52 protein-coding genes, 1 tRNA gene and 1 pseudogene (2 of these 54 running past the window's edge) are annotated in these 56,783 nt (G+C 60.7%); 29 read left to right on the top strand and 25 right to left on the bottom strand.

Translation table 11 applies throughout. The features are described from left to right. Positions 1-582, bottom strand: the start of a protein-coding gene (locus tag JNB88_RS02775) for an MFS transporter (protein ID WP_220354197.1). It extends 1,050 nt beyond the left edge of the window; only the first 582 of its 1,632 coding nucleotides appear in the window; it begins with the start codon at positions 580-582; the stop codon falls past the left edge of the window. A 228-nt stretch (positions 583-810) separates the two neighbouring features. On the opposite strand from JNB88_RS02775, the gene rimP reads away from it, so the two are divergent. The 11 genes from rimP (at position 811) to JNB88_RS02720 (ending at position 13,867) form a co-directional block, all read left to right on the top strand. After that, a complete protein-coding gene (rimP, locus tag JNB88_RS02770; protein WP_037131128.1) occupies positions 811-1,416 on the top strand; it encodes a ribosome maturation factor RimP in 606 nt (201 codons plus the stop codon). 61 nt (positions 1,417-1,477) lie between these two features. Beyond that, positions 1,478-3,082 carry a transcription termination factor NusA gene (gene nusA / locus JNB88_RS02765; protein WP_037131126.1) on the top strand — a complete coding sequence of 535 codons (1,605 nt, stop codon included), beginning with the start codon at positions 1,478-1,480 and terminating at the stop codon, positions 3,080-3,082. Then, the gene (locus JNB88_RS02760; protein WP_220354196.1) at positions 3,082-3,771 is read left to right on the top strand and encodes an RNA-binding protein; all 690 of its coding nucleotides are present in this window, start codon (positions 3,082-3,084) and stop codon (positions 3,769-3,771) included. Before nusA ends, JNB88_RS02760 begins: the two co-directional genes overlap by 1 nt. Positions 3,772-3,873: 102 nt before the next feature. Next, positions 3,874-6,621, top strand: a complete 2,748-nt coding sequence (gene infB, locus JNB88_RS02755; protein ID WP_220354195.1) for a translation initiation factor IF-2 — start codon at positions 3,874-3,876, stop codon at positions 6,619-6,621. A gap of 75 nt (positions 6,622-6,696) precedes the next feature. After that, positions 6,697-7,107: a 30S ribosome-binding factor RbfA gene (gene rbfA / locus JNB88_RS02750; RefSeq protein ID WP_037131120.1), complete on the top strand. Its 411-nt coding sequence runs from the start codon at positions 6,697-6,699 to the stop codon at positions 7,105-7,107. Between the two features lie 12 nt (positions 7,108-7,119). Continuing rightward, a complete protein-coding gene (gene truB, locus JNB88_RS02745; RefSeq protein ID WP_220354194.1) occupies positions 7,120-8,052 on the top strand; it encodes a tRNA pseudouridine(55) synthase TruB in 933 nt (310 codons plus the stop codon). Positions 8,053-8,182: 130 nt separating this feature from the next. Beyond that, positions 8,183-9,034, top strand: coding sequence for an alpha/beta fold hydrolase (locus tag JNB88_RS02740; protein WP_220354193.1), 852 nt, complete (start codon positions 8,183-8,185; stop codon positions 9,032-9,034). A gap of 157 nt (positions 9,035-9,191) precedes the next feature. After that, positions 9,192-9,461 (top strand): 30S ribosomal protein S15, encoded by a 270-nt coding sequence (gene rpsO, locus JNB88_RS02735; RefSeq protein ID WP_016552226.1) that lies wholly within the window; start codon positions 9,192-9,194, stop codon positions 9,459-9,461. A gap of 320 nt (positions 9,462-9,781) precedes the next feature. Beyond that, complete coding sequence (pnp, locus tag JNB88_RS02730; protein WP_220354192.1) at positions 9,782-11,932, top strand: polyribonucleotide nucleotidyltransferase; 2,151 nt, start codon at positions 9,782-9,784, stop codon at positions 11,930-11,932. Between the two features lie 75 nt (positions 11,933-12,007). Beyond that, positions 12,008-13,024, top strand: coding sequence for a class I SAM-dependent methyltransferase (locus JNB88_RS02725; protein WP_220354191.1), 1,017 nt, complete (start codon positions 12,008-12,010; stop codon positions 13,022-13,024). A 42-nt stretch (positions 13,025-13,066) separates the two neighbouring features. Next, positions 13,067-13,867, top strand: a complete 801-nt coding sequence (locus tag JNB88_RS02720) for a GNAT family N-acetyltransferase (protein WP_220354190.1) — start codon at positions 13,067-13,069, stop codon at positions 13,865-13,867. A gap of 36 nt (positions 13,868-13,903) precedes the next feature. Here the strand turns inward: JNB88_RS02720 and fabI are convergent, their stop codons facing one another. The 3 genes from fabI to fabA are packed head-to-tail and all read right to left on the bottom strand — an operon-like array spanning position 13,904 to position 16,512. Next, positions 13,904-14,710, bottom strand: a complete 807-nt coding sequence (fabI, locus tag JNB88_RS02715) for an enoyl-ACP reductase FabI (RefSeq protein WP_220354189.1) — start codon at positions 14,708-14,710, stop codon at positions 13,904-13,906. 4 nt (positions 14,711-14,714) lie between these two features. Then, the gene (fabB, locus tag JNB88_RS02710) at positions 14,715-15,938 is read right to left on the bottom strand and encodes a beta-ketoacyl-ACP synthase I (RefSeq protein WP_037131103.1); all 1,224 of its coding nucleotides are present in this window, start codon (positions 15,936-15,938) and stop codon (positions 14,715-14,717) included. Between the two features lie 58 nt (positions 15,939-15,996). Further along, the gene (gene fabA / locus JNB88_RS02705; RefSeq protein ID WP_016552232.1) at positions 15,997-16,512 is read right to left on the bottom strand and encodes a 3-hydroxyacyl-[acyl-carrier-protein] dehydratase FabA; all 516 of its coding nucleotides are present in this window, start codon (positions 16,510-16,512) and stop codon (positions 15,997-15,999) included. Between the two features lie 305 nt (positions 16,513-16,817). On the opposite strand from fabA, the gene irrA reads away from it, so the two are divergent. After that, positions 16,818-17,237, top strand: coding sequence for an iron response transcriptional regulator IrrA (gene irrA / locus JNB88_RS02700; RefSeq protein ID WP_037131101.1), 420 nt, complete (start codon positions 16,818-16,820; stop codon positions 17,235-17,237). 2 nt (positions 17,238-17,239) lie between these two features. Here the strand turns inward: irrA and JNB88_RS02695 are convergent, their stop codons facing one another. Continuing rightward, the gene (locus JNB88_RS02695) at positions 17,240-17,875 is read right to left on the bottom strand and encodes a trimeric intracellular cation channel family protein (RefSeq protein ID WP_220354188.1); all 636 of its coding nucleotides are present in this window, start codon (positions 17,873-17,875) and stop codon (positions 17,240-17,242) included. A gap of 125 nt (positions 17,876-18,000) precedes the next feature. Between JNB88_RS02695 and JNB88_RS02690 the strand changes: the two genes are divergently transcribed. Continuing rightward, positions 18,001-18,483 (top strand): hypothetical protein, encoded by a 483-nt coding sequence (locus JNB88_RS02690; protein ID WP_220354187.1) that lies wholly within the window; start codon positions 18,001-18,003, stop codon positions 18,481-18,483. Positions 18,484-18,488: 5 nt separating this feature from the next. On the opposite strand, the pseudogene JNB88_RS02685 reads toward JNB88_RS02690, so the two are convergent. From JNB88_RS02685 to JNB88_RS02675, 3 genes and pseudogenes are all read right to left on the bottom strand, one after another. Further along, positions 18,489-19,276 (bottom strand): annotated as a pseudogene (locus JNB88_RS02685) (YdcF family protein). A 53-nt stretch (positions 19,277-19,329) separates the two neighbouring features. Beyond that, positions 19,330-20,052, bottom strand: coding sequence for a YoaK family protein (locus JNB88_RS02680; protein ID WP_220354186.1), 723 nt, complete (start codon positions 20,050-20,052; stop codon positions 19,330-19,332). Between the two features lie 151 nt (positions 20,053-20,203). Continuing rightward, positions 20,204-20,518, bottom strand: a complete 315-nt coding sequence (locus tag JNB88_RS02675) for a hypothetical protein (RefSeq protein ID WP_223217065.1) — start codon at positions 20,516-20,518, stop codon at positions 20,204-20,206. Between JNB88_RS02675 and JNB88_RS02670 the strand changes: the two genes are divergently transcribed. Beyond that, the gene (locus JNB88_RS02670) at positions 20,505-20,735 is read left to right on the top strand and encodes a hypothetical protein (RefSeq protein WP_220354260.1); all 231 of its coding nucleotides are present in this window, start codon (positions 20,505-20,507) and stop codon (positions 20,733-20,735) included. The two genes, JNB88_RS02675 and JNB88_RS02670, sit on opposite strands and share 14 nt — an antisense overlap. Positions 20,736-20,841: 106 nt before the next feature. Here the strand turns inward: JNB88_RS02670 and JNB88_RS02665 are convergent. Continuing rightward, positions 20,842-20,917: transfer RNA gene (locus tag JNB88_RS02665), tRNA-Ala, on the bottom strand. Between the two features lie 150 nt (positions 20,918-21,067). Beyond that, complete coding sequence (locus JNB88_RS02660) at positions 21,068-21,460, bottom strand: TIGR02300 family protein (protein WP_037131086.1); 393 nt, start codon at positions 21,458-21,460, stop codon at positions 21,068-21,070. A gap of 240 nt (positions 21,461-21,700) precedes the next feature. On the opposite strand from JNB88_RS02660, the gene JNB88_RS02655 reads away from it, so the two are divergent. From JNB88_RS02655 to rpsA, 3 genes are all read left to right on the top strand, one after another. After that, positions 21,701-22,342, top strand: coding sequence for an FMN-binding negative transcriptional regulator (locus JNB88_RS02655; protein ID WP_220354185.1), 642 nt, complete (start codon positions 21,701-21,703; stop codon positions 22,340-22,342). 8 nt (positions 22,343-22,350) lie between these two features. Then, positions 22,351-22,998, top strand: a complete 648-nt coding sequence (cmk, locus tag JNB88_RS02650) for a (d)CMP kinase (protein ID WP_220354184.1) — start codon at positions 22,351-22,353, stop codon at positions 22,996-22,998. A 167-nt stretch (positions 22,999-23,165) separates the two neighbouring features. Further along, positions 23,166-24,869 (top strand): 30S ribosomal protein S1, encoded by a 1,704-nt coding sequence (gene rpsA, locus JNB88_RS02645; protein WP_018855368.1) that lies wholly within the window; start codon positions 23,166-23,168, stop codon positions 24,867-24,869. An 89-nt stretch (positions 24,870-24,958) separates the two neighbouring features. On the opposite strand, the gene JNB88_RS02640 is transcribed toward rpsA, so the two are convergent. From JNB88_RS02640 to JNB88_RS02630, 3 genes are all read right to left on the bottom strand, one after another. After that, positions 24,959-26,476, bottom strand: coding sequence for a hypothetical protein (locus JNB88_RS02640; RefSeq protein WP_220354183.1), 1,518 nt, complete (start codon positions 26,474-26,476; stop codon positions 24,959-24,961). A gap of 229 nt (positions 26,477-26,705) precedes the next feature. Further along, positions 26,706-27,329: a ribonuclease D gene (locus tag JNB88_RS02635; RefSeq protein WP_220354182.1), complete on the bottom strand. Its 624-nt coding sequence runs from the start codon at positions 27,327-27,329 to the stop codon at positions 26,706-26,708. Between the two features lie 74 nt (positions 27,330-27,403). Then, positions 27,404-28,210 carry a MerR family transcriptional regulator gene (locus JNB88_RS02630; RefSeq protein WP_220354181.1) on the bottom strand — a complete coding sequence of 269 codons (807 nt, stop codon included), beginning with the start codon at positions 28,208-28,210 and terminating at the stop codon, positions 27,404-27,406. A 206-nt stretch (positions 28,211-28,416) separates the two neighbouring features. Here JNB88_RS02630 and JNB88_RS02625 point away from each other — a divergent pair, with 206 nt between their 5' ends. Together JNB88_RS02625 and JNB88_RS02620 are read left to right on the top strand one after the other, a co-directional pair. After that, the gene (locus JNB88_RS02625) at positions 28,417-29,694 is read left to right on the top strand and encodes a 4-aminobutyrate--2-oxoglutarate transaminase (protein ID WP_220354180.1); all 1,278 of its coding nucleotides are present in this window, start codon (positions 28,417-28,419) and stop codon (positions 29,692-29,694) included. A gap of 31 nt (positions 29,695-29,725) precedes the next feature. After that, a complete protein-coding gene (locus tag JNB88_RS02620; protein WP_220354179.1) occupies positions 29,726-31,207 on the top strand; it encodes an NAD-dependent succinate-semialdehyde dehydrogenase in 1,482 nt (493 codons plus the stop codon). Between the two features lie 81 nt (positions 31,208-31,288). Here the strand turns inward: JNB88_RS02620 and JNB88_RS02615 are convergent, their stop codons facing one another. Continuing rightward, positions 31,289-31,726, bottom strand: coding sequence for a PACE efflux transporter (locus tag JNB88_RS02615; protein ID WP_220354178.1), 438 nt, complete (start codon positions 31,724-31,726; stop codon positions 31,289-31,291). A gap of 117 nt (positions 31,727-31,843) precedes the next feature. Further along, on the bottom strand, positions 31,844-32,053 hold the full coding sequence (locus JNB88_RS02610) for a SlyX family protein (RefSeq protein WP_113365392.1): 210 nt from the start codon (positions 32,051-32,053) through the stop codon (positions 31,844-31,846). A gap of 181 nt (positions 32,054-32,234) precedes the next feature. On the opposite strand from JNB88_RS02610, the gene uxaC reads away from it, so the two are divergent. Together uxaC and JNB88_RS02600 are read left to right on the top strand one after the other, a co-directional pair. Beyond that, positions 32,235-33,650, top strand: a complete 1,416-nt coding sequence (gene uxaC, locus JNB88_RS02605) for a glucuronate isomerase (RefSeq protein ID WP_220354177.1) — start codon at positions 32,235-32,237, stop codon at positions 33,648-33,650. After that, entirely contained in the window at positions 33,647-35,104 is a 1,458-nt protein-coding gene (locus tag JNB88_RS02600) for a mannitol dehydrogenase family protein (RefSeq protein ID WP_220354176.1), read from the top strand. Before uxaC ends, JNB88_RS02600 begins: the two co-directional genes overlap by 4 nt. Positions 35,105-35,354: 250 nt before the next feature. Here JNB88_RS02600 and JNB88_RS02595 read toward each other — a convergent pair whose 3' ends face one another. The 7 genes from JNB88_RS02595 to JNB88_RS02565 form a co-directional block, all read right to left on the bottom strand. After that, positions 35,355-37,805 (bottom strand): GcvT family protein, encoded by a 2,451-nt coding sequence (locus tag JNB88_RS02595; protein WP_220354175.1) that lies wholly within the window; start codon positions 37,803-37,805, stop codon positions 35,355-35,357. Between the two features lies 1 nt (position 37,806). Further along, complete coding sequence (locus JNB88_RS02590) at positions 37,807-38,682, bottom strand: phosphotransferase (RefSeq protein ID WP_220354174.1); 876 nt, start codon at positions 38,680-38,682, stop codon at positions 37,807-37,809. 66 nt (positions 38,683-38,748) lie between these two features. Continuing rightward, the gene (locus tag JNB88_RS02585; RefSeq protein ID WP_220354173.1) at positions 38,749-39,828 is read right to left on the bottom strand and encodes an ABC transporter ATP-binding protein; all 1,080 of its coding nucleotides are present in this window, start codon (positions 39,826-39,828) and stop codon (positions 38,749-38,751) included. A 24-nt stretch (positions 39,829-39,852) separates the two neighbouring features. Further along, positions 39,853-40,926, bottom strand: coding sequence for a Gfo/Idh/MocA family protein (locus JNB88_RS02580; protein ID WP_220354172.1), 1,074 nt, complete (start codon positions 40,924-40,926; stop codon positions 39,853-39,855). Between the two features lie 21 nt (positions 40,927-40,947). Beyond that, complete coding sequence (locus tag JNB88_RS02575; RefSeq protein ID WP_037131054.1) at positions 40,948-41,832, bottom strand: carbohydrate ABC transporter permease; 885 nt, start codon at positions 41,830-41,832, stop codon at positions 40,948-40,950. Next, positions 41,825-42,787, bottom strand: coding sequence for a carbohydrate ABC transporter permease (locus JNB88_RS02570; RefSeq protein WP_220354171.1), 963 nt, complete (start codon positions 42,785-42,787; stop codon positions 41,825-41,827). The genes JNB88_RS02575 and JNB88_RS02570 overlap by 8 nt, the downstream gene beginning before the upstream one ends. A 4-nt stretch (positions 42,788-42,791) precedes the next feature. Further along, the gene (locus JNB88_RS02565; protein WP_037131048.1) at positions 42,792-44,078 is read right to left on the bottom strand and encodes an ABC transporter substrate-binding protein; all 1,287 of its coding nucleotides are present in this window, start codon (positions 44,076-44,078) and stop codon (positions 42,792-42,794) included. 200 nt (positions 44,079-44,278) lie between these two features. On the opposite strand from JNB88_RS02565, the gene JNB88_RS02560 reads away from it, so the two are divergent. Then, complete coding sequence (locus JNB88_RS02560; RefSeq protein ID WP_220354170.1) at positions 44,279-44,956, top strand: TetR/AcrR family transcriptional regulator; 678 nt, start codon at positions 44,279-44,281, stop codon at positions 44,954-44,956. Between the two features lie 155 nt (positions 44,957-45,111). Then, positions 45,112-46,386 carry a Gfo/Idh/MocA family protein gene (locus JNB88_RS02555; RefSeq protein ID WP_220354169.1) on the top strand — a complete coding sequence of 425 codons (1,275 nt, stop codon included), beginning with the start codon at positions 45,112-45,114 and terminating at the stop codon, positions 46,384-46,386. 17 nt (positions 46,387-46,403) lie between these two features. On the opposite strand, the gene JNB88_RS02550 is transcribed toward JNB88_RS02555, so the two are convergent. Genes JNB88_RS02550 through JNB88_RS02540 form a run of 3 tightly spaced genes read right to left on the bottom strand, consistent with a single transcriptional unit; the run spans position 46,404 to position 50,300 of the window. Further along, on the bottom strand, positions 46,404-47,414 hold the full coding sequence (locus JNB88_RS02550; RefSeq protein ID WP_220354168.1) for a hydroxyacid dehydrogenase: 1,011 nt from the start codon (positions 47,412-47,414) through the stop codon (positions 46,404-46,406). Next, the gene (locus JNB88_RS02545; protein ID WP_220354167.1) at positions 47,411-49,267 is read right to left on the bottom strand and encodes a DUF2264 domain-containing protein; all 1,857 of its coding nucleotides are present in this window, start codon (positions 49,265-49,267) and stop codon (positions 47,411-47,413) included. The genes JNB88_RS02550 and JNB88_RS02545 overlap by 4 nt, the downstream gene beginning before the upstream one ends. Then, positions 49,257-50,300, bottom strand: a complete 1,044-nt coding sequence (locus JNB88_RS02540; protein ID WP_220354166.1) for a LacI family DNA-binding transcriptional regulator — start codon at positions 50,298-50,300, stop codon at positions 49,257-49,259. The genes JNB88_RS02545 and JNB88_RS02540 overlap by 11 nt, the downstream gene beginning before the upstream one ends. Before the next feature lie 137 nt (positions 50,301-50,437). Here JNB88_RS02540 and JNB88_RS02535 point away from each other — a divergent pair, with 137 nt between their 5' ends. From JNB88_RS02535 to JNB88_RS02510, 6 genes are all read left to right on the top strand, one after another. Beyond that, positions 50,438-51,727 (top strand): ABC transporter substrate-binding protein, encoded by a 1,290-nt coding sequence (locus tag JNB88_RS02535; RefSeq protein ID WP_220354165.1) that lies wholly within the window; start codon positions 50,438-50,440, stop codon positions 51,725-51,727. A 181-nt stretch (positions 51,728-51,908) separates the two neighbouring features. Further along, a complete protein-coding gene (locus JNB88_RS02530; protein WP_220354164.1) occupies positions 51,909-52,931 on the top strand; it encodes a LacI family DNA-binding transcriptional regulator in 1,023 nt (340 codons plus the stop codon). A 42-nt stretch (positions 52,932-52,973) separates the two neighbouring features. After that, positions 52,974-54,212, top strand: a complete 1,239-nt coding sequence (locus tag JNB88_RS02525; protein ID WP_037131030.1) for an ABC transporter substrate-binding protein — start codon at positions 52,974-52,976, stop codon at positions 54,210-54,212. A gap of 75 nt (positions 54,213-54,287) precedes the next feature. Then, positions 54,288-55,202, top strand: a complete 915-nt coding sequence (locus tag JNB88_RS02520; RefSeq protein WP_220354163.1) for a carbohydrate ABC transporter permease — start codon at positions 54,288-54,290, stop codon at positions 55,200-55,202. After that, positions 55,202-56,065: a carbohydrate ABC transporter permease gene (locus tag JNB88_RS02515; protein WP_037131024.1), complete on the top strand. Its 864-nt coding sequence runs from the start codon at positions 55,202-55,204 to the stop codon at positions 56,063-56,065. The genes JNB88_RS02520 and JNB88_RS02515 overlap by 1 nt, the downstream gene beginning before the upstream one ends. Before the next feature lie 25 nt (positions 56,066-56,090). Further along, a protein-coding gene (locus JNB88_RS02510; RefSeq protein WP_220354162.1) for a glycoside hydrolase family 127 protein crosses the window boundary here: on the top strand, positions 56,091-56,783 show its beginning. The gene runs 1,221 nt beyond the window's last position; only the first 693 of its 1,914 coding nucleotides appear in the window; the start codon lies at positions 56,091-56,093; the stop codon falls past the right edge of the window.

Genomic DNA, 56,783 nt, shown 5'->3' with positions numbered 1-56,783 from the left:
TTTCCAGCGTGTCAGCGCGTAGATGAGGGCGAAATAACTCATTGTGTTGACGGCGAATGCCGCTGCCGCGCCGCCCGCCGCGACGATCACGCCGCCGATCGCCGGGCCGACGCTGCGCGTGATGTTGAAGCCGACGCTGTTCAGCGTGACCGCACCGGGCAAATCCGCGCGCGGTACCATGTCGCCGACCGAAGCTTGCCATGACGGGTTGTTTAGCGCCGTGCCGCAGCCGATCAGGAACGTGAAGAAGAGGAGCAGCCAGGGCGAAAGCCAGCCGAAATAGGCGGAAACGCTAAGCAGGGCCGAAACCGCCAACATGAAGTATTGTGCGGTCAGCATCACACGGCGACGATCGAAGCTGTCGGCAAGGGCGCCCGATACGATCGAGAACAGCATGATCGGCAGTGCCGTCGATGTCTGCACGAGTGCGATCATATCCTCTGATGCCGAGATGGTCGTCATCATCCAGGCGGCGCCAACCGCCTGGATCAGCCCTCCGAAGTTCGAAGCAAGGCTTGCAAACCAGATCGTCCGATAGGTCTCGTGCCGCAGCGGCGCCAGTGTCGACGAAGTATAAGGCACGATTCCTCCCGATGCCGGTCCCTCCTAGCCAATATACGCCGGAAGAGGCCGCTGGCTACCTCAAGGCGCTGTCGGGCCATAGCTTGGTGACGGACCTTGCATTTTTGTAGAAACGGGCCTATATGGCTCTCAAATCTTGATCGTTTTGATGAAGAGTGGGCCGCAAGGACCCGCTCTTTTTTATTACCGCGATCATCCAAATGCAGAAAATTGCGAGGAGCGCATCGCTTGTCGGATCCGACGAACGCCAACAATGAACTCGAGCCGCGGCTGATCACGGAGACTGGTCTCGATCAGCGCCTTGCTGATATCATCGAGCCCGTGCTTGTCGACCTGGGCTACCGTCTGGTCCGCGTACGCATGCTCAACCAGAACGGCGCCACCATGCAGATCATGGCCGAGCGCAACGATGGAACGATGGACGTCGAAGGCTGTGAAGAGGTCTCGATGGCCGTTTCTCCGGTTCTCGATGTGGAAGATCCGATCGATAGAGAGTATCATCTGGAAGTGTCTTCGCCCGGTATCGACCGCCCGATGGTGCGGAAGTCCGATTTCGTGCGCTGGCAGGGGCACCTTCTGAAGTGCGAAACGTCGATCATGGTCGGCAACCGTAAGCGCTTCCGGGGCAAGATCGTTGCAACCGACGCAAACGGTTTCACGCTCGAGCGTGATCAGGTTTCCGAGGGTGAGGAACAGAATATCGTCATTCCGTTCACGGCCCTTGCCGATGCGAAGCTCATTCTGACCGACGATCTGATCCGTGATGCACTGCGCGCCGACAAGCTGGCGAAGGCAGAGGCCGCGAACCAGAACGAAGCGGAAGACGAAGAATAAACCGATCAACAAGCGGCGCCAGGGACGGGAACCCGGTAAGCCAAGACGGAGAGATAAGACAATGGCAGTCAGTGCGAACCGGCTCGAACTTCTGCAGATTGCAGATGCAGTGGCGCGCGAAAAGGTCATCGATCGCGAGATCGTCCTTGCCGCAATGGCCGATGCGATCCAGAAGGCCGCGCGCTCCCGCTACGGCACCGAGTCCAATATCCGCGCCGACATCAACCCGAAGACCGGCGAAATCCGCCTTCAGCGTCTGCTCGAAGTTGTCGACAAGGCCGAAGACTATTCGACCCAGATCCCGCTCGAACTGGCGCGTGACCGCAACCCGGACGCAGCCCTTGGCGATTTCATTGCGGATCCGCTGCCGCCGATGGATTTCGGCCGTATCGCTGCCCAGTCTGCCAAGCAGGTTATTGTCCAGAAGGTTCGCGAAGCCGAGCGTGACCGCCAGTTCGACGAGTTCAAGGACCGCGTCGGCGAAATCGTCAACGGGACCGTCAAGCGCGTCGAATACGGCAACGTCATCGTCGACCTCGGCCGTGGCGAAGGCATCATCCGCCGCGATGAAATGATCCCGCGCGAAAACGTCCGCTATGGCGATCGCGTCCGCGCATATGTCTACGACGTCCGTCGCGAGCAGCGCGGCCCGCAGATCTTCCTGTCGCGCACGCATCCGCAGTTCATGGTCAAGCTCTTCACCATGGAAGTGCCTGAGATCTACGACGGCATCATCCAGGTGAAGTCGGTTGCCCGCGATCCGGGTTCACGCGCCAAGATCGCCGTGATCTCGAACGATAGCTCGATCGATCCGGTCGGCGCCTGCGTCGGTATGCGTGGTTCGCGTGTTCAGGCCGTTGTCGGCGAACTCCAGGGCGAAAAGATCGACATCATTCCATGGTCGCAGGACCCGGCGACCTTCGTCGTCAACGCCCTGCAGCCGGCCGAAGTCGCCAAGGTCGTTCTCGACGAGGATGCCGAGCGCATCGAGGTCGTGGTTCCGGACGAGCAGCTGTCGCTGGCCATCGGCCGCCGCGGCCAGAACGTTCGCCTGGCATCGCAGCTGACCGGCTGGGACATAGACATCATGACGGAAGCCGAAGAGTCCGAGCGCCGTCAGAAGGAATTCAACGAGCGCACCAACCTGTTCATGGACGCGCTCGACGTTGATGAGATGGTCGGTCAGGTTCTGGCCTCGGAAGGCTTTGCCGCTGTCGAAGAGCTTGCTTACGTTGATCTCGACGAAATTTCCTCGATCGATGGTTTCGACGAGGACACCGCGCAGGAAATCCAGACCCGCGCACGCGAGTATCTCGAAAAGCTCGAAGCCGAGATGGACGAGAAGCGCAAGTCTCTCGGGGTTTCCGACGAACTGCGTCAGATTGACGGCATGACCGCTCAGATGATGGTCGCGCTCGGCGAAGACAGCATCAAGACGGTTGAGGACTTTGCCGGCTGCGCTGCCGACGACCTCGTCGGCTGGTCGGAGCGCAAGAACGGCGAGACGAAGAAGTTCGAGGGGCTGTTCTCGAAGTTCGACGTTTCTCGTGTCGAAGCCGAACAGATGATCGTTCAGGCTCGCCTTGCTGCTGGCTGGATCACGGAAGAAGACCTCGCTAAGGACGCGGAAGCCGAAGAGGCTCCCGAGGCCGAGCAGGAAGTGTGATGTCCGCGCATGAGCCGACCGTTTCTCCTGAGGACGACGATCTTGCAGGATATGACGTGAATGGTCGCATGTGCATCGTGACGCGCGAAAGCGGATCGCCGGATGAGTTGATCCGCTTCGTCGCTGCTCCCGATGGGACTGTTATCGCGGACCTGAAGCGGCAGCTTCCGGGCCGGGGTTGCTGGGTCAAGCTCGATCGCTCGCTGGTCGACAAGGCGGTGGCAAAGAAACTTTTCGCCCGCGCTCTGAAGGCGGACGTGAAGGCGGACGCCGATCTCGGCGGAACCGTCGAAAAGCTGCTTGCACAGCAGCTGATGCAGATGATGAACATGGCTCGCAAGGCGGGCCAGTTCGTTACGGGCTCCGCGAGAGTGGATGCCGCAGTCAGGAGTGGAGCCACGATTGCCGTGTTCCACGCAACGAATGCCGCCGAGGATGGCGTGAGAAAAATAGACCAGGCCCGCAAGGCCTGGCATCTCGGAATGGAAACCGAGGAAGAAATACCTTCCTTCCGTCTCTTCTCGGAGGACGAAATGGAAGGGGTGATGGGCCAGAACACTTTTATCCATGCTGCAGTGCTTGCAGGGCAGGCGGGTGAGGGTGTAGTGAAGCGCGCAAAGATGCTCGAACAGTACCGTAGTGGCGGTCAGTCCCGGGCACCGGGCGGCGCTGGCCGGCAAAAACAATGATACGGTCACCGGCATTGTCCGGCTGCTACATCATTGATCGACACTATTTGAACGACAGGGCTTGATGACGTCATCGCTCCCTGTCCGAAGGAACGGGAACGAATGACCGATAGCAATGACGACAAGACACTGAACGGACCGGGCAAGAAGACTCTGAGCCTGAAGCCGTCGGGAATGAGCCAGGGCACCGTGCGCCAGGATATGGGCCGCGGCCGCACCAAGGCGGTCGTTGTCGAGACCCGCAAGCGGCGTCCGATGCGTCCGGAAGACGAGCGCCCGATTACCCCAGTAGGCTCTGCCGCCCCGGTACGCACCGAAGCCGCTCCGAGCGTGCATCAGCCGCGCGCTCCGCAGGCGCCGCAGCCGCGCATCCAGCCGGCCGGCGGCCAGCAGTCGCGTCCGCAGCAGCCGTCTTCTCAGCCCCCGCGCCAGCAGGATCGCCCCCGTCCGGTGGTTCTGAACCATCTGTCGCCCGAGGAAATGGATGCACGCCGCCGCGCGCTCGCTATGGCGCAGGTTCGCGATGCCGAAGATGCGGTTCGCCGCGCCGAAGAAGAAAAGCGTCGCGCCGCTGAAGAAGCCGCGCGCCAGGCAGCAGAAGCTGAAGAAGCCAAGCGCCTCGCTGCCGAAGAAGCGGCAGCTCGTGTGGCGGAAGCCGCTGCCGCTGTTGAAGCTCCGGCTGAAGTTGCAACGCCCGCTGCTGTCGCGCCGCGCGCTGAATCCCCGCGTGTTCAGCCGTCGGCTCCCGCAGCACGACGTCCCGATGGTGCACCGTCGCCTGCCCAGGCGCGTCCTGCGCCGGGTGCCGCTGCACCTGGACCTGCCGGTCGCGGTCGCCGTGAGAATGATGACGATGATCGCGGCGCACCGCGTGGCGGCGCTCCGGCGCGTGGCCGTGTCGTGCGGCCGGAACCGGCAAAGCCCGTTACCGCCCGTCCGAAGGGCGACGATGGTCGCCGCCAGGGCAAGCTGACGATCACCGCTGCGAGCACAGACGACGACGGCAATGCCCGTGGCCGTTCGATGGCAGCCATGCGTCGCCGCCAGGAAAAGTTCCGCCGCAGCCAGATGCAGGAAACCCGCGAAAAGGTTGTTCGCGAAGTTATCCTGCCTGAGACCATCACCATTCAGGAACTGTCGCAGCGCATGTCCGAACGCGCCGTCGACGTCATCAAGTACCTGATGAAGGAAGGTCAGATGATGAAGCCGGGCGACGTCATCGACGCCGACCTCGCCGAACTCATCGCCGGCGAATTCGGCCACACCGTCAAGCGCGTTTCGGAATCTGACGTCGAACTCGGTATCTTCAATGTCGCCGACGAAGAAGGCGATCGCGTTTCGCGTCCGCCTGTCGTGACTATCATGGGTCACGTCGACCACGGCAAGACCTCGCTGCTCGACGCCATCCGCCATGCCAACGTGGTTGCTGGCGAAGCCGGTGGCATCACCCAGCATATCGGCGCCTATCAGGTCGAACAGAACGGTCAGAAGATCACCTTCATCGACACCCCCGGCCACGCCGCCTTTACGGCAATGCGTGCCCGTGGTGCGCAGGCGACCGACATCGCGATCCTCGTCGTTGCAGCTGACGACAGCGTCATGCCGCAGACGATTGAATCGATCAACCACGCCAAGGCCGCCAACGTGCCGATTATCGTGGCGATCAACAAGGTCGACAAGCCGACTGCCGATCCGCAGAAGGTGCGTACGCAGCTCCTGCAGCACGAAGTTTTCGTGGAATCGATGGGCGGTGAAGTTCTCGACGTCGAAGTTTCCGCCAAGACCGGCCTTAACCTCGACAAGCTGCTGGAAGCCATCCTGCTGCAGGCCGAAATCCTGGACCTCAAGGCGAACCCGAACCGTACGGCGGAAGGTACGGTCATCGAAGCCCAGCTCGACCGCGGCCGTGGTTCGGTTGCCACGGTTCTCGTTCAGAACGGTACGCTGAAGCCGGGCCAGATCATCGTCGCTGGCGATGTCTGGGGGCGTGTCCGCGCGCTAGTCACAGACAAGGGCGATCATGTAAAGGAAGCCCCGCCGGCCATGCCGGTCGAGGTACTTGGCCTTTCCGGTACGCCGCAGGCAGGTGACAGGTTTGCGGTCGTCGAAAACGAAAGCCGCGCCCGCGAGATCTCCGAATACCGCCAGCGTCTCGCTCGCGACAAGGCCGCTGCCCGTCATTCGGGCCAGCGCGGCTCACTGGAACAGATGATGACGCAGCTGCAGTCCGCAGGCGTCAAGGAGTTCCCGCTGGTCATCAAGGGCGACGTGCAGGGTTCGATCGAAGCGATCGCTGGTGCGCTCGAAAAGCTCGGTACCGACGAAGTTCGTGCCCGCATCGTTCACTCGGCTGTCGGCGGTGTGACGGAATCGGATATCTCGCTTGCCGAGGCATCGGGTGCCGCGATCATCGGCTTCAACGTCCGTGCGAATGCGCAGGCCCGCACGCTGGCGGAACGCCAGGGCATCGAAATCCGCTACTACAACATCATCTACGATCTGGTGGATGACGTGAAGGCGGCGATGTCGGGCCTGCTGTCGCCAGAGCGTCGCGAAACCTTCCTCGGCAATGCCGAGATCCTCGAGGTGTTCAACATCACGAAGGTCGGCAAGGTCGCAGGTTGCCGCGTCACCGAAGGCAAGGTCGAGCGTGGCGTCGGCGTTCGTCTCGTCCGCGACCATGTCGTCATCCACGAAGGCAAGCTCAAGACGCTCAAGCGCTTCAAGGATGAAGTCTCGGAAGTGCATTCCGGCCAGGAATGCGGTATGGCTTTCGAGAATTACGAAGACATCCGCGCCGGCGACACGATCGAATGCTTCCGCGTCGAGCACATCACGCGTACGCTTTGATCGCCTGATACTGGAAATTTGGACGGGCGCCGGATCAACTGAGGCCGGCGCCCGAACCTTTTGAGGCAAAGAAAAATGGCAACAAGACCAACAACCTCCGCACCTTCGCAGCGCATGCTGCGCGTCGGCGAGCAGGTTCGCGCCGCTATCACGCAGGTTCTGCAGCGCGGCGAAGTGCGCGATGACGTGATCGAGAAGACCGTCATTTCCATCTCCGAAGTCCGCATGTCACCAGACCTGAAGATCGCGACGGCCTATGTGACGCCGCTCGGCGTTTCGGATCATGATGCGGTGATCGCTGCGTTGAACCGCAATGCAAAATACATCCGTGGTCGCCTCGGTTCGCAGCTGCGACAGATGAAGTACATGCCGGAGGTCCGCTTCCGCGACGATACGAGCTTCGACAATTACAAGAAGATTGACGAGCTGCTCCGCTCGCCCGAGGTGAGCCGCGATCTCGACCACGGCGATACCGAAGAAGAATAGTAGAAGAGACTGATGTCCAAACCACGTAAACCGAAGGGCCGTCCGATTTCGGGATGGCTGATTCTTGATAAGCCGGTCGATTTCGGCTCCACAGAAGCCGTTTCCAAGATCAAGTGGCTGTTCAAGGCGCAGAAGTGCGGTCACGCCGGCACGCTTGACCCGCTTGCGTCGGGCATGCTGCCGATCGCCCTTGGCGATGCGACAAAGACCGTTCCCTACGTGATGGATGGCCGCAAGATCTATGAATTCACGGTGACCTGGGGCGAGGAGCGTGCAACGGACGATCTTGAAGGCGATGTAACGCAGAGCTCCGAGAAGCGCCCGAGCGAACAGCAGATCCGCGACCTCCTGCCGAAATACACAGGTGTCGTCAATCAGGTTCCGCCGCAGTTCTCCGCGATCAAGATCGCAGGTGAACGAGCCTACGATCTGGCGCGCGATGGTGAAGCTGTCGAGATTCCGTCTCGCGAGGTAGAGATCTTCCGGCTGACGCTGTTGTCCTGCCAGGATGCCAATACGGCGCATTTCGAAGTCGAGTGCGGCAAGGGTACCTATGTACGGGCGCTGGCGCGTGATTTTGGTCGCGAACTCGGCTGCTACGGCCATATCTCGGGCCTGCGTCGTAGTTTTGTCGCGCCCTTCGCCGAAGAAACCATGATCCCGCTTGCGGATCTCGTCGCGCTTGAGGCGATGGAGGACGCGGACGAACGCCTTGCCGCGCTGGATGCGCTTCTGATCGACACCAGCGAAGCGCTCTCCTCGCTGCCGCACCTCGTCGTCAACGACGACCAGGCACACAGGTTGAAGATGGGCAATCCGATCCTCGTGCGTGGTCGTGATGCGCCAGTTGCAGAAAGCGAAGCCTACGCCACGTCCCGCGGCAAGCTGATCGCGATTGGCGAGATCGGCCAGGGCGAATTCCGTCCAAAGCGCGTTTTCGGCTGAGATCGCGATAAACCACTGGTTTCGGTCCTATGTGGGCCGAACAAAACCACAGATGGCAAATGTCAACATTTGCCGTTGGGATATGTTTCCCTGATCCGGGCCGTGGGGCCTTCAGATCAGGGAGACAGTCATGCGCAGAATTGCAGCCGGCATCCTGATATTCTTCTCGGCGGTTTTGATGGCCGTCAACGCTTACTCCGCAGAGCGCTGGGCAACGCTGCCAGCTTTCCCGCCAATGCCAGCCGCAAGGACGAGCGGCATGGCTACCGTCAACGACATCACGATGTACTACGCCGAATACGGTGAGGGCGAACCGATCCTGTTCATCCACGGCGGACTCGGCAGCGCCGACGTCTGGGGCTATCAGGTGGCCGAGTTTGCCAGGGATCATCGGGTGATCGTCGCCGACAGCCGCGGGCATGGCCGCTCGACGCGCAGCGGGCAACCGTTCGGCTATGACCTGATGACCTCAGATTATGTCGCTTTGCTCGACTATCTGAAGCTCGACAAGGTGACACTTGTCGGCTGGTCGGACGGCGGCATCATCGGCATCGACATGGCGATGAAGAATCCGGAGAAGCTGAAGCATGTGATAGCGCATGCCGCGAACGTGACCACTGACGGCGTGAAGCCGGATGTGATGACCAACAAGACTTTCAACGAATATATCAGTGTCGCCGGCGAGGCATACAAGAAGCTGTCGCCGACCCCAAATGAGTACGAGGCGTTCGTCAAGCAGATCTCTGGGATGTGGGAGAGCCAACCAGCTTGGACGGCCGACGATCTTGGCAAGATCAAGGTACCAGTCACCCTGGCGATCGGCGATCACGACGAGGCGGTCAAGCTCGACCATACCGAGATGATGGCTAAGCAAATTCCGGGCGCGAAGCTGGTGATACTCAAGGACACGAGCCACTTCGCCATGCTGCAAGATCCCGACGGCTATAATGCCATGATCCGCGAGGCGATCGCTGGAAAGTGACAAGTGGGCCATCTGCGGCATGCCTCTTTCCATTGCAGCGCATTTGGTTTATAGGCAGCGCCAGCAATCGGGCTCTGTCCGGATGCATTCGCGGCCAAAGCTGGACGACATCCCGGCTTTTGGCGACCTAATCTCCTCTCATAGAAAGGAACATCCGATGTCGATTACTGCTGAGCGCAAGACGGCTCTTATCAAGGAATACGCAACGTTCGAAGGCGACACCGGTTCTCCGGAAGTTCAGGTTGCCATCCTGACCGAGCGTATCAACAACCTGACCGGCCACTTCAAGGACCACAAGAAGGATAACCATTCCCGCCGTGGTCTGCTGACGATGGTTTCCAGCCGCCGCTCGCTTCTTGACTATCTCAAGAAGAAGGACGAAGGCCGCTACACCAAGCTGATTGGCAGCCTGGGTATCCGCCGCTAATAATTTTTCGGCGGGCGCTCCTCCTTGGGACGCCCGCCGGATTTTTTCGGGGAACCTTTCCCCACCCGCCACCCGTGGCGGATTGCCCGGCAGCCCCGGATGGGCCGGTTCTGCCAAACCAACCGTTGACCTGTCATGGGGCAGGATTGCCGGATGCTTTCGGCCAGAGCTCGAGGGGCTTTGGCCCGGTCTCTTCCGGGACCGTCGATGCAAAGCCTCCTGTTGTCTTGCCCATGATGCGTCACACCGATTGCGGTTGACCGTGCGCCGTGCCGTGGAAGGCGAGGCGCATGTTCCTGCATTGAAGGAAGACAAGACATATGTTCGATACTCATAGTGTGGAAATCGAGTGGGCAGGCCGCCCGCTGAAGCTCGAAACCGGCAAGATCGCTCGTCAGGCTGACGGCGCTGTTCTCGCGACCTACGGCGAAACCGTCGTTCTGGCGACCGTCGTTTCCGCCAAGGCGCCGAAGCCGGGCCAGGACTTCTTCCCGCTCACCGTCAACTACCAGGAAAAGACCTACGCAGCCGGCAAGATCCCCGGCGGCTATTTCAAGCGCGAAGGCCGTCCGTCGGAAAACGAAACCCTCGTTTCCCGCCTGATCGACCGCCCGATCCGCCCGCTCTTCCCGGAAGGCTACAAGAACGACACCCAGGTCGTCGTCACCGTCATCCAGCATGACCTCGAAAACAACCCGGACATCCTGTCGATGGTTGCCACCTCGGCTGCCCTGACGCTATCAGGCGTTCCCTTCATGGGCCCGGTCGGCGGCGCCCGCGTCGGCTACATCAACGGCGAATACGTTCTGAACCCGCATCTCGACGAGATGGAAGAATCGGTTCTCGACCTCGTCGTCGCCGGTACGCACGATGCCGTCCTGATGGTCGAATCCGAAGCCAAGGAACTCAACGAAGAAGTCATGCTCGGCGCCGTCATGTTCGGCCACAAGGGCTTCCAGCCGGTGCTCGACGCGATCATCAAGCTCGCTGAAGTGGCTGCCAAGGAGCCGCGCGACTTCCAGCCGGAAGACTACTCCGAACTCGAAGGCGAAATGCTGAAGCATTTCGAAGCCGAGCTTCGCACCGCCTACAAGAACACGCAGAAGGCTGAACGCTACGCTGCCGTCGACGCCGTCAAGGCGAAGGTCAAGGCACACTTCCTGCCGGAAGAAGGCGAAGCCAAGTACACGGCCGAAGAAGTCGGCGCGATCTTCAAGCACCTGCAGGCGAAGATCGTTCGTTGGAACATCCTCGACACCAAGAGCCGCATCGACGGCCGCGACCTCGAGACTGTTCGTCCGATCGTTTCGGAAGTCGGCCTCCTGCCGCGCACCCACGGTTCGGCCCTCTTCACCCGCGGTGAAACCCAGGCCATCGTCGTTGCCACGCTCGGCACCGGCGAAGACGAGCAGTACGTCGATTCCTTGACGGGCATGTACAAGGAAAACTTCATGCTGCACTACAACTTCCCGCCCTACTCGGTCGGTGAGACGGGTCGCATGGGTTCTCCGGGCCGCCGCGAAATCGGTCACGGCAAGCTTGCATGGCGCGCCATCCACCCGATGCTGCCGTCGCCTGAGCAGTTCCCCTACACGCTGCGCGTCGTCTCCGAAATCACCGAGTCGAACGGCTCGTCCTCGATGGCAACCGTTTGCGGCACCTCGCTGGCACTCATGGACGCAGGCGTTCCGCTTGCCAAGCCGGTTGCCGGTATCGCCATGGGTCTGATCCTCGAAGGCGACCGTTTCGCCGTTCTCTCCGACATCCTCGGTGACGAAGACCACCTCGGCGACATGGACTTCAAGGTTGCCGGTACCGCAGACGGCATCACCTCGCTGCAGATGGACATCAAGATCGCCGGTATCACCGAAGAGATCATGAAGGTTGCGCTCAGCCAGGCTAAGGGCGGTCGCGCCCACATCCTCGGCGAAATGGCCAAGGCCATCACCGAGAGCCGTGGCCAGCTCGGCGAATTCGCACCGCGCATCGAAGTCATGAACATCCCGGTCGACAAGATCCGTGAAGTCATCGGCTCCGGCGGCAAGGTCATCCGCGAAATCGTCGAAAAGACCGGCGCGAAGATCAACATCGAAGACGACGGCACGGTCAAGATCGCGTCCTCGTCCGGCAAGGAAATCGAAGCGGCCCGCAAGTGGATCCACTCGATCGTTGCCGAGCCTGAAGTTGGCCAGATCTACGAAGGAACGGTCGTCAAGACCGCCGACTTCGGCGCGTTCGTCAACTTCTTCGGCGCCCGCGACGGCCTCGTCCACATCTCGCAGCTCGCTTCCGAGCGCGTTGCCAAGACGCAGGATGTCGTCAAGGAAGGCCAGAAGGTCTGGGTCAAGCTCCTCGGTTTCGACGAGCGCGGCAAGGTTCGCCTGTCGATGAAGGTTGTCGATCAAGCAACCGGCCAGGAACTCCCGGCTGCTGAAAAGTCCGAGAAGAAGAAGGAAGATGCGGCTGAGTAAGCCGCGCCTTTCAAACCATTCGAGGGCGTGGGAGTTTTCCCGCGCCCTTTTTGCATCCGAAGGCGAGAAGAGATCATGAGCCGCGAAACCCTGAAGACCCTGTTTCACCCGTTCGCCAGCGGCACCGTCGATGCGCCGGGCGAGGGCGAGCGCGTCCTCTTCCTCGGCGCCGAGGCAGGCTTCGCCCTGCCGGAGGGGTTCACGGCCTCGCTGAGCGCCGTACAGGGCTTCCGGACACTCTATAGGCAGCTTCTGTCCCAGCGCATCGAAACCACGCCAGAGATCGAAGGCGAGGACTACGATGCAGCGCTGGTCCTCTGCAACAAGCACAAGGGCGAGAACGAAGCCAATATCGCCGCCGCGCTTCAGCGCGTGAAGGCGGGTGGCTTGATCGTCATCGCCGGCGGCAAGGAGGATGGCATCCAGTCGCTTCGCAAGCGCATGGAAGGCTTCGGCCTCGAGATCGAGCACATGCCGAAGTATCACGGCGTCGCCCTGTGGTTTGGCCGCCCGGCCGATGTCAGCGAGATTGTCGGCAAGTTTGCCAAGCCGCCCGTACGCGTCGATGGTCGCTTCGTGGCTGCAGCCGGCATGTTCTCGCACGACCGCATCGACGACGGCTCCGAGCTTCTTGCCTCGCGCCTGCCTGCAGATTTCACCGGTGACGTCGCCGATTTCGGCGCTGGTTGGGGGTATCTCTCCGTCGAGTTGGCGCGGCGGTCTCCGGGCGTCAGCCGCCTTGATCTCTATGAGGCCAACTACGCGGCACTGGAGGCGGCGAAGGCCAACCTGGAGGAGAATTGCCCTGACGTGCCCGCGCGCTTCTCCTGGCACGATCTTGCCAGCGAGCCAGTCAAGGACAAGTACGATCTCATCGTCATGAACCCGCCGTTCCACGAAGGGCATGCCGCGGAGCCGTCGCTCGGCCAGGCGATGATCAAGACCGCAGCCTCATCCCTGCGAGGCGGGGGACGCCTGCTTCTCGTCGCCAATCGCGGATTACCTTACGAGCCAGTGCTTGCCGCCAGCTTCCGCGAAAGCGGCGAAACCTGCCGCAACGCCCGCTTCAAGGTCTTGTGGGCGAAGAAATAAGGCCTAGGGTACCTCGTCCGCACATTCGCGTCCGAGGTCGCCTTGCTTGTTTCAGAGCGTCATCATGACACTGCCCTTCACCTTGAGCGGCAGCTTCTGCGCAATATCGTGCTGCTGAAGCAGCTATCACTCTTCCCCGAAGATACGATTGCGCATCGCGTCTCGGATCGAGTCGGCTCGGCATGTCTTGTGCTCCTCAAGGTTTCCGTCAGTCCGTATGATCGGGACGCTTATGCCGAGGCGGATTGGGTCGCTTTTATCTCAAGCGACGCTCCGACCCTTACGGAGCGACTTCTTGAGCATGTGCCGGAGAATGTCGGTGTTGTGTTCAAGGTCGCGAACGACGCCGACCGGCTCGTGATTGCAAAGCGCTACGCAACAGAGCAGAAAGCTTGCTATCTATCCTACACCGGCAAGGGCCAAGTCGAGCGCGATGTCGATGTGGCTGTCACCGCCACACCCGGCAGCGCTGTTCTGGACATATTCGAGAAGCAGGGGCATGCCCGCAGCTGGCTGCAAGCTCTACTCGATGCTGGTGAGGTTTTTGTGTGCATCCTTGGCCCAAAGGACCAGCCGCAATCACTCTGCTTCGTCTTCCGGAACTATGGGGCGGTCTGGGAGATTGGCGGCGTCTTTACCGCTGAGAATTCGCGTGGCCGAGGTCTCGCGGGCAAGGTCGTCCGCACGGCTCTGGCTGAACTCGCCATAAGAAGCCTGCTCTCGCGCTATCAAGTCAGCGCCGACAACAGCGCATCAATTCGCGTTGCCGAGAAGCTTAGCATGCAGCCCTTCATGACGCTTACGCATCATCTTCGCAGTCCTGTGGAATCCAAGCAAACATAGGGCGGCACCGGCCTTGAAGGGCCGGCGCCGAGAGAACTACTCGACATCCGCCGTTTGCAACGCGTCGAGCGTCGGCATCGACGTGATGTTGAAACCGGCGTCGACGAAATGGATTTCGCCGGTAACACCCGCGGAGAGGTCCGAGAGGAGGTAAAGGGCGGAATTGCCGACCTGGTCGATCGTCACGGTCTTGCGCAGCGGCGAATTACGCTGGTTCCAGGACAGGATCGCACGAGCATCGGAAATGCCGGCGCCGGCGAGCGTCCGGATCGGACCCGCGGAGATCGCGTTGACGCGAATACCTCGCGGACCGTAATCCGCAGCCAGGTAGCGCACCGATGCCTCAAGGGCGGCCTTCGCAACACCCATGACATTGTAGTTCGGGATGACACGCGTCGAGCCGTTATAGGTCAGCGTCAGCATCGAACCACCCGCATTCATCAGCGGTGCGCAACGGTTGGCGATTTCCGTGAAGGAGAAACAGGAGATCACCATCGTGCGGCTGAAGTTGTCGCGCGTCGTATCGGCGTAGAGGCCTTTCAATTCGCTCTTGTCGGAGAATCCGATGGCGTGAACGATGAAATCGAGGCTGCCCCAGCGTTCCTTGATTGCGTCGACGACGGTATCGACCGACGCGATATCTTCGACGTCGCACGGCAGCAGGAAGTCCGAACCAACCTCTGCCGCCAACGGCTTGACGCGCTTGCCGAGCGCATCGCCCTGGTAGGTGAACGCAAGCTCGGCGCCCTGTGCGGCTAGTGCCTTGGAAATTCCCCAGGCGATCGAATGGTTGTTCGCGACACCCATGATGAGGCCGCGCTTACCCTGCATAATTCCAGTCATATTATTATCCGTTGTAGCGCTGGAAGACGAGCGTGGCGTTGGTGCCGCCAAAGCCGAAGGAGTTGGAAAGCGCGATGTCGATCTTGGCGTCGTCGATACGCTTGCGAACGATCGGAACGCCGTCGAATTCCGGGTCGAGCTCGGTGATGTGGGCGCTCTCGCCGATAAAGCCGGCCTGCATCATGAGCAGCGAGTAGATCGATTCCTGAACACCGGCAGCGCCCAGCGAGTGGCCCGTCAGCGACTTGGTGGACTGGATGTGCGGGATCCTGTCGCCGAAGACTTCGCGGATCGCGCTGATTTCCTTGCTGTCGCCGACCGGCGTCGAGGTGCCGTGCGTGTTGACGTAGTCGACATCGCCCTTAACCGTTGCGAGCGCCTGGCGCATGCAGCGGATCGCGCCTTCACCCGACGGAGCAACCATGTCATAGCCGTCGGAGGTCGCGCCGTAGCCGACGATTTCTGCGTAGATCTTGGCGCCGCGCGCCTTGGCATGCTCCAGCTCTTCCAGAACCAGCACGCCTGCGCCGCCGGCAATCACGAAGCCGTCGCGGGTGGCGTCATAGGCACGCGAAGCCGTTTCGGGCGTATCGTTGTACTTCGACGACATGGCGCCCATGGCGTCGAACAGGTTCGACATCGTCCAGTCGAGGTCTTCGTGGCCGCCGGCGAACATGATGTCCTGCTTGCCCCACTGGATCATCTCGGCGGCATTGCCGATGCAATGCGCGGAGGTCGAGCAGGCTGACGAGATCGAATAGTTGACGCCGTGGATCTTGAACCACGTGGCGAGCGTCGCCGATGCGGTCGAAGACATCGCCTTCGGCACGGCGAACGGGCCGATGCGCTTCGGGCTGTTGTTCTTGATGGTGATCTCGGCGGCTTCGATCAGCGTGCGGGTCGACGGACCGCCGGAACCCATGATGATGCCGGTGCGCTCGTTGTTGCTGATATCGCTTTCTTCCAGGCCGGAATCTGCGATCGCCTGCTTCATCGCGACATGGTTCCACGCGCCGCCCTGGGAGAGGAAGCGCATGGCGCGGCGATCGACCAGATCGGTCGGATCCAGCGAAGGGCGACCCCAGACCTGGCACTTGAAGCCGTGCTCGGCAAAATCGTTGGAGAAGGAAATGCCGGACTTGGCATCGCGCAGCGACGCAGTGACCTCGGCGGCATCATTGCCGATCGAGGAAACAACACCCAGACCCGTGACAACTACCCGTCTCATGTGTTTCGACCTTTTCGTTTTTCTAACTTGGAAAGCCGGGCATGGATGCCCGGCGCAATCAGGCTTCTTTGTCCTTGGACAGGCCGACGCGCAGGTCGGTGGCCTGGTAGATGGTTTCGCCGTCAGCCTTCAGCCAGCCATCCGCGGTGCCGAGAACAAGGCGGCCGCGCATGACGCGCTTGAAATCGATGCCGTATTCGAGGAGCTTCGTCGTCGGCCGGATCATGCCCTTGAACTTCACTTCGCCGGTTGAAAGCGCCATGCCGCGCCCGGGCTCGCCAAGCCAGCCGAGGAAGAAGCCGGTCAGTTGCCACATGCCATCAAGGCCAAGGCAGCCGGGCATAATCGGGTTGCCCTGGAAGTGGCAGGGAAAATACCAGTCGTCAGGCTTCACGTCGTACTCGGCGCGGATATAGCCCTTGTCGAAGGCGCCGCCCGTTTCGGAGATGTCTGTAATGCGATGAACCATCAACATCGGCGGAAGCGGAAGCTGTGCATTGCCGGGGCCGAACAGTTCGCCGCGGCCGCAGGCCAGAATTTCCTCGTAGTTGAAGCTGGATTGTTTCGTCGCCATGAAAACTCTAATTCCCCCCGCCGCTATGCCGATGGATGTGAACGTTTAGTCCAAGTTCAGCGGAAAATGAAGCATAAGCATGACTGAGAGCTTCACCCACCTTCGAAGGACCGGCTGCGCGCCTTATCTGGTGGTCGCATACAGGAAGGCCAAGCCCCCGGCCAGCACTAATTGCGCCAAAAGCCCGATTTTGCGGCACTTTTGCATTCTTTGTCCCCATTGAAACTATTGAAACACTTTTGCGCAAAAGTTATATGGCTAATGAAACCTGATTGCTTGACGCTAGATTAACCGGAGTTTGTCGGATGGCGGCAGAAGCCCCGCTTACCATTGAGGTACGGCTGAGAGACGCTGGGCTGCGTCCGACGCGGCAGCGCGTCGCGCTGGGTGATCTGCTGTTTGCCAAGGGTGATCGGCACCTGACGGTTGAAGAACTCCACGAAGAGGCCGTGCAGGCGGGCGTGCCGGTATCGTTGGCAACCGTCTACAACACGCTGCACCAATTCACCGAAGCCGGCATGATCCGCGTTCTCGCGGTCGAAAGCGCCAAGACGTATTTCGACACCAACGTCTCCGACCATCATCACTTCTTCATCGAAGGCGAAAATGATGTGCTCGATATTCCGGTCAGCAATCTGACAATCGGCAATTTGCCAGAGCCGCCGGAAGGTCTCGAAATCGCCCACGTCGACGTGGTGATCCGCCTGCGTCCCAAGCGGCGCTGATTTCACATTACATCGTCGGGATGCCGACCGGGCTTGGCCTTGTAGGTTGGAAAGGTCCAGCCGAAATAGAGCGCGCCGCCACGCACGGAGAACGCCGCGATGACTCCGATAGCGGAGGCTGCGTAGAGCGGCAGGTCTAGGGCATTGGCAGCCGTAAAGATACCGCCCCCTATGAGCGCGGCGGTGATGTAGATTTCTGGCCGCAACAGAACCGACGGCTCATTCGCCAGGAGATCACGGAGGATGCCGCCGAAGGTCGCCGTCAGTGTGCCTGTCACGATGGCGATGATCGGCGAACCCGTGGCGGCAAGGCCCTTTGCTGCACCCATCACGCAATAGGCGGAGAGCCCGACGGCATCGAGCCAGATCAGCCAGCGATAGCGCGACTCGACCAGGTGGGCGGTAAAAAACACCAGGATACCGACGATGCAGCAGATGAGGACATAGACCGGGTTCAGAACCCAGAACACCGGTACGCGGCCCAGGATGATGTCGCGCACCGTGCCGCCGCCTGTCCCGGTGACAAACGCGAAAAAGAGGAAACCGATCAGGTCGAGCTGCTTACGCGAGGCTGCAAGCCCGCCTGTCGCCGCAAAGAGCGCGACGCCGGCATAATCCAGGTAGACGAACGGCGGCATTCAGTCCTCCAGAACCGACGTGTATCTTTGCAAAGTATGAATCACGGCGGCAAGGGCGGCGCAAGGCGGATCATGCAAACTGCGCGGCCAACAGCGTCCTTATCCGACCAAAAGAGAAGTCCCTCGTGAAAACGCTCCTGATCGCTTTGAACATTGCCGTGCTGCTCGCCGCGCCGGTCGCGGCTTTTGCCCAACAATCTCTTATCTCGGACCCGGAGATCTATGAGAAGAAGCACTTTCAGGAACAGTGCACCAAGGCCGAATTTTCGGACAGCTACGTCATCCGCCAGGATATCAACAATGACGGCCTTATCGACGCCGTCGTCAACGAGGGCGAGTTGACTTGCGACGGCGAAAAGGGGCCGCAGTGCAATGACGACGGTTGCACCTACAATTTCTATCTGCAGGTCGCCGAGGGCGGCTATTTCATGATCGCGACCGCCCAGATCTATGGCTATGATTTCGTGAAGCGCTTCGGCAACATGGTGCTTGCGATGAAAATGCACCCTCGCTTCTGCGATCGCCCGGATGCCGACAGGGAGAAGGAGCCATGTGTCGTCACGGCTCGTGTGCGCGGCACCAAGTTTGTGACGATCTCCAAGAAGTAGCTCGCTCAGCCGGGGTAGAGTTCAGACGTGCGACCGGCAAGGTAGTAGCCGACGAGCCCGAACCATTCGCGGATCGCCGTCGCTAGGTTCTGGGAATTGCGGCTCGGCTGCGTGAAATCGAGACCAAGCCCCTCCCGTCCGTCCGTTCGGTAGTCCGTCGGCCACGGTATGATCTCGATGCCAAGCTTGCGGAAGATGCCGACCGACCGCGGCATGTGATAGCCCGAGGTGATCAACAGGCAGTTCGAAAGCCCTTGGCCTGCAAGGAGTTCCTTGGTGTTCATGGCGTTCTCGAAGGTTGTTCGCGAGGTCGTCTCTTCGACCAGGCGCTCCCGGTCGATTCCGAACATCGGAAAGAAGCGCGCTGAAATCACCGCGTCGCCTTCATAGACCCCGGAGATCGATCCGTCGCCGCCTGAAATCAGGATGCGAGCCTGCGGATATTTCTGCGCCAGCCGCACCGCTTCAACAAAACGATCGGCGCGCCGGCATTGAGCTCGATGCCGTGGCGGGCGGTATTCACCTCATTCTCGAAAGCGCCGCCGAGCACGATTATGCACTGCAGATCCGCCGGATCCTGAGGCTTGGCAAAACGGTCCTCCAGACCCTGGAGAAGGTAGTTGCCGGTGGTCGTGTAAAGCGTGACGAACAGGATGAGGCCCGCAGCTGCCGATGAAACGAGGCTTGTTGCGCGCCAGCGGACAAGGCCTGCTACCAGGGCAAGCACGACGAAAAGAAAAGCGAGCGACAAGGGCTGGCCGAACACCCAGACGAGTTTTGAAAAGAGAAACAAGGATGTGCTCCTTCAACGGATTCTGCGACCCCTCTACCTGATTCGGCGGAGTTTTATTGCGACCGTGACTTCGTATGCGTCGGAGAGTGTGGCGCGGCGTTGAACCGGCGCTGCGTCCGCTTCGGAATCAAAAGGCTGGCGAGTGCAACCAGCATTGCAAAAACGGCGATCAGCCAAAGCGCCGCCGCCCCGGCGATTTGCGTCAGCAACGCCCCGACAATGGCCCCCGCCAGCATGCCGACCCATGGCACGATCTGGATGGTCCAGTCCATTCGGTTGTCACCGATAATCCAGCGCCCAAGGCCGCGTCCGAAACGCGAGAGAGCGCCGGTCACATAGGTCAGCCCGATTGGCAACCCTTCGATCTGCTCCACCGCTGCGTTCACCATCCCCATGGAAGCGACGATAATGTAGAAGCGTGGTATCGCCAGGCTGTCGGCCGCCATGAGCGAAGCCGTAGCCAGCACGATGCTGACACATGCGAGCACAACAAACGTCCGGCGCTCCGCGAAGTGCGCGATCACGATACCGGCAGCATTCCCAAGCACGAACACCATGATAGCCGAGAGAAGAACAACAGCGTGTCGCAGGTTTCCCTCCCCGAGCGACAAGGCGGCACGGGTTGTGTTCCCCGTCATGAAGGACACGAAGTCCCCGGTCAGAGCAAGGCCGGTCGCATCCGTCATGCCAGCCAGAAAGGAGATCGCGCCGGCGAGCGTTAAGCCCGTTGCCGTTCTACGCGTATGAATCAGCCGCCGTCGTCTGTCTCGTGTCATCGAACCATCGCTCCAAGCACATGGGCCTGACCGTCAGCATAGATTCAAGCGCTGAAGAATTCGCAAAATACCAAGTGGTCAACTAGCCCGGCAGGCACCAGGGACATGATGGATTGCGATACGGTCGGACAGGTGTCCGGCTAGAATGTCTTCACACGCTGGTAGGCATTCCCTTCCCAGGTCGGAGTTCACCCGCTTCGCAGGTGTAGTTTTCGTCGGTTTCGGCCAGTCCAACGCCGAGGCCGTCAATGTTCGAATCGTCGAATGTGACGTAAATATCCGATTTGCGGATTTTTCGTTCCTGAAAGTCCTTCAGTATGAAAGCGAGACACTGCATGTTCTGCGTCGTGTTGCTGCGCTGAATGTGGCTCTCAATTTTGCGATTGATTTTCGAAAGCGGAAGAGTGTCCGCCTGAGCTGCGCCAGCAAACGGCAGCGCCGACAAGGCCAGAATGACGATCCGCATTAAACCCAACTTCATCATCTCCGGGTTCCTCGGCTGCTGTCACCATTTCATCGCCCACCAGAAAAGCACAGCTGCGATGATCACCACCGCAAGGACATTGAAAAATCGCGACAACATCAAGCTCTCCAAAAGGTTTAAAGAACAGATGCTGCAACCTTTGATGGATCAGGTCAACGGGAATATCACGGAGGTTAGGTCAGGTGTTGGACCGCCATGACAGGTGACGCATCCTCGCCAGGGAGATTGAGACGTGCTTGCAATCCTGACGCCAAACTCGTCGCAGGGAATCGGTACATTAACTAGATCTGCATGTCTGGAAGATTTGGTGGAGCTAAGCGGGATCGAACCGCTGACCTCTTGCATGCCATGCAAGCGCTCTCCCAGCTGAGCTATAGCCCCATCAAGGCAGTCCGGCTAGGCCGGTCCTGGGATGCTTCGCGAAGCGCTTGCCTCGCGGAGTGGCGGCTTATTACTTCCGGTTTTCGGAGATGGCAAGCCTAAAAAAATCGGCCCGGCGAAAATTTCTCGCCCGGGCCGACACTTGATCGATCAAACGTCTTCTTCGTCGCCGGTCACGCCGATGATGTCGCTCATGTCGTCGTCATCGTCATCTTCGTCCGCTTCGAGGAAGGTGTCGTCATCGTCATCACCTTCGATTTCGACATCGTCATCGCCCATGTCGGGGATGTCGTCGCCGGATGCGCCTTCATCGGCATCCTCGAGCGAAACCAGTTCGACTTCGGTGCTTTCGGTATCGACTTCCGTCACCTCATCTTCGTCCTGAGCGGCTTCCGCTGCTGCTGCAGCCGAGGTTTCTTCGAAGAAGGACAAGGGATAGGACTTGCCGGTGTAAGGGGAAACGATCGGATCCCGGTTCAGGTCGTAGAACTTCTTGCCGGTTTCCGGATCGGTACGCTTCGTTCCAAGTTCAGCTTTCGCCACTGTAAGCCTCGTGAGAATGGCCGAATCAAGATTCGGCAAATGCCGTGAAAACCGGCGTTCTATTCGGAATTTATAAGCCGGTCCCCATAATCGTTGCGCGACGGCATGTCAAAGCCAAACTTCATGCATCGCTCATGCGCGCCGGATGACCGGCGCCGCCATTTGTGGTAGTGAGCCGGCGATTGTTCATTTGCAGGACAGGCCGGGCGTCGGACCGGCTGCCGGAACGGGTGTCAGACAATGTACCAGCCGCCGCATTTTCGTGAGGAAGACTTGAGCGTCCAGCACGCCTTGATCCGGGCGCATCCGCTCGGCTTGCTGGTCACCGCGGGTGCTTCGGGCCTGATGGCGAATTCGGTTCCTATCCATCTGGATGCCGCGGCCTCCGAGAAAGGGGTCTTGCGTCTCCATCTCGCCAAGGCCAATCCGCAGTGGCGGGATATCGAGGCCGGTGCCGATGTACTTGCCGTTTTTCAGGGTGCTGATGCCTACATCACGCCGTCCTGGTACCAGACGAAGCAGGAGACCGGCAAAGTCGTGCCGACCTGGAATTATGCAATCGTGCAGGTGAGGGGCAAGGCACGCGTCATCGACGATGCGGGCTGGTTGCTTCAGCAGATCAACGCGATCACCACGCAACAGGAAGGGCCGCGCGACAGGCCCTGGGCGGTCGGCGATGCGCCGGATGAGTTCATCCGCGCGCAGTTGAAAGGAATCATCGGCGTGGAGATCGAGATTGCCGCGATCGAAGGCAAGTGGAAGGTAAGCCAGAACCGACCGGTTGCCGACCGCGAAGGAGTTGCTGCCGGACTCGGCGAGGAGGCCGGTCAGGCTGACATGATTGATCTTGTCCGCCGGTACGGTGGGCTGGCGGAGAAATGAACGGACCGATGACCTCCAGACACTTTACGATTGCCATCGATGGGCCGGCTGCTGCTGGAAAAGGCACGCTGTCGCGCCGCATCGCTGAGAACTACGGCTTTCATCATCTCGATACGGGCCTGACGTATCGCGCGACGGCAAAAGCCCTGCTCGACGCCGGCCTGATGCTCGACGACGAAGCGGTGGCAGAAAAGATGGCGCGCGAGGTTGAACTGGCGGGTCTCGATCGCGATATACTCTCAAAACACGAAATCGGCGAGGCAGCCTCGAAGATCGCGGTTATGCCCGCTGTGCGGCGTGCATTGGTGGAGGCGCAGCGGCGGTTTGCGGAGAAGGCGCCGGGGACCGTGCTTGACGGCCGTGATATCGGAACCGTCGTCTGCCCGGCAGCGCCGGTGAAGCTCTATGTGACGGCGAGCCCCGAGGTTCGGGCGAAACGCCGCTACGACGAAATAAGAGGCAAGGGAGGAATTGCCGATTTCGATGCCATTTTCGAAGACGTCAAGCGCCGCGACGAACGCGACATGGGACGGGCCGACAGCCCTTTGAAACCAGCTGATGACGCGCACTTGCTTGATACGTCGGAAATGAGTATAGAGGCCGCGTTTCAAGCTGCAAAATCGATCATCGATGCAGCGTTGAGCCGAAATACCTGAATTCGAGCGATTTGCCTGGGCGATGCCTGGGTCGCTTTTGAAGATTAAGCCTGAAATTCCGTCCAAGCGCCGGATTGCTTCCCGATAGGAGGCGGACTGGGTTCAGGCCCGTTCAACACGAACCAACCGGCGCATACATATCCGGATTCGGATATGCAGGAGATTACATGTCAGTAGCTACTCCCTCTCGCGAAGATTTCGCGGCCCTTCTCGAAGAATCCTTTGCCAAGCACGATCTGGCCGAAGGCTATGTCACCAAGGGCATCGTAACGGCAATCGAGAAGGACTCCGCCGTTGTCGACGTCGGCCTCAAGGTCGAAGGTCGCATCCTACTCAAGGAATTCGGCGCCAAGGCCAAGGACGGCTCGCTCAAGGTCGGCGACGAAGTCGAAGTTTACGTTGAGCGCATCGAAAACGCTCTCGGCGAAGCTGTTCTGTCGCGCGAAAAGGCTCGCCGCGAAGAGAGCTGGGTCAAGCTCGAAGCCAAGTTCGAAGCTGGTGAGCGCGTTGAAGGCGTTATCTTCAACCAGGTCAAGGGCGGCTTCACGGTTGACCTCGACGGCGCGATTGCCTTCCTGCCGCGTTCGCAGGTCGACATCCGTCCGATCCGCGACGTTACCCCGCTGATGCACAACCCGCAGCCCTTCGAAATCCTCAAGATGGACAAGCGTCGCGGCAACATCGTCGTATCGCGTCGTACGGTTCTGGAAGAATCCCGTGCCGAGCAGCGTTCTGAAATCGTTCAGAACCTCGAAGAAGGCCAGGTTGTTGACGGCGTCGTCAAGAACATCACCGATTACGGTGCGTTCGTTGACCTCGGCGGCATCGACGGCCTGCTGCACGTCACCGACATGGCATGGCGCCGTGTGAACCATCCGTCGGAAATCCTGTCCATCGGCCAGCAGGTCAAGGTTCAGATCATCCGCATCAACCAGGAAACCCACCGCATCTCGCTCGGCATGAAGCAGCTCGAGTCGGATCCGTGGGATGGCATCCAGGCCAAGTATCCGGAAGGCAAGAAGATCTCCGGTACCGTCACGAACATCACCGACTACGGTGCGTTCGTCGAGCTGGAGCCGGGCATCGAAGGCCTGATCCACATCTCGGAAATGTCCTGGACCAAGAAGAACGTACACCCCGGCAAGATCCTGTCCACGAGCCAGGAAGTCGAAGTCGTCGTTCTCGAAGTCGATCCGTCCAAGCGTCGTATTTCGCTCGGCCTCAAGCAGACCCTGGAAAATCCGTGGGCGGCATTCGCTCGCAACCATCCGGCCGGCACTGAAGTCGAAGGCGAAGTCAAGAACAAGACCGAGTTCGGTCTGTTCATCGGCCTCGACGGCGATGTTGACGGCATGGTTCACCTGTCGGATCTCGACTGGAACCGTCCGGGCGAGCAGGTCATCGAAGAGTTCAACAAGGGCGACGTCGTCAAGGCTGTCGTTCTCGATGTTGACGTCGAAAAGGAGCGCATCTCGCTCGGCATCAAGCAGCTCGGCAAGGACGCTGTCGGCGAAGCAGCCGCTTCCGGCGACCTGCGCAAGAATGCAGTCGTTTCCTGCGAAGTCATCGCAGTCAACGATGGCGGCATCGAAGTGAAGCTCGTCGACCACGAAGACATCACCTCGTTCATCCGCCGTGCAGACCTGTCGCGCGACCGCGACGAGCAGCGTCCGGAACGCTTCTCGGTTGGCCAGGTTGTTGACGCCCGCGTCACCAACTTCTCCAAGAAGGACCGCAAGATCATGCTGTCCATCAAGGCTCTGGAAATCGCAGAAGAGAAGGAAGCTGTTGCTCAGTTCGGTTCGTCCGACAGCGGCGCTTCGCTCGGCGACATCCTCGGCGCGGCTCTGAAGAACCGCGGCGGCGAATAATCGCTAGCCTCAGGCTTGAAGAACAAAAGAACCCGCCGGAGCGATCCGGCGGGTTCTTTGCATTTGCGCTGCTGCTGGTTTTGCGTGATCTATTCCCAGTCGACCTTGCGGCGGTAGAGCGCATAGGCCTCGTCCGCGATTCCGGGTTTGGGCAGGGCTGGCGAAGAACGGTGGGGCGGTGTCCCAGCCTTGATCTGGGCCTCCCGGGCCGCGAGGGCGGCTGCGGCCTCGTCGTCCATAAAGGCGTCCGTCTGATCGTCTTGCGACGGATCACCTTGCTGGTCGGGATCCTCCTCCGAATGTTCGCCGCCATGATGGTCTTCGCGGTACATCGAGCGCGCGCCGCCGTCATCGGCCTCGTCCTTCGAGAATTCGTAAGGCTGCATGGCAAAGGGTACACCCTCTACGATCTTCATGAGCACTGGCGCATAGGTTTCATCGATCGCCTGCTGCGTCACCAGCGGCATTGCCGCTTCCGACGCGGCGTGCTTCCTCGCAATCGCCGCTGCTGTTTCGGTTGCCGGCGGTTGTGCGGCGGCGAGCGGCGATTGGCGCGCCGCACCTTCCGGCAGTGCTGATCTGTCGGCGATTCCCTCGGGGAGATCGGCAAGAGCCGCCTCGTCGAGGACAAGATCGATGTCGACGGCAGGATCGGGGTCGGCAGCTTCCAGCAGCGTCTCGCTCTCCTGATCCTGAATGATTGCAACGATCAGCTTCGTGGTGTCGCTGGAAAGTGAGGCAGGAATTGCCGGCCAGCTCTTCGGAATGATGGGGTCACCTTTCGAGCCCCCCCGAGGAGTGTCGGCTTGCGCCGTTTCTTGTGTTGAATCGGGGGTATCCTCCAACTCGCGGCTCGGCGCGGCCGATGGTTCTTCGGCCTTCACTTCGGCGGGAGCCGCGATCACTCGTTCCCCGTTGGCGGTCGCCTTGGCAATTTGTGCAGGTTGGTCGGCGGCTGGGTCCGCTGATGTGGGGAGTTCCGTTCCCTGTCGCGGAAGTTCGCTCTCCTGTTTCGTTGCAGCGGGTGTCCGTACTGCACCGGCGAGACTGTCGCGGTGAATACTGATTTCGCCTCTCTGTTCCTGGCGCGGTGGTGACGCGTCGTTCTGGCCGTATGAGCGAACAACAGCCCGCGTTGCGAGATCGCGATCCTTATAGAGGAGACTTTCCAGATAGGTGGCAATGCGAGCTGCCTCAGGCCCTGCCGGGTTCCGGAGGGCTTCCGCGAGCACACGTAGCGGCATGGTGTGGCCTTGCATAGCAAGCTGGCGTTCGACTTGCTCGATCTTGGCCGGCGGCAATTTCTGGATTGCAGTGGCCAGGCGGGAGGCAAAGGCAAGGTCGGCCTCATCGTCCTCCCGCGGGATTGAAAGCGCCTCGCTCGTGGTGTTGAGCACATCGAGAAGGGCGTCGACCATGCGCGCCCGCACCGCCAGCAGGAGGATGTTGAGCTTGCCGGCAACGGAGGAATTGAGATCAGCACCCTGAATTTGGTGGACGGGAGCAACAGTGCTTGCAGCGCGGACGAGGCCGTCCGTGCTCACAGCCACAGTCTGGCCTTGGGAGGATAAACTTGCATTTGACGCTGCACGAACCGGAGTCAACATGGCATGCTCCTTCTTTCGTAAAGTGCGGTGAAAGCAGGTTACAAGAAGGCCGCGCTCATCGGGCCCGTCGCATTCCCCGGCAGTTCCTCCTGCGCGATGTGGCGCTCCATCGCGCCGTCGAATGCATAAAAATTGGTAAACAATCTAACGAAGTGGCGGTTAACGAATCGATAATGCCGGCGCACGGATGACCGAGCCCGGTTCCATCTGGCCAAAATCCGGAAATCCCTCAGCTGTGAGCGAAGATGTCGGTTTCTTCCCAACCGAGCAGATCGAGTTTGGCGCGGGTCGGCAGAAATTCGAAACAGGCGGTCGCGTGCTCCATGCGGCCGTCGCGAACCAGTCGTTCGGTGAGCTTGTCGCGCAGCGCGTGCAGGTAAAGCACATCGGAGGCGGCGTATTCCAACTGCGCCTGCGATAGGGTCGCGGCCGCCCAGTCGGAGGATTGCTGCGCCTTCGAAATGTCGACCTCGAGCATCTCTTTGAGGTTGTCCTTGAGGCCGTGCCGATCGGTGTAGGTCCGGCTGAGGCGCGAGGCGATCTTGGTGCAGAAGACAGGCTTCGTGGTGACGCCGAACGTATGGAAAAGGACGGCAATGTCGAAGCGACCGTAGTGGAAGATCTTCTGTTGCCCATTGGTAAGCAGCGCAACGAGGTTCGGCGCCTCCTTCTGCCCGGCTGCGATGCGGATTACATCGGCCGAACCGTCGCCCGGCGAGAGCTGGACGACGCAAAGCCGGTCCCGGCGCGGCACGAGGCCAAGCGTTTCGGTGTCGATGGCGATGGCTCCGGTGTAGCGGGCCGCGTCCGCCGCGGAAATATCACCTTCGTGGTAACGTATGGTGGCTGCCATCGATCTCGTCTCTCACTCAAACTGCTACTTCTCGCGCTATAGCGCAAAGCCGGCACGGACGATACCGCGATGGCTCAGAATGTCGGCGGCGTATTGATCCAGATGAGGATGGTTTCGCCGTCGTGACGGTTGCGCCAGGAATGGTAGCGGCGGCTCTCGAAGTAGAGCGAGTCGCCGGGTCCAAGATCGAAGAACTGATCGGAATCGAGCACCAGTTCCAGCCGTCCCGAGAGCACGTGCATGAACTCCTCGCCTTCGTGGCGGTACGCGCCCTCGCTTGCCGCCCCCGGCGCAAGCACGAAACGGTGACAATCCATCATCGTGCGACCCTCGGCCAGAAGCTGAACGGTGACACCGGGCGTCGTTTCCGGCCAGGTGCGCCAGGCGCCTGCGCGAACCACCTCGGGTACGTCGTCTCGTTCCTCTCCGGAGAGACGAGAAACGGTGGTGTCGTAGTATTCGGCAAGGTCGTGCAGCGTTTTGAAGCTCACGCCCTGGGATGTGCGCTCGAGCGTCGATAGCGTCGAGGCGGCAATGCCAACATCACCGGCAACCTGATCGAGCGTCTTTCCCGCACCATGACGAAGGCTACGCAGGCGCCGACCGAGATCCGATGCATCTGCCGAGTCGGCGTTTTCCGACGGTTCTTCGCTTTCCAATGCCTCACGAATGGCGGCGGGATTGAGCCCGCGCTCCGTTCGATACCAGGCTATCTTCTTTATGCGCGCGACATCTTCTGCGCTGTATTGCCTGTGACCGGTCTCCGACCGATCGGGAACAACAAGCCCCTGGCTTTCCCAAAGACGCAGGGTGGATGCGGAAACGCCCGCTGATTTTGCCGCCTCCGCCACCTTGTAGCGCACGGGCATCCCATTGCTCATAAGCCAATTATTCCCGGTTCGTTTTGTTTTCTTGAGGCCGTCTCCGGCTCTTCTCTTCTTCGCGCGACCATCGCTGAAAACGACGCCGGTTTGAAGCATAAAATGCCGCTTGCATTCTTGCAGGAAAAATGTAGGAATTTTCTACATGTCTTGCAGAAGTTATGCAAGATCGTTTCCCAATAATTCCAGAGCGCAGGAACGCCCCGATGACCGCGACCACCCTTACAGACCGGAAGAATGCCGCCATTTCCCGTGGCGTTGGCATGACCACGCAGATCTATGCCGATCGCGCAGAGAATGCCGAGATCTGGGACAAGGAAGGTCGCCGCTATATCGACTTCGCGGCTGGCATTGCCGTTCTCAACACCGGTCATCGCCACCCGCGCGTGATCGCTGCCGTCAAGGAACAGCTCGATCACTTCACTCATACCTGCCATCAGGTCGTCCCCTACGAAAACTATGTGCACCTTGCCGAGCGCCTGAACGCGCTGACGCCGGGCAATTTCGCGAAGAAGACGATCTTCGTCACGACCGGCGCAGAAGCCGTCGAGAATGCCGTGAAAATCGCCCGCACTGCCACCGGTCGCTCCGCCGTCATCGCCTTTGGCGGCGGCTTCCACGGCCGCACCTTCATGGGCATGGCTCTGACCGGCAAGGTTGTTCCCTACAAGGTTGGCTTTGGTGCGATGCCGGGTGATGTCTTCCATGTGCCGTTCCCGGTCGAGCTTCATGGCGTCACGCCGGATCAGTCTCTGGCTGCCCTGAAGAAGCTCTTTGCCGCCGATGTCGATCCGCAGCGCGTTGCCGCGATCATCATCGAGCCGGTCCAGGGCGAGGGCGGTTTCTACTCAGTGCCGGTTTCCTTCATGAAGGCGCTGCGCGAGATCTGCGACCAGCATGGCATCCTGCTCATCGCCGACGAGGTCCAGACGGGCTTTGCTCGTACAGGCAAGCTCTTCGCAATGGATCACCATGAAGTCGCTCCCGACCTGATGACGATGGCAAAGAGCCTTGCCGGCGGCTTCCCGCTCGCGGCCGTCACCGGTCGTGCGGAAATCATGGACGCACCGGGACCGGGCGGCCTTGGCGGCACCTATGGCGGCAATCCGCTTGGCATCGCGGCCGCCCATGCGGTTCTCGACGTCATCAAGGACGAAGATCTTTGCAACCGCGCCAACCAGCTTGGCAGCCGGCTCAAGCAGCGCCTCGAATCGCTCCGCGAGAAGGTACCGGAGATCGTCGATATCCGCGGCCCGGGCTTCATGAACGCCGTCGAGTTCAACGACAACACGACGAAGCTGCCGAGCGCCGAATTCGCCAACAAGGTGCGCCTGATAGCGCTGGAAAAGGGGCTGATCCTTTTGACCTGCGGCGTCCACGGAAACGTCATTCGCTTCCTCGCCCCGATCACCATTCAGGACAATGTCTTCGGCGAAGCGCTCGACATTCTGGAAGCCTCGATCCTCGAAGCAAGCGGCAAGTGAGGCGATAGCCTTTTGCCTGGAGTTACATGACATGGCATTCACGACTGCACTGACAAAACACGTTCCGTTTTCTTCGCCCTTCCTGCGCGACGCCGGTTACATCAACGGTGTCTGGACAGCCGGTGGCGCCACGAAGACCTTCGACGTCCTCAATCCGGCCACCGGTGAAGTGCTGGCCTCGCTACCGGATATGGGGGCCGCCGAAACGCGGGAAGCGATCGATGCTGCCTATGCCGCGCAGCCGGCCTGGGCAGCGCGCCCGGCCAAGGAACGCGCTGGGATCCTGCGCAAGTGGTTCGACCTGATGGTCGCCCATGCCGACGAGCTGGCGGCGATCCTGACGGCTGAAATGGGCAAGCCTTTCGCGGAAGCCCGTGGTGAGATCCTTTATGCCGCCGCCTATGTCGAATGGTATGCGGAAGAAGCCAAGCGCATCTACGGCGAGACAATTCCCGCACCGTCGAATGACAAACGCATGATCGTCATCAAGCAACCCGTCGGCGTTGTCGGCACCATCACGCCCTGGAATTTTCCGGCCGCGATGATCACCCGCAAGATTGCTCCGGCGCTCGCCGTTGGTTGCACTGTCGTTTCCAAGCCGGCCGAGCAGACGCCGCTGTCGGCGCTGGCGCTTGCCGTGCTTGCCGAGCAGGCCGGTATTCCGGCCGGCGTCTTCAACGTCATCGTCGGTGAAGATGGCCCCGCGATCGGCAAGGAACTCTGCGGCAACGCCAAGGTGCGCAAGATCAGCTTCACCGGTTCGACTGAGGTTGGTCGTATCCTGATGCGTCAGTGCGCCGACCAGATCAAGAAGATCAGCCTCGAGCTCGGCGGCAACGCTCCCTTCATCGTCTTCGACGACGCGGATCTCGATGCAGCCGTCGAAGGGGCTCTGGCTTCGAAGTATCGCAATGCCGGCCAGACCTGCGTCTGCGCCAATCGCTTGTATGTCCAGTCCGGCGTCTACGATGCTTTTGCCGCAAAGCTCGCTGCGAAGGTAGAGGAAATGTCCGTCGGCGACGGCTTCAAGGCCGGCGTGGCCATCGGCCCGCTGATCGATGAGCAGGGGCTGGCGAAGGTCGAAAGCCAGGTCGCGGATGCGGTGTCGAAGGGCGCCAGGATCGTCACGGGTGGCAAGCGCGTCGAAGGTGCCGGCACCTTCTTCACGCCGACAGTGCTGACGGGCGTTACCCGCGAAATGAAGGTCGCGCGTGAAGAGACCTTTGGTCCCGTCGCCCCGCTTTTCCGCTTCGACACCGTCGAGGACGTCATCGCCCAGGCCAACGACACCGAATTCGGCCTCGCCGCCTATTTCTTCGCGAGCGACCTCAAGAAGGTGTGGCGCGTCGCCGAGGCGCTCGAATACGGCATGGTCGGGATCAACACCGGCCTGATGTCGAGCGAAACAGCGCCCTTCGGCGGCATCAAGCAATCCGGCCTTGGCCGTGAAGGCTCACGCCACGGTGCAGATGACTATCTCGAGATGAAATATCTTTGCATGGGCAATGTCTGATCACTTGATCGCGCGCGCCTGGAAAATCAACGGGATCGCCGGCAACGGCGGTCCCGTTTTCTTTTCGTCGGTAGAGCAGCTTTATGATTGCTGGGCGACGGGCTGCCAATCCGGCAGCGGGAATACGCGGTCGTAGGCCCAGTTGAAGACGAAGGCGTAGACCATGTAGAAGAGCGCGAAGGACACATCCATCATCAGCGCTTGAACAACGCTGACGCCAAGGTACCAGGCGATCATTGGCAGCAACGCCAGAAGTAGTCCCACCTCGAACATGACGGCATGCAATACGCGGATCGCGACGCTCTTTCGCGTGCCGCCGGTCAGGCGCTGCATCAGGTGGTCGAAGCCGAGATTGTAGATGTAGTTCCAGAGCGTCGCCAGCGTCGCGCCGGCAACGCCGATCACGCCGATGTCAGCCATCGGCATGCCGAAGGCCAGCGCGCCGAGCGGAGTGACGAGGGCTAGTCCGATGAGTTCGAAGCTGATGGCGTGACGGATACGATCTGCGGTTTTCCGCATGATAACCCCCATTGGGAATGTTCGGGTCGTCCCGAGTTGATGCCCATAGAGGGGGAGGTCGTCCTCACGCCCTTTTAATAGGTATTCCCGCGCCTAAAAACAAGGGCCGAGGGTAGGTCAGTAGTGCGGCGGCCGTGTGATGGCGGGGGCTTCCAGTGATTGCTCCTCAAGCGACAGAAACCGTTCCGTCAGCCTGTCGAGCTTGGCGCGCGTTTGCTCCACGACCTTCCATTGTTCTGCCAGCTGATCGGACAGCTCCTCGATTGCCTTCGCCTGGTGGGCAACGATTTCCTCGAGTTTCGTTACGCGGCTTGTCTCGTCGGACATGGAACCTCCTTGCCGCAAGCGGCCAATTTCGTCCGCATCTGAAAAGCGGAAATAGTCCGTGTGGTCAATCATTTCGAGGGGCAGGCAGGGTGTTTTGCAAAAGTGAACCGTTTGGTTACTAAAAGCCCTTGCCGCGTTCCGACTTGTGGGATAGGCCGGTAGCCCTCAGGGAGGAATTCTTATGGATGTTGGAAACGGCTTTCTTCATCCGGACCGGCTCTTTCCGGCCGATCCGGCAACCCGAACGGTCGCGCGCGATCTCTACGAGACGGTTCGCGCACTGCCCATCGTAAGCCCGCACGGGCATACGGAGCCGTCGTGGTTTGCCGACGACAAGCCATTCGAGGATGCGTCGTCGCTGCTCGTCATCCCCGACCATTATCTCTTCCGCATGTTGCACAGCGTTGGCGTCAAGCTCGATGATCTCGGCGTTCCGCGCCTGGACGGCAAGCCGGTCGCCACCGGTCGCGACATCTGGCGCGCTTTCGCTGCGCAGTACCATCTCTTCCGTGGCACGCCGTCCAGCCTCTGGGTCGATCACGCGATGTCAGCCGTCCTCGGCTGCGAGGAGCCGCTGACGCCTGGGAATGCCGATGCGCTCTACGATTATATCAATGCGCAGCTGGCATTGCCGGAGTTCCGTCCGCGCTCCCTGCACAAGCGTTTCGGCATCGAGACGATCGCCACGACCGAAGGCGCGCTCGATCCGCTGGTGCATCACCAGACGATGGCTAAGGACGGATGGATCGGGCGCGTTCGCACCACCTACCGGCCGGATAGCGTCACCGACCCGGATGCCGTCGGCTTCCGCGAAAACCTCGTTCGGCTGGGCGAACTCACCGATTGCGACGTGACAAAGTGGGATGGGTTGATCGATGCCCATCGCAAGCGCCGCGCCTATTTCCGCCAATTTGGCGCAACCGCCACCGACCATGGTGTTCCGACGGCTTTCACGGCGGACCTGCCGCTCGCCGACAAGCAGCGCCTGCTCGACAAGGCGCACAAGGGCACGCTGAGCCCCGAGGAAGCGGAGCTCTTCCGCGGCCAGATGCTCACCGAAATGGCGGGGCTTTCGGCCGAAGACGGCATGACGATGCAAATCCACGCCGGCTCGCGCCGCAATACTGATCGTGAACTGTTCCAGACCCGCGGTCCGAACATGGGCGCGGACATCCCGACGCCGACTGATTGGGTCGGTGGACTTTCCGCGATGCTCGCCAAGTACGGCCATGCGCCGGGTCTTCGCGTGCTGCTGTTCACGCTCGACGAGACGACCTATGCCCGTGAACTGGCGCCGATGGCCGGCCATTGGCCGTGCCTGATGATCGGCCCGCCCTGGTGGTTCCACGACAGCCCGAACGGCATTCGCCGCTATCTCGACCAGGTGGTGGAGACGGCAGGCTTCGCCAACCTCGCAGGCTTCAACGACGATACGCGGGCGCTTTTGTCGATCCCCGCCCGCCACGATGTCTGGCGCCGCGAGGTCTGCCGCTTCCTGGCGCAGTTCGTGACCGAACACCGGATGTCTCGCAAGGAAGCCGAGATTGTCGCCGGCGAACTCTCCTACGGAAACGCGAAAAAGGCATACAAGCTGTGACCGAACGTCTGACAAGCCTTTCCGGCCTGGCGCCGACCGCAATGCTTCCCGGCTATGATCGCAAGGCATTGAAGCCGGGCATCCTGCATCTCGGCCCGGGCGCATTCTTTCGCGCCCACTTCGCGCCGTTCACCGATGCCGCGATTGCGGTCGCCGGCGGCGATTGGGGTATCGAGGTCGCGAGCCTGCGCACGGCCGATGTCGCCGATCACCTGAACGAACAGAACGGGCTCTACACGATGCTCGTGCGCGATACGTCTGGCACAACAGCGCATGTCATTGGCCCGATCCTGCGCGCCCATGTCGCGACCCGCAATCCCGGCGATCTGCTTGCAAGACTCGAGGATCCGGCCATCCGCATCGTCAGCCTGACGGTAACGGAAAAGGCCTATGGCTTCGATTCCGCGACGGGTGGGCTCGACCTGAAGCATGCCGACATTGCCGCCGACCTTGCCAACCGCCATGCGCCGCGCGGCGTCATCGGCTATCTGGTCGAAGGTCTTGCGCGCCGTCGCGCCAAGGGTACAGCGCCATTCACGCCGCTCAGCTGCGATAACCTGCCAAGCAACGGCGCCGTATTGAAGCGGCTCGTGCTCGAGTTCGCCAGTCGCATCGATCCGGAGCTTCGCCAGTGGATCGAAGCGAATGTGCCATTCCCATCGACCATGGTCGATCGCATCACGCCGGCAAGCACGGATGCCACCTATCGCGATGCCGAAAGACTGACGGGCCGGCAGGATCTGGCGGCGATCGAGACCGAACCCTTCACCCAATGGGTGATCGAGGATCACTTCGCCAATGGCCGGCCGGAATGGGAAAAGGTTGCTGGCGCCCTGATGGTTGAGGAAGTCTCGGCTTATGAAAAGATGAAGCTACGCATGCTCAATGGCGCGCATTCGCTGCTCGCCTATCTTGGGTACATAGGTGGCTATGAATTTATCCGCGACGTCATGGATGATGCCGGCCTTGCGGCCCTGGCACGCCGTCACATGAATGCCGCCGCTGCTACGCTCGATCCCGTTCCCGGCATCGATCTCGAGGCCTATGCCGACGAGTTGATCGCACGCTTTGCAAACAAGACGATCGCCCACCGCACCTATCAGATCGCCATGGACGGGACGCAGAAACTGCCGCAGCGACTGCTGGAACCCGCGACCGAGGCGTTGGAGAATGGCAGCAAGGCGGAAACCTATGCGATCGCGGTAGCTGCCTGGATGCGCTACGCCCTTGGCGTCGACAGGAAGGGCGAACGCTACGAACTGCGCGATCCTCGTGCAGCCGAAATTGCCGCTCTGCTGGCCGACGTACCGCGCAAGGGTGGCGCTGTATCGAAAGCTTTGTTCGGTTTGCCAGGCCTCTTTCCAGCGGCGCTGACGGGCAATATCGGCTGGACCGAGGATGTCGCGAACAAACTGGAAATCCTGATTCAGGACAACAGGCTCCCGCTGTTTTGAGGGGCGCGGCGGTCGGCTTGCTCGTCACAGCACCGATTTTCCGTGCCCGTTTGGCGTCATTGCATCTGTTGCAATGGTCGGGTTTAGCGCGGCCTACGCCGTCATCCCTGTGCTTGACACAGGGATCCAGTGCGCCCAAGTCCTTGGGCGCGAGAGACTGTTTTCCAATCAGTCATTCACCACGACGACGCGGTGGCTGGACTCCGGTGACAAGCACAGGAATGACGACCCAAGGGGCGAGACGCGCCTATCAGGCCTTCACTCTCACCATCTCTGGATCGTACAACGGCGACAGCGATACGCGGCAAGGCAACCGCACACGCGCGACATCGAGCTCGTATGTGCCCGACAGTACGAAGTCCTCCGTCACACCCTCCGGGTTGCGGACATAGCCGTAACCGATCGGCTTCCCGACCGTGTAGCCGAAGCCGCCGCTGGAGAGCCAGCCGACTCGCTTGCCGTCGCGATAGATCGTCTCGCGGCCGAGCAACACGATATCGGGATCCTCAGGCACGAAGCAGGCGAGCATCTTCTTGACGCCTGTCGCGAGCTGCCGTTCGATCGCCTCGCGCCCCCGAAACGGCGTGTTCTTCCTCGTCTTCACGGCCCAGCCAAGCCCGGCTTCGATGGGCGTGTGATCCGGGCCGATATCCGAACCCCAGGCGCGATAGCCCTTTTCGAGGCGGCAGCTTTCGATCGCGCGATAGCCGGCATTGGTCAGCTGCAGCGGAGCACCTGCCGCCATCAAAGCGTCATAGACCGTCGTTGCGTATTCGACCGGCACATGCAGCTCGTAACCGAGTTCGCCGACATAGGTGATGCGCAGCGCCCGAACCGGGCAGCCGGCAATGCCGATTGTCTTGACGCGCCCGAAGGGGAACGCGGCGTTGGAAACATCGCTGTTTGTCACCTTCTCGAGCACGGCGCGCGCATTCGGTCCCATCAGCGAAAGCACGGAATAGGCGGAGGTGACGTCGACGAGTTCCGCGTGCATCCCATCGGGAATATTGCGTGCGATCCAGTCGAAGTCATGCGTCGCGAACCCGGTGCCGGTCACGATGTAATACTCGTCGTCGGCCACGCGGGCACAGGTGAGATCGCACTCGATGCCGCCCTTGTCGTTCAGCACCTGCGTGTAGACAAGCGAGCCAACGGGCTTTGCCACGTCGTTCGCGGCGATCCACGACAACCCCGCCTCGGCATCACGCCCCTTCAGCACGAACTTGGCGAAAGACGTCTGATCGAAGATCACGGCGGCCTCGCGCACCGCCTTGTGTTCCCGCCCGACGGCCTCGAACCAGTTCTGGCGGCCGTACGTGTAGGTGTCCTTCGGCTCCTCGTTGGCGAAGAGATCGGCAAACCAGTTCGGCCGCTCCCATCCGAGCTTTTCGCCGAAGCACGCCCCCTGCGCTTTCAGCCGGTCGTAGAGCGGCGATTTGCGGCATGGCCGGCCGCTCGAATACTCCTCGAAGGGGAAGGCCAGCGTGTAGTGCTTGCCATAGGCTTCAAGCGTGCGCGTGCGCACCCAGTCGGTGTCGAAATGCGGGCGGCCGAAGCGGCGGATATCGACCGGCCAGAGGTCGTAGGGCGGCTCGCCCTTGGCAACCCATTCCGCCAACGCCATGCCGGCGCCGCCGCCGGAGGCGATACCGAAGGCGTTGAAGCCGGCGCCGACGAAGAAGTTCTTCATCTCCGGCGCCTCGCCGAGAATGAAATTGCCGTCGGGTGTGAAGCTCTCCGGCCCGTTCAGCAGTTGCTTGACGCCGACTGTTTCGAGCGCCGGGACACGGCCGAGCGCCTGCTCCATGATCTGCTCGAAATGATCGAAATTGCTGTCGAGCAGCGTGTAGTGGAAGCCGTCGGGAATGCCATTCCTGGCCCAGGGAATAGGGTTCGGCTCGTAGCCGCCCATGACGATGCCGCCGACCTCCTCTTTGTAGTAGGTCAGGCGGTCCGGGTCGCGCAGCGTCGGCAGGTTCGAGGGCACGCCGAAGGATTCGGTGATGATGTACTGGTGCTCGACGGACACGAGCGGCACATTGACACCGAAGCGCGCCGCAAAGGCCCGCGTCCATTGGCCGGCGCAGACGACGACGCGTTCGCACTCGATCCGGCCATGCTCGGTGATGACGGCGCGAATCCTGCCCTTGTCGATCTCGAGGTCGAGAACCTCGGTATCCTCGAAAATCGAGACACCGGACATGCGTGCGCCCTTGGCAAGCGCCTGGGTGATGTCAGATGGGTTGGCCTGGCCATCGGTCGGCAGAAAGGCGGCGCCGACGAGATCGTCTATTGTCATCAGCGGCCAGAGATCGAAGGCCTCCTGCGGTGTCAGCAGTTGCATCTCGAGCCCGAAGGATTGCGCGGTCGTTGCCTGTCGCTTGACCTCGGTCCAGCGCTCCTCGTTGCAGGCTAGGCGCAAGCCCCCATTCATCTTCCAACCGGTGCCAAGCCCTGTCTCGGCTTCAAGCTTCTTGTAGAGATCGACGGAATAGCCGAGCAGCTGGGTAATGTTGGCGCTGGTGCGCAACTGGCCAACGAGCCCGGCGGCGTGGAAGGTCGTGCCCGAGGTCAGCTTCTTGCGCTCGAGCAGCACCGTATCCGTCCAGCCGAGCTTACCGAGATGGTAGGCCGTCGAGCAGCCGATGATCCCGCCGCCGATAACGACCGCCTTGGCTGACTTTGGCAATTCCTTCGTCATATTATTGATCCTGTTCGAAAGCGTCGTAGGCGCGCTCAAAGCGCGCAAGATTCTCGGCCGTGTAGGCGGCGTAGTCGAAGTCGATGGTGGAGTGGATTTCGGACACCATGCTCCACAATGTCTCGCGCAGCAGCGAGGCGCACTTCATGGCTTGGTAACGGCGCCAGAGGTCCGCGCTCAGAGGCATTTGGTAGTAAGCGTCGAGCATCGATTGCTCGGCTGCCTCGGAGAACTCGCTGTTGGAGGCAAGACCGCCAAGGTCGAAAAGCGGCGTGTTGAACCCCGCATAGTCCCAGTCGATCAGCCACAGGCGCTTGCCGTCATCGAGAAAGTTGGCGGCCAGCATGTCATTGTGGCCGAAGGCGATCTCGAACGGGCCACCCGCCGCCTCCAGCGTTTCGGCCTTGGCGAGCAGATCCGGGAAAAGCCGGCGATAGCGGCTGTCGGCGGCTTCCAGATTGGCGATGTAGTCGCGAATGACATGGAACACCCAGAAGATCGCCGCCGCGCCGCGAAATTCGCGGGCGATGTCATGGTGGCATGCCCGCACCAGGGGGATCACACGCTCCAAAGTCTCGGGGCGCCGAATATCCTCCGGCGTGAGCGCCTTCGACTCGATGTAGTCGAGGACGAGCACGCCCGGCGCATGATGAATGACCTCAGGCGACAGTCCCGCTGCATATGCGGCCTGGCTAGCGGCAAGCTCGTTCTGCCGGCTGATATGGTGAACAGGAATGTCTTCGCCCAATCGAACGACGCGGCGAACCGCGCGATCCCGCACCAGATAATTCCGGTTTGTGATGCCACCGGTGATTGGGACAATTTCGATCGGACCCTGCCAAATGCCAAGCGCATGAATCCGATCTTCAGGCGTCACGCTTTTCCCCTTCGCGGCCTATCCTATTGAAATCATGGCCAGAGAGGGATCAGCTGTCAAGCGCGACTAGATTGCGGCGCCTGATGCATCAAAGACATGACACCGCGCCGGATCGAAGGACGCTTTCACGTTCGTTCCGCGTTCGACCTTCTGCTGTCCGTCAAGCGCTATCGTCAGCTGCTGCCCATCCGGCGTCTTCGCGTAGAGCATGGTCGCGCCGCCAAGGTTTTCAACGAGATCGACATTGACAGTCGCGAGTGTGATCCCGCCGGTTTCGAGCACCGAAAGATGTTCCGGCCTGATGCCGAAGGTAACGGCTTGCCCGGCCTCGGTGTTGAGCCGGCGCGGCAGGCGAACGGCGTTGCCGCAGACGTTGATGGTTGTGTCGGCTTCGCCGACCTGCTCGATGCGGGCCTGCAGGAAGTTCATCTTCGGACTGCCGATAAAGCCCGCGACGAAGCGGTTGGCCGGGTTGTTGTAGAGATCGAGCGGCGCGCCGACCTGCTCGATACGGCCGGAGTTCAGCACCACGATCTTGTCAGCCATGGTCATGGCTTCCACTTGGTCGTGGGTGACGTAGATCATCGTATTGCCGAGGCTGCGATGCAGGCGGGAAATCTCGACGCGCATCTGCACTCGCAGTTCCGCGTCGAGGTTGGAGAGCGGTTCGTCGAACAGGAAGATGCGCGGCTCGCGCACGATCGCGCGACCGATCGCGACGCGCTGGCGTTGGCCGCCGGAGAGCGCCTTCGGCTTCCTCTCCAGCAGCTTTTCGATCTGCAGGATTTCGGCGGCGCGCTTCACCTTCGGCTGAATCTCGGCCTTCTTGTAGCCGGCCGTCTCAAGACCGAAGGCCAAGTTCTTGTAGACGGACATATGCGGGTAGAGCGCATAGGACTGGAACACCATCGCGATGCCGCGCTTGGCCGGCGCCACCTCGTTCATCCGCTCGTTGTCGAGCAGCAGCGCGCCGCCGGTGATCTCTTCGAGACCCGCGATCATGCGCAAGAGCGTGGACTTGCCGCAGCCCGACGGGCCAACAAAGACCGCGAACTCGCCGGGATCGATCTTCAGGTCGATGCCGTGGATAACGTCAAGCGCGCCGTAGCGCTTTTCGACCTTCTGGAGAACGACGCTTGTTGCCATGATCTCAGGATCCTCCCTGGTCCATTATTTCGTGCGAGCACGCCAGTCGGCGTACTTCGGGCTGTCCGATCCGATCGGCAGGATGACTTCGCTGCCGGTATCGGACGATTGGTAGATCGCGGTCACGAGTTCAAGCGCGCGGCGCGCGTCCTTTGTCGTCACCGGCAGCGGACCATTGCCGCTGAGATAGGCATGGAAATGCTCCATCTGGGTGGTGAAACGCGGAGCCACCGGCCGCCAGTCGCCGATGACCGCGTCGATGCGCGCCTGAATCGCGTCATTGCCGGCGATGATCTTCCATGGATCCTTGCCCGGCGAATAGGGCTCGTGGTTGCTCTCGAAAGTGACGTTCTCGAAATGCAGCCGCAGGCGACTGATCTGCTCCTGCGAACCAAGCGTGCAGGAGAGCGACACGAAGGCGCCGTTCTGCATCAGCAGGCTCGCCGAGGCGCAATCCTCGACCTCGATGTCGTTAACGCGGGTCGCGACGCGGCCGAATACCTTTGAGACCGGTCCCATCAGGTGCAGCAGCATGTCGTGCAGATGCAGCGCGTGTGTCACCAACACGCCGCCGAGCTCGGTCGCCCATTTGCCGCGCCACGGCACGGCGTAATATTCGGGCGTCCGCAGCCAGAAGGTTTCCACCGAGCCCATGTAGGGCTTGCCCGCGATGCCGGCCTCGATGATGCGCTTCGTCTTTTCGATGCCGTCGCCGTAACGATATTGGAAGATCGGCATCAGCGTGCCCTTGGCCGCCTTCTCCGCCTGCATGATCGTGTCGACGCCTGATAGAGAGCCTGTCAGCGGCTTCTCGCAGATGACGTGCTTGCCCGCCGCCAGCGCCGCCACGACCTGCTCCAGGTGGATGCCGGGCGGCGTGCAGATGTCGACGATATCGACGCTCTCGTCAGCCAGTACATCGGCAAACGAGGTCGTGCGCTTGGCGATGTCAAATTCGTCGCCGATCTCGCGCAGCCGTTCTTCGTTCAGGTCGCAGATCGCTACGACCTTGAACTTATCGGGATGCGGCAGATAGCCTTCGACGATGTGGGAACGGCCGATGCCGCAGCCAACGATCGCAACTCTCTTGATACTCATTGATCTATATCCGTAACTGCATCAGCGCTTCATGCCCGTCGTGGCGATGCCTTCGATCAGCAGCCGCTGGAAGAACAGGAAGAAGAAGAACACCGGCACCAGTGTCAGTGTCGACATGGCGAACAGGCCACCCCAGTCCGATGCGCTGGTCGAGTCGACGAAGGTGCGCAGGCCGAGCTGGATCGTGTAGGTGTTCATGTCGTTGAGGTAGATCAGCGGCCCGAAGAAATCGTCCCAGGTCCAGATGAAGGAGAAGATCGCGGCGGTCGCGAGCACCGGCAGGGACAGCGGCAGCATGATCTTCCAGTAGATACGCCAGGCGCTGCAGCCGTCCATCATCGCCGCCTCATCGAGTTCGCGCGGGATGCCGCGGAAGAACTGAACCATCAGGAAGATGAAGAACGCGTCGCTTGCCAGGAACTTCGGCACAACCAGAGGCAGGATGGTGTTGACCCAGCCGAGGTTGAGGAACAACACGTATTGCGGGATCAGCGTCACGTGATACGGGATCATCAGCGTGCCGAGCATGATCGCGAACCAAAAGTTCCGGCCGGCAAAACGCAACCGTGCGAAGGCATAGGCCGCGAGCGAACAGGCAACGACATTGCCGATCACGGTGAGGACCGAGATGACCAGCGAGTTCCAGAAGAAGCGGCCGAAGGTGATGTCGAGGCCGACCCAACCGCGCAGGTAGGACGAGAAGTCGATCGATGACGGGATGAGCGAAGTCGATGCGAAGATCTCGTTTTCCGGGCGGACCGACGCGGACACCATCCACAGCAGCGGATAGAGCATCAGCAGCGAACCCAGGATCAGCAGCGTATGGACCGTGATCGACGCAGGAAGGCTGCGCTTGGTGATGTCCGAAGGCGGTGCCGCAACGGCTGATGTAATTCCGTTAGTCATCGTAGTGCACCCAATAACGCGAGGTCAGGAAGGAGAAGGCCGTGAAGATCGCGATGATCAGCACGAGGACCCAGGCGAGCGCAGAGGCGTAGCCCATCCGGAAGTTTCCGAAAGCCTCCTGATAGAGATAGAGCGTGTAGAAGAGCGTCGAGTTGATCGGTCCGCCGGTGCCGCCCGAGATGATGAAGGCAGGTGTGAAAGCCTTGAAGGCATCGATCGTTTGCACGACGGCATTGAAGAAGATGACAGGCGTCAGCAGCGGCAGGGTGATCTTGTAGAACTGCCGGAACTTGGACGCGCCGTCGAGGCTGGCGGCCTCATACATGTCGGTCGGAATCTGCCGCAGACCGGCCAGGAAGATGATCATCGGCGAGCCGAACTGCCAGACGCTGAGCGCTACCAGCGTGTAGATCGAGTAGCTCGGATGAGAAATCCAGCTCGGACCCTCGATACCAAAGTTGGCGAGCGCCGCGTTGACCAGGCCGTCGCCGGCGAAGAGCTGCCGCCAGAGGACGGCGATCGCCACGCTGCCGCCAAGCAGCGACGGCAGGTAGAAGATCGCGCGGTAGAGCGGCAGGCCGCGCACGCCTTTGTTGAGCGCCATCGCGACCAGCAGCGCGAAGGTTAGCTTAAACGGAACAGAGAGAACGACATATGTCAGGGTCACCGACATCGCCGACGCGAATTTCGGGTCGGCCGTCGCGATGCGCACGTAGTTGGCGGTACCCACCCAGCCCGGTGACTGCAACATGTCGAAGTCGGTGAAGGACAGGTAGAGCGACATCAGGGCTGGTCCGAGCGTCAGCCCGAAAAAGCCCAGAAGCCAGGGCAGCAGGAAGAGGTAGCCCGGAGCATTGGCATTCCACAGCCGCCTAAAACGGCTGTCTGCCACTGCTCCCTGGTAATGTTCCACCGCTACGGCTCCGCCGGCCGTCGTGCGCATCGCATTGGTCATAGTCTCAACCTCGCGAGAGAATACGCGTGATCTCGTCCACAAGCTGCTTGCCGCCATCGGCCGGCGCCAGTTGGCCAAAGGCAACCTGCTCGGAAATGTTGCGCAAGGTCAGTTCGCCTTCACCCGCGCCCGAGGGCGGTGGCGGTGGCAGCTTGCCCGCCAGCTCTCCAAGTCCGGAGACGTATTCCAGCGGGATTTTTCCGACGTCGTCGAGTTTGGCCGCGACGACGTCGCGCATGGCAGCCGACTCCGGAATGCCGCGTTCGACACCGAGCAAGACCGCAGCATCCGGATTCTGCACGAAGAAGTTTACGTAGTCGACGGCCTGCTCAAGCACCTTCGACTGCGACGAGACCGAGAAGAACATCGATGGCTTGCGGTAGTGCCCACCCTTGGAGTCCTTGGTGACCCGCATGTAGTTGGTCAGCGCAAGCTTGTCCTTGTTCATCTGCTGATAGGCAACGAACTGGTTTGAGTGAGCATAGCCGGCGGCCGACTTGCCAAGCGAAACCGTGTTGGTCTCGATATCGTTCTTGTCCAACGCCTGAACGTCGGCGGGAACGCAGGCGCCGCTTTCGCGGAACTTGTTCCACATATCGAACCATTCGGAGGCTTCCTCGACGCCGAAGCCAATCTTGCCGTCCGCCGTGTAGAGCGCCTTGCCGCGCTGGCGGAGGTAGTTTTCGAACAGCGGCTCGGCGCCGCTGCCGTCGGCCATGCCGAACATGCCCTTCCGCTTGCCCGCCTTGGTCATCTCGGCAGCCATCTTTCCGAACTCTTCCCATGTGGTTGCCTGGGTCGGCAGTTCTATGCCTGCTTCCTGGAAGGCAGTCGTGTTGAGCACGGTTGCGGCCGAATTGGCACCCAGGCTGACACCGTAAAGGTGTCCATCTACACTGCCGCCCTCGACCTGTGCCTTGTCGAAATCGCTAAGGTTGAGCTTGGCCGGCATGTAGGACTCAAGCGGTGCAAGCGCGCCGCGCCCGGCATATTCGACGATGTAGCGATAATCCATCTGGATCACGTCGGGCGCATTCTTGCCGGCAACCTGCGTTGCCAGGCGCGGCCAGTAATCGCCCCAGCCGAGAAATTCGCCGGTAATCGAAACGCCGGGATTTTTCGACTTGTAGAGATCCGAGACCTTGTTGGTGCGGTCGGCGCGCGGTTGCGAGCCCCACCATATGAGGCGAAGTCGGGCATCCTGCGCGAATGCAGGGGCGCCGAACGCCGAAAGCGATAGGAGCGAAGCTCCGCCCGCCATGAAGCCACGTCTGTTTATGCTGAACGTCATCTGTTTTCCTCCTCCCTTGGGGAGCGCCTCCACACGCTCCTTGCTGGTTTCTCTTGCAACAAATAACTAATTGGTTACAAGCTATGGACAAGCGTTGAGGCTGTCAAGCGCTGATGTGATGCTGCTCCTCATGCTTCTCGTTTTTACAATCTGTTCGCAACGTATTATGAGCGCAATGGGGAAATCAGAAAGGTGGGCCGATGGAAGGCGCCGGCAGAAATGGGGAAAAGAAGCGAGTGAGGCGTCGTTCGCCCGAGCGTGTTTTGCAGCGCGATCCCGAAAGGACCCGTGCGGCAATTCTCGAGGCGGCGACCAAGGAATTCGCCGAGAACGGCATGGGCGGGGCCCGTGTCGATGCGATCGCGGAGCGGGCAGGCACCAACAAGCGCATGCTCTACCACTATTTCGGCGATAAGGAGCAGCTGTATCTCAAGGTGTTGGAAGAGGCTTACGTCGGCATCCGCACCGCCGAGCGCGAGCTCCATATTGGCGATCGCACACCTCAGGAGGGAATTGGCGAGCTTGCGCTCTTCACCTGGCGCTATTTTCTGAAGCATCCCGAATTCCTCAGCCTGCTGGGGACCGAGAACCTTCATCGTGCGCGCTGGCTACGCCAATCCGTGCGGTTGAAAGAGCTGCATTCGCATTTGATCGGCGAACTCTCCGAGGTGCTGGAGCGCGGGAAGAAGGCTGGTGTCTTCATCGCCGATGCCGATCCGCTGAACGTTTACCTGACGATTGCCTCGCTTGGTTACTTCTATCTTTCCAATCAGTACACGCTTTCGACGATCTTCGGCCGCGACCTTGTCGAGCCGAGCAGTCTCGATGCCTGGGAGCGGCATATCGTCCACGTAACTCTGGCGTCGATCACGGCCTGATCTTCAAATTCCAGATCGGCTATTGACAGCGACCGCCGACTGCCGTCAGGTAACTGTTTAGTTACAGGTCGTCCTGAATCGCGTGGGGGCGCGACTTTTGGGCGGTCGAGCACCGAACCATTGTTCGTTTCATGAGGCATGAGGAGGATCATACGATGGAGAAACGTCGCTTTGCCCTGATCGGAACGGGAAACCGCGGCACCACCATGTGGGGCAAGGAACTGCTTGCCGGCTGGCGCGAGCATGTGGATCTGGTCGCGATCGTCGACACCAACTCGCTGCGTGCCGAGCGCGCCCGCACGATGATCGGCAGCAATGCGCCGATCTATGAGAATATCGACGCGATGCTCGCCGAACAGCAGGTCGACCTCGTCATCGTCTGCACCCCAGACTATACGCATGACGATATCGTCGTCCGTGCCCTTGAAGCCGGCATCGATGTCATCACGGAAAAGCCGATGACCACGGCCGTCGACAAGATCCGCCGGATCCTCGATGCGGAAAAGCGCACCGGCAGGCGCGTGGATGTCTCCTTCAACTACCGCTATGCCCCGACCGCAGCCAAGATCAAGGAACTGCTGAACGCTGGCGAGATCGGCCGTGTGACATCAGTCGACTTCCACTGGTACCTCGATACCAAGCACGGCGCGGACTATTTCCGCCGCTGGCATGCCTATGCGGAGAATTCCGGCAGCCTCTTCGTGCACAAGGCGACCCATCACTTCGACCTGCTGAACTGGTACCTGGACAGCGACCCGGATGCTATCACCTCGTTTGCCGACCTGCAAAACTACGGCCGCAAGGGGCCATTCCGTGGCACGCGCTGCAAGCTCTGTCCGCATACGGGGGAGTGTGACTACTTCCTCGATCTTGAGGCAGATCCCTTCCTCGACTCGCTCTACGAAGACCCATCGAAGATCGACGGCTACTTCCGCGATGGCTGCGTATACCGTGAAGACATCGATATCCCCGACACGATGGTCGTCAGCATCCGCTACAAGAACAACGTCCACGTCTCCTATTCGCTGAACACCTTCCAGCCGATCGAAGGTCACCACATCGCGTTCAACGGCACACATGGGCGCATCGAGCTGCGCCAGTACGAGAAGCAGCCATGGGAGACCCCTGACGAGGACACCATCCTGCTCGTTCGCAACTTTCCGAAAGACAAGCCCGCCGTCGAACGCATCATCGTGCCGCATTCGGCGGGCGGCCACTACGGCGGCGACAACCGCATGCGCAACATGATCTTCAAGCAGGGCATGGAAGACAAGCTCGGGCAGCGTGCCGGGACACGTGCCGGCGCGATGTCGGTACTGTGCGGCATTGCAGCCCTGACAAGTTCGCGCACCGGCAAGGTCGTAAAGATCTCCGACCTGATGCCGGAGATCGTCGCAGGCGTTGCTCCGGCAAATCTGAAGGCCGGCTAGCAGCTCTTGGGCATGTCCTACGCGATCAGCGCCAAATCGTGGTGCAGGATCCGATAGAGGAGCGGTTCGCCATTGACGAAGCGCACTATTTCATCAGCCACCATATCGCCGAGTCGTCCGCGCTCCAGCCCGACGGCGCCGGCGATATGCGGTGTCAGAAAGACATTCGGCAAATCATAGAAAGCAGACATCGGCTCCGGTATTTCCGGCTCGGTCACGTCGATGATCGCGTCGATCCGTCCGCTAGTAAGTGTCTTCAGCAGCGCTGCTTCGTCGATCAAGGCGCCGCGTGCTGTGTTGATCAGCGTCGCGCCCTCCCTCATAAGCGAAAGCTCTTCGGTTCCGATCATATGAAGGGTCGAGGGCAATGACGGCGCGTGCAGGCTGACGATATCCGACTGTTTCATCAACGTGACCAGATCGACCTTCTCCGTGCCGAGACTGCTCGCCTCGACAGCATCGACGGTCGGATCGAAGAGCAGAACGCGGTACGCGAACGGACGCAGCAGTTCGACAACCCGTCGGCCGATACGCGACGCGCCGACTATGCCGACCGTCCGGCGATAGTTTCCGATCGCCAGCCGCTGCATCGCGTGCGTCCGATCACGATCACGGTCCGCGACGTAGAGATCGCGGAACCGGAACACCTGTTTGCCGGCGAAGATGATTGCGGCAAGCGTAAACTCGGCAACCGGGATCGCATTGGCCTCGGCTGCGTGCGTTACGGCAATGCCGGCATCGAAGACTTGCTCGTCCACAATCCCTTTCACTGTCCCGGCGGCATGTGCAATCAGCCGCAGCCTTGGGGCGGCAGCCAGCACGTCGCGCCCGACGTAGGGCGAGCCCCATCCGGTGATCAGCACGTCAGCCTCGGCGAGAATCTGTTTGGCGCGATTGTCGTCAAAGCGTTCGAGCGGTTCGACGTCGAGCAGGCGTCCGATTTCGCTCAGTCGGTGTAGCGTCTCCGGAGATAGAACATGCTCCGTCCGCGACGGCTGCATGGCAAGCGCGATCGCAGGGTGCTTCATGACATCTGCCCCGGCGCCTCGATGGCACTGACCGTGATGCCCTCGCTCGCTACACGTGCTTCGAGTTCGGTGATATCAGGCGCATCAGGCGGTGTAGTCCACGCACCCGTCACCGTGGACGGGCTGTTGGCGGCAAGCACAGCGGTCATCAGGATCGTTTGCCCTGCCGGGACTTCACCGCGCAGTTGCGGCACGAGCGTCTTGGCGACGATCATGTTCGTATTCGGCGGTGCCTTCTGCGTCAGGCCCACACGCGGAGCCTGTGACCCCAAATCGATAATGCCGCTGAAATCCACGTCGCCGATCGCATAAGCGCTTGAACCGTCCGCGACAAGCGTGTCGAGCTCGAAGTCACGGCGTGCAATTGCAAAGCCGCCTTCGGCGGTTTGTAGAGGTCGTGGGGTATTGATCCGGTGGACGCGGATATGCCAGGGCGCTGCCGGTACCAACCAGGTCTCGACATCCACATCCCGAAATGGCGACCATTTGGAATAAAGGACGTCGCCTGCAAGCTTGGCCTCCTGATTGGTCTCGCGGGTCCGGTAGTGCAGGCCGTCGTCACTGAAGGCGAGGGTGGAATCGAGGGCTGCGCCCGCAAAATTGCGCTCGTCGGATTCGACACTGAAGCCGTAGCGGCTGGAATAGGCGAACTTCGCATATTTCTCCGTGCCGAATCGCATCTGCAGATTCTCCTGGCCGGAGGAGAGCGCCACGACGTCACCGTCATTGCGCATCAAGACCATGCCGGGATGGCGTTGCGGCAGGACACTCGCCGTCTCGGCAGGCGGCGTCTCCTGCGCGGTCCAGAAAGGATGATCCGGGGCAAGGGCAAGCGGCAGGAATGCCTTGAAAGCCCAGTAGGGCGAACCCGCCGAATTGTAATTCTCTGACATCAGCAGGTTGGGATATCCAAAGCCGATTGAAAGAATGCCGTCACGGTTGGTCATCGGCTTGTCCTTCCACCAGCGCAGATGCTGCAGGCAAAGGCTCTTGATCTCACCCCAGGGCAACGCTTCGAGGTCGGCAAACGCAAGCGCCGACCAGAAGCCAGCGCAGGCGAACCGGTAGGTCAGGCTGCGGCCGAACGGAATTGTCGCTCCATCCGCGCCAAACCAGTGCCTGAAGTCGTTTGCGAAGAGGAGGGCGCGCTCGCGGTACCGCCTTGCGTAGTCGTCATCGACGAGCTTGGAATAGATCAACCCGTAGAAATGCATGGCGAACGGAATGTAGTGGTCGATCCGGCGCACGTTGCCGTCACGGTACCAGCCGTCACCGATATAGAAGCCCTCAAGCTCCTCAAGATACTGTCTGGTCCGGCTGCGGTCGAAATTGGCGCCGACGCGGTCGAGTGCAATGTCGACGAAAATGCGGAAGAATTTCCAGTTGTTGTCGGCATAGTCGAACTGCCGGGCATGTTTGAGATAGGTAACAACATTGTCGCGCGCCCGGCCACCCAGTGGTTCCCAGACCTTCTCAGGTACCAGCGCCAAGGCAAAACCAAGCGCGGCCAGCTCCACCATGCGCTGATCGCGACCGCTGACCGTTCCCCAATACTCCGGATGCTTTGGATCCGTGCCGTTGGCGATGCCCTCGGCAAAGCGATGCCATTCGGCAAACTCGCCGCCGCCAGCTCCGAATGGCGCCAAGCCCCACAGCGGCCTGGCAAAACCTTCGAGATCGGCCGCAGCACGATCGAAATGCGCGGCCGCGCCGTCGAGCCGCACACGCGCATTGCCTGCCGAAAAATAGGGAAGCAACGGATCGAACAGGTCGCGAAGGGCGCGAGACATGTCCTCGCGCGTTTCCAGCGCGTTGTTGGCGAGCGGATTTGCACTTGCAGGGTCATAGGTCATCGGCATTGCTCTCTTGGGACTGCGGGACGGTGCCGCCGGCAATGGGGACGACGGCATGGCAAATCTGGCGGGCAGGGGCGGCACGATCCTTAAACCGCGCAACCATGAGACCGGCCGCTTCCCTGCCAAGCGCCACGCGGTCGACGCGCATGGTCGATAGCGGTGGGTTGGTCATCAGTGCGCAGGGAAGGTCGTCGAAGCCGACGATCGCGAAATCTTCAGGTACACGCAGGCCAGCCTCGGTCACGGCTTCGAGAACGCCCACGGCAATGAAATCGTTCATGCAGAAGGCGGCGGTGAAGCCGGCATTCTCGGCAAGCACCGCTGCGGTCAATTCATGTGCTTCAAGGCTTGCGCTGCCATGGAAGGTCATCGACACGAGCCGCCCCTCGGCGCCGTCGACGTCGTCGATCGCGGCTGTGAAGCCCCGCACGCGTTCGCGAATGGTATGGCGATGCGAGCCCGTCAGATGCAGAATTCGGCGGTGGCCCGCATTCAGCAGGCGAGAGGTCGCAGCATGGGCCCCGAAGAAATTCGAGGGAGAAACGCCGTCCATCCGCAGCTGCGGATCGGTCCCGTTGACGAGTACCGTCGGGATTGCTGCATCCTCTATCCAGGCACGCAGGTCGGCGCTCGGATCGATGCCTACAAGAAACAATCCGCCTGCGCCTGCTGTCTGCATGTAGTCGTGCACCACATCAGGCGTCGCTCTGTTCTCCCTGATCAGCCGAACCTCGAAGGGGATGCCTCCATCGAGTGCGCCGGCGCGCAGTCCTTCGACGATCCCCTCGTAGAAGACGCTGAGCCCGCCGGTGACGCCGTCGCTTGCAATCAGGGCGAGGGTGCCGCGCATCGCCCCGCTTGCGCTGCGCGCCGAATAGCCGTTGTCGGCCGCCACCTTGAGGATGTGCTGGCGCACGTTTTCGCTGATGCCGGGCTCGTTGGCGAGCACGCGGGATACGGTGGATACGGACACGCCAGCCATCGCGGCGATATCGGCCTGTCTCAGGCGCTTGGTCTTGATGTCGTTCATAACGTCGAAATTATGCAAATTATGCAAATTTGCAAGCGAAAGATAATTTGTTGCATAGAAGATTTTTTTGCGTAATCTACGCCGCATAAGCCCGAAGCTGTTGGAGGATGGCGGGGCGAAAAAGAGGAGGATGAAACATGCAGGTCAATCGCCGTTCATTTCTGATGGGCTCGGCAGGTGTCGCTGCCGGGGTGGCCTTCGGCGCCGGGAGCTCCATTCCGGCGTTTGCCGAGGATGCCAAATTGCGTGCCATGTGGTGGGGGTCGAACGATCGCGCCAAGCGCACGCTTGATGTCGCCAAGCTCTATGAAAGCAAGAATCCCGGTGTTTCGGTCGTCGGCGAGTCATTGAGCGGCGACGGCTACTGGACGAAGCTTTCCACGCAAATGGCCGGGCGCGCCATTGCTGACGTCTTCCAGCTCGAGCCGGGAACAATCTCGGATTATTCCAAGCGCGGTGCATGCCTGGCGCTGGACGAATTCGTCCCCTCGACGCTCAAGGTCGATTCATTCGGCAAGGACATGCTGAAGCTGACGACGGTCGACAACAAGCTTTATGGCATCGGTCTCGGTCTGAACTCCTTCGCATTGTTCTTTGACCAGACGGCCTTCGAAAAGGCAGGCATTCCGGTGCCGACGGCTGACCTGACCTGGGATGAGTATGCCAAGCTCGCAGTCGAACTGACGAAAGCGGGAGGCAAGGATAGCTACTGGGGCGGTCCTTACGGCGCGCGCTACACCTACGTCTTCGATGCCTGGCTGCGTCAGCGCGGCAAGAGCCTCTACGCCGACGGCAAGCTCGGCTTCAACGTTGATGACGCAACGGCCTGGTACACGTTCTGGGAAGATCTGCGCAAGAAGGGCGGCACGGTGGCAGCCGACGTCCAGACGCTCGACCAGAACACCATCGACACGAACTGCCTCGCGCTTGGCAAGTCGGCGATGGGCATGGCCTATTCCAATCAGCTCGTCGGCTACCAGCTAATCTCCAAGAACAAGCTGGCGATCACGCTGCTGCCGCGTGAAAAGAAGGGCGGCCCGTCCGGTCACTACTATCGTCCGGCGTTGATCTGGAGCGTCGGCGGCACCACGAAGAACGGCGAGGCCGCAGCGAAGTTCATTGACTTCTTTGTAAACGACGTCGAGGCGGGCAAGATCCTTGGAGTGGAGCGTGGCGTGCCCATGTCGCCTGTCGTGCGGGAAGCGATTCTCCCGAACCTCAATCCGACAGAGCAGGCGACGATCAAGTACATCAACTTGCTGAAAGATCAGGTCGGCGAGTATCCGGCGCCGGCGCCGCTCGGTTCGACGCAATTCGACCAGCGCGTCTTCCGCCCGCTTGCAGATGAGCTTGCATTCGAGCGCACAACGCCTGCCGAAGCGGCGGCACGGCTTCTGGAAGAAGGCAAGGCGACGATCAAGGGCTGATTGTTCCCTCCTCTCGGCGAACCTTGGATCGCGGCGGGTACGGCCCTGCCGCGATTTTTCTTTGTTGCTCAGCGTCTTTCGTTCCCATGACAATTGTATGATTTTTTCGTGGGAAAACCTTTTCTCACTTGACGCTGTGGTTGGGAAAAGCTTTTCTCATGCGGAAATGAGGAGGCGCGCGGTGAATATCGCGGGAGGAAAAAGAGGCCGGATTACCATCCACGACGTCGCAGCGGCGGCGGGCGTCAGTATTTCGACCGCCTCTAAGGCTCTGAATGGAACCGGCCGCATGAGTGCCGAAACCCGGGAACGGGTGAAGCGAATTGCCGGCGAGGTCGGCTTTCGCCCGAATGCACTCGCTCGTGGCCTGCTCAGCAAGCGCAGTTTCACGATCGGGCTGTTGACTAACGACACCTACGGGCGCTTCACGCTGCCCGTCATGGCCGGCATTTCCGACGCGCTCGTCGACCATGGTGTATCGGTTTTTCTCTGCGCAATCGAAGATGACCCGGCGCTTGGCCAGATTCACGTGGATGCCATGCTCGAAAAGCAGGTGGACGGGATCATCGCTACCGGCAAGCGCCTGGATCGGCAGCTTCCGGTCGATCTGTCAAACCTGCACGTCCCGGTCGTCTACGCATTCACGGAGGGGACGCCGGCAAGCGTCACCTTCCGTTCCGACGACGCCCAGGGTGCGCGGTTGGCGGTGGAGTGGCTGGTGAAGATGGGCCGTCGGCGGATTGCCCATGTGACGGGACCGGAGAGCTTCTTCTCCGTTCGCGAGCGCGCGGACGCCTATCGCGAGGCCATCGGTGACGAAGGGCTCGTCTTGTTCGGCCACTGGGCGGAGGCCTGGGGCCACGAGGCCGTCGCCGAGATTTGGAACGAGGAAGGCGAAAAGCCGGATGCGATCTTCTGCGGCAACGATCAGATCGCCCGTGGTGCAGTGGATGCGCTGCGCGAACGCGGTGTTCGCGTGCCTGAGGATGTCTCGGTGGTTGGGTTCGACAATTGGGAAATCGTTGCCGGTCAGACGCGGCCACCGCTCACCTCCGTCGATATGGAGTTGAAGGAGCTGGGGCGTCAGGCGGGTCTGACGGTTCTGGCGCTGGCGGAGGGACGCCACGTGGAGCCTGGTGTCAGGAAATTGCCGTGCCGCCTCGTGGTGCGGCAGTCATGCGGGGCCCAAAGCCCCAAGAGATGAGGAACCGGCGCTAAGGAGAAGCGCCAATTTGGGAGGAGTGCCATGATTAAGCGTCTGTTGGCTGCGACAAGCGTTGCCACCCTATGCCTGGTGTCCGGAGCATCGGCCGCCGAGAAAGTCGAAATGTGGGTTCGTTCCGGTATCGGCGAGTCCTTCAAGAAAGTCGTTGAAGCCTACAATTCCAGCCATGAGAACCAGGTCGTCGCGACCGAGGTGCCGTTCTCGGAACTGGTCCAGAAATACGCAACGGCTATCGCTGGCGGCCAGGCGCCGGATGCCTTGTCAATGGACCTCATCTATAACCCGGCCTTTGCCGCCGCGGGGCAGTTGGAGGACCTGACGGATTGGGCAAAGAAGCTGCCCTATTTCAATTCGCTGTCGCCCTCGCACGTCCGCCTCGGCACCTATCAGGATCGCATCTACGGCCTGCCGCTGTCGGTCGAAACCTCGGTCTTCGCCTGGAACAAGGATCTCTACAAGAAGGCTGGCCTCGATCCCGAAAAGGCGCCTGCCACTTGGGAGGAAATCACGGCCAACGCCGAGAAGATCCGCAAGGTGGGTGACGATACCTACGGCTTCTATTTCTCCGGCGGCGGCTGCGGCGGCTGCATGATCTTCACCTTCACGCCGCTGACCTGGGGTGCAGGTGCCGATATCCTGTCGGCCGACGGCAAGACGGCGACGCTCGATACGCCGCAGATGCGCAAGGCGGTCGACTATTATCGCGACATGGTGAAGAAGGACCTTGTCCCGGCCAGCGCCGCCAGCGACAACGGTGCCAACTTCCTGACCTTCACCAACGGGAAGATAGGCCAGCAGAGCCTCGGCGCGTTTGCGATCGGCACGCTCGTTACAGAGCATCCCGACATCAACTTCGGCGTGACCCTCATCCCGGGCGTTGACGGCAACCCGTCCTCGTTTGCCGGCGGCGACAACTTTGTCATCACGAAGGGCACCAAGAAGATCGATGCCGTGAAGGAGTTCCTCGAATACATCTATTCGATGGACGGCCAGAAGATCATGGCGAAGTACGGCAGCCTGCCGACCCGTGGTGATATCGCCGACAAGGTGCTCGAAGGCCTCGATCCGAGGTTGCAGGTCGGCCTGAAGGCGATCTCTGTCGCCAAGACCCCCTACACGCTGCAGTTCAACGATCTGATCAACAGCGCCAACGGTCCATGGGCGACCTTCACGAACGCTGCCATCTTCGGTGACGACGTAGACGGCGCCTTCAAGAATGCGCAGTCGGAGATGCAGTCCATCATTGACAGCGGCCAATAATCTCCCGGCGGCCGTGGCCGGAGGGCGGTGGCAGTCCTCCGGCCGATTTTACCAGGAATGATGCGGAGTGTTTCGATGACCGTGACGGGTCAAAAGCAGATTGCATGCGTGCGCAGACGTACCCCACGACCGGAATGGACGGGCCTCCTCTACATCGCTCCGGCGATGCTTTTGGTGATCGTTTTCTTCGTGCTCCCGGTCGGGTTCACCGCCTGGATGAGCCTTCACAACTGGCCCCTGATGGGTGCCCAGCGCTGGATCGGCTTCAACAACTACTTCCGCATGTTCAATGACGGTCGCTTCGTCGCGGCGCTGAACTTCACCGCCTACTATACGGTCATCGTGACGATCCTGATCTTCGCGGTTGCCTTTCCGCTTGCCCTCTTTGTCGAGCGGCAGCGGGCTTTCGTCAGCACGTATCGTACCGTCATCTTTCTTCCTGTCGTCGTCGGTCTGGCTTCGGCGTCGCTGCTTTGGGTGTGGCTTGCCAACGTCGACAGCGGGTTCATCGGCCCCGCCTTGAAGGCACTCGGACTTGTCGAGAAGAGCCCCAATCTACTCGCGACCTTCGACAGTGCATTCCTGACGATCTGCGTCATGGTCGTGTGGAAGATAGCCGGCTTTACAATGATCATCCTGCTGACAGGGCTTCAGGCGATCCCAGCCGATCTGACGGAGGCGGCCGTCGTTGACGGTGCAAGCTGGTGGCAGCGCTTCCGGTTTCTGACACTGCCGTTGATGCGCAAGACGATCGCGCTTGCCCTGATCATCTCCGTAACGGGGTCGATCCTCGCCTTCGATCAGTTTTACATCATGACCTCCGGCGGACCGCAGAACCGAATGATCTCCGTCGTCTACTATATATTCAACCAGTCTTTCGTGTCCTTCAATCTCGGATACGGCGCGGCGCTGTCGATTGCGCTTCTCGCCATTCTCCTCGTCATCAGCGTCGTGCAGCTCTGGCTGCTGCGTGTCGGGGAGGAGCGCTGATGAGCCTCGTCACCGGTCGCAAGAGAAGCCGTGAAATCCGTGGTCAAGCCGCCTATCACGGCACCGGCATAGCCATTGCCATCTTCTTTCTCGCTCCGTTTGTCATCACGCTGCTCGCCTCGCTCCGGCATGGCACCGAGGCGCGGCTGCCGCCGCTGCCGCCATGGCCGACGAACGGCATCAGTTTCGATTCCTATCGCTCGCTGGACAGTTTCGGCGCCGGCATCTGGCAGCACACCCTCAATTCGCTCATTGTGTCGCTTGCAACCGTCGTGCTGACCGTGGTGATCAGCCTGCTCGCGGGCTACGGTTTCTCGCGCTATCGCTTTCCGATGAAGAACGTCTTCTTCATCCTGATCATCGCGACGCTGATGATCCCATTCCAGTCGATCCTCACGCCGCTGTTCATCATCCTCGCCAAGCTCGGGCTCAACAATTCGCTCTTTGGTCTGACGCTGGTCTACGTGACGCTGCAGCTGCCGTTTTCCGTGTTCATGATGCGCAACGCATTCGATGCGGTACCGAAGGAGATCGAGGAAGCGGCGCGCATCGATGGCGCTCACGACCTGAAGTTGCTCGTGCTGGTCTTGTTACCGCTTGTGTTGCCGGGTGTCGCAACGGTTGCAATCTTCGCCTTCCTGAATGCCTGGAACGAATTCCTCGCCGCGCTCGTGCTGCTTTCCAGCAACGAGAAATACACGCTGCCTGTCCTGATGATGGCCGTGCGCGCCGGCCGCCTTGGGGCGATCAACTGGGGCGCCGTGCAGGCGGGTGTCGCTGTCATGACGATCCCGTGCCTCATCGTTTTCCTGCTTCTGCAACGCTACTACATGCGCGGGCTGATGGCCGGCGCGGTGAAATGACTTCTGAAGAAAGATGGATCAAGCCATGAACAAGTTGAAAAGAGACCGCCAGTTTCGCCCGCTTCCCGTGCCGGATGTCGACGTGCACGGCCTGTTCGGGGAACGCCAGGATGCGATCTGCGACAGCACCGCTGAAACGCTGTTGGATCGTTGCGTCGAAGCCGGCATGCTGCAGGCGATTGATGTTACCAAGCCGAGCCCCGGAGTTGTCATTCCGATCGGTCCCTGGGGCGGATCGACGCAGATGTTCTGGGACAGTGATCTCGGCAAGTCGATCGAGACGGTGGCCTATTCGCTCTATCGTCGTGCCAATCCCGCACTGGAAGCCCGGGTCGATGCCATCATCGACATGTACGAGAAGCTGCAGGACAAGGATGGCTATGTGAACGCCTGGTTCCAGCGGGTTCAGCCCGAGCGTCGCTGGACCAACCTGCGCGACCACCACGAACTCTATTGCGCCGGTCATCTGATGGAAGGCGCGGTCGCCTACTATCAAGCCACCGGCAAGCGCAAGCTGCTCGACATCATGTGCCGTTTTGCCGATTACATGATTACCGTCTTCGGTCACGGCCCGGGCAAGATCCCCGGCTATTGCGGCCACGAGGAAGTCGAACTGGCACTGGTCAAACTTGCCCGCGTGACCGGCGAGAAAAAGTATCTGGATCTCGCCAAGTTCTTCGTCGATGAGCGCGGAACCGAGCCGCACTTCTTCACCGAC

This window comes from Rhizobium cauense, from assembly GCF_019511525.1.
Classification (GTDB): Bacteria; Pseudomonadota; Alphaproteobacteria; order Rhizobiales; family Rhizobiaceae; genus Rhizobium; species Rhizobium cauense.
Note: the sequence above shows the minus strand (reverse complement) of the source record. Positions and strands in the feature narration are given on the sequence as shown.

Excerpts from the sequence above, each read along its gene's own strand:
- nusA (WP_037131126.1), top strand. The coding sequence starts at position 1,478 with ATGGCAGTCAGTGCGAACCGGCTCGAACTTCTGCAGATTGCAGATGCA.
- JNB88_RS02760 (WP_220354196.1), top strand. The coding sequence starts at position 3,082 with ATGTCCGCGCATGAGCCGACCGTTTCTCCTGAGGACGACGATCTTGCA.
- infB (WP_220354195.1), top strand. The coding sequence starts at position 3,874 with ATGACCGATAGCAATGACGACAAGACACTGAACGGACCGGGCAAGAAG.
- rbfA (WP_037131120.1), top strand. The coding sequence starts at position 6,697 with ATGGCAACAAGACCAACAACCTCCGCACCTTCGCAGCGCATGCTGCGC.
- truB (WP_220354194.1), top strand. The coding sequence starts at position 7,120 with ATGTCCAAACCACGTAAACCGAAGGGCCGTCCGATTTCGGGATGGCTG.
- JNB88_RS02740 (WP_220354193.1), top strand. The coding sequence starts at position 8,183 with ATGCGCAGAATTGCAGCCGGCATCCTGATATTCTTCTCGGCGGTTTTG.
- rpsO (WP_016552226.1), top strand. The coding sequence starts at position 9,192 with ATGTCGATTACTGCTGAGCGCAAGACGGCTCTTATCAAGGAATACGCA.
- pnp (WP_220354192.1), top strand. The coding sequence starts at position 9,782 with ATGTTCGATACTCATAGTGTGGAAATCGAGTGGGCAGGCCGCCCGCTG.
- JNB88_RS02725 (WP_220354191.1), top strand. The coding sequence starts at position 12,008 with ATGAGCCGCGAAACCCTGAAGACCCTGTTTCACCCGTTCGCCAGCGGC.
- fabI (WP_220354189.1), bottom strand. The coding sequence starts at position 14,710 with ATGACTGGAATTATGCAGGGTAAGCGCGGCCTCATCATGGGTGTCGCG.
- fabB (WP_037131103.1), bottom strand. The coding sequence starts at position 15,938 with ATGAGACGGGTAGTTGTCACGGGTCTGGGTGTTGTTTCCTCGATCGGC.
- fabA (WP_016552232.1), bottom strand. The coding sequence starts at position 16,512 with ATGGCGACGAAACAATCCAGCTTCAACTACGAGGAAATTCTGGCCTGC.
- irrA (WP_037131101.1), top strand. The coding sequence starts at position 16,818 with ATGGCGGCAGAAGCCCCGCTTACCATTGAGGTACGGCTGAGAGACGCT.
- JNB88_RS02695 (WP_220354188.1), bottom strand. The coding sequence starts at position 17,875 with ATGCCGCCGTTCGTCTACCTGGATTATGCCGGCGTCGCGCTCTTTGCG.
- JNB88_RS02680 (WP_220354186.1), bottom strand. The coding sequence starts at position 20,052 with ATGACACGAGACAGACGACGGCGGCTGATTCATACGCGTAGAACGGCA.
- JNB88_RS02670 (WP_220354260.1), top strand. The coding sequence starts at position 20,505 with ATGACGATCCGCATTAAACCCAACTTCATCATCTCCGGGTTCCTCGGC.
- JNB88_RS02675 (WP_223217065.1), bottom strand. The coding sequence starts at position 20,518 with ATGCGGATCGTCATTCTGGCCTTGTCGGCGCTGCCGTTTGCTGGCGCA.
- JNB88_RS02655 (WP_220354185.1), top strand. The coding sequence starts at position 21,701 with ATGTACCAGCCGCCGCATTTTCGTGAGGAAGACTTGAGCGTCCAGCAC.
- cmk (WP_220354184.1), top strand. The coding sequence starts at position 22,351 with ATGACCTCCAGACACTTTACGATTGCCATCGATGGGCCGGCTGCTGCT.
- rpsA (WP_018855368.1), top strand. The coding sequence starts at position 23,166 with ATGTCAGTAGCTACTCCCTCTCGCGAAGATTTCGCGGCCCTTCTCGAA.
- JNB88_RS02640 (WP_220354183.1), bottom strand. The coding sequence starts at position 26,476 with ATGTTGACTCCGGTTCGTGCAGCGTCAAATGCAAGTTTATCCTCCCAA.
- JNB88_RS02635 (WP_220354182.1), bottom strand. The coding sequence starts at position 27,329 with ATGGCAGCCACCATACGTTACCACGAAGGTGATATTTCCGCGGCGGAC.
- JNB88_RS02630 (WP_220354181.1), bottom strand. The coding sequence starts at position 28,210 with ATGAGCAATGGGATGCCCGTGCGCTACAAGGTGGCGGAGGCGGCAAAA.
- JNB88_RS02625 (WP_220354180.1), top strand. The coding sequence starts at position 28,417 with ATGACCGCGACCACCCTTACAGACCGGAAGAATGCCGCCATTTCCCGT.
- JNB88_RS02620 (WP_220354179.1), top strand. The coding sequence starts at position 29,726 with ATGGCATTCACGACTGCACTGACAAAACACGTTCCGTTTTCTTCGCCC.
- JNB88_RS02615 (WP_220354178.1), bottom strand. The coding sequence starts at position 31,726 with ATGCGGAAAACCGCAGATCGTATCCGTCACGCCATCAGCTTCGAACTC.
- JNB88_RS02610 (WP_113365392.1), bottom strand. The coding sequence starts at position 32,053 with ATGTCCGACGAGACAAGCCGCGTAACGAAACTCGAGGAAATCGTTGCC.
- uxaC (WP_220354177.1), top strand. The coding sequence starts at position 32,235 with ATGGATGTTGGAAACGGCTTTCTTCATCCGGACCGGCTCTTTCCGGCC.
- JNB88_RS02595 (WP_220354175.1), bottom strand. The coding sequence starts at position 37,805 with ATGACGAAGGAATTGCCAAAGTCAGCCAAGGCGGTCGTTATCGGCGGC.
- JNB88_RS02585 (WP_220354173.1), bottom strand. The coding sequence starts at position 39,828 with ATGGCAACAAGCGTCGTTCTCCAGAAGGTCGAAAAGCGCTACGGCGCG.
- JNB88_RS02580 (WP_220354172.1), bottom strand. The coding sequence starts at position 40,926 with ATGAGTATCAAGAGAGTTGCGATCGTTGGCTGCGGCATCGGCCGTTCC.
- JNB88_RS02575 (WP_037131054.1), bottom strand. The coding sequence starts at position 41,832 with ATGACTAACGGAATTACATCAGCCGTTGCGGCACCGCCTTCGGACATC.
- JNB88_RS02570 (WP_220354171.1), bottom strand. The coding sequence starts at position 42,787 with ATGACCAATGCGATGCGCACGACGGCCGGCGGAGCCGTAGCGGTGGAA.
- JNB88_RS02565 (WP_037131048.1), bottom strand. The coding sequence starts at position 44,078 with ATGACGTTCAGCATAAACAGACGTGGCTTCATGGCGGGCGGAGCTTCG.
- JNB88_RS02560 (WP_220354170.1), top strand. The coding sequence starts at position 44,279 with ATGGAAGGCGCCGGCAGAAATGGGGAAAAGAAGCGAGTGAGGCGTCGT.
- JNB88_RS02555 (WP_220354169.1), top strand. The coding sequence starts at position 45,112 with ATGGAGAAACGTCGCTTTGCCCTGATCGGAACGGGAAACCGCGGCACC.
- JNB88_RS02550 (WP_220354168.1), bottom strand. The coding sequence starts at position 47,414 with ATGAAGCACCCTGCGATCGCGCTTGCCATGCAGCCGTCGCGGACGGAG.
- JNB88_RS02545 (WP_220354167.1), bottom strand. The coding sequence starts at position 49,267 with ATGACCTATGACCCTGCAAGTGCAAATCCGCTCGCCAACAACGCGCTG.
- JNB88_RS02540 (WP_220354166.1), bottom strand. The coding sequence starts at position 50,300 with ATGAACGACATCAAGACCAAGCGCCTGAGACAGGCCGATATCGCCGCG.
- JNB88_RS02535 (WP_220354165.1), top strand. The coding sequence starts at position 50,438 with ATGCAGGTCAATCGCCGTTCATTTCTGATGGGCTCGGCAGGTGTCGCT.
- JNB88_RS02525 (WP_037131030.1), top strand. The coding sequence starts at position 52,974 with ATGATTAAGCGTCTGTTGGCTGCGACAAGCGTTGCCACCCTATGCCTG.
- JNB88_RS02520 (WP_220354163.1), top strand. The coding sequence starts at position 54,288 with ATGACCGTGACGGGTCAAAAGCAGATTGCATGCGTGCGCAGACGTACC.
- JNB88_RS02515 (WP_037131024.1), top strand. The coding sequence starts at position 55,202 with ATGAGCCTCGTCACCGGTCGCAAGAGAAGCCGTGAAATCCGTGGTCAA.